This window comes from Acinetobacter sp. ANC 3903 (assembly GCF_002135315.1).
Classification (GTDB): Bacteria; Pseudomonadota; Gammaproteobacteria; order Pseudomonadales; family Moraxellaceae; genus Acinetobacter.
Genome location: NZ_NEGA01000001.1, coordinates 230,686 through 281,563, shown reverse-complemented (window position 1 = coordinate 281,563; position 50,878 = coordinate 230,686). Strand labels below are relative to the sequence as shown.

The 50,878-nt window shown below is 43.5% G+C and carries 45 protein-coding genes, 1 rRNA gene and 1 pseudogene (1 of these 47 cut by a window edge); 26 read left to right on the top strand and 21 right to left on the bottom strand.

The window, feature by feature from the left end; genetic code table 11:
- The 3 genes from rrf to B9T29_RS01300 form a co-directional block, all read left to right on the top strand.
- Nucleotides 1-96 (top strand): 5S ribosomal RNA (gene rrf / locus B9T29_RS01310); the annotation flags it as partial.
- Nucleotides 97-473: 377 nt separating this feature from the next.
- Nucleotides 474-2,882 (top strand): YgiQ family radical SAM protein, encoded by a 2,409-nt coding sequence (locus tag B9T29_RS01305; protein WP_086174179.1) that lies wholly within the window; start codon nt 474-476, stop codon nt 2,880-2,882.
- A 350-nt stretch (nt 2,883-3,232) separates the two neighbouring features.
- Nucleotides 3,233-3,778 (top strand): DUF2726 domain-containing protein, encoded by a 546-nt coding sequence (locus tag B9T29_RS01300; RefSeq protein WP_086174178.1) that lies wholly within the window; start codon nt 3,233-3,235, stop codon nt 3,776-3,778.
- Between the two features lie 47 nt (nt 3,779-3,825).
- Here the strand turns inward: B9T29_RS01300 and B9T29_RS01295 are convergent, their stop codons facing one another.
- The 6 genes and pseudogenes from B9T29_RS01295 to B9T29_RS01270 form a co-directional block, all read right to left on the bottom strand.
- Complete coding sequence (locus B9T29_RS01295; protein ID WP_086174177.1) at nt 3,826-4,185, bottom strand: RidA family protein; 360 nt, start codon at nt 4,183-4,185, stop codon at nt 3,826-3,828.
- 516 nt (nt 4,186-4,701) lie between these two features.
- Complete coding sequence (dinB, locus tag B9T29_RS01290) at nt 4,702-5,757, bottom strand: DNA polymerase IV (RefSeq protein WP_086174176.1); 1,056 nt, start codon at nt 5,755-5,757, stop codon at nt 4,702-4,704.
- A 45-nt stretch (nt 5,758-5,802) separates the two neighbouring features.
- Nucleotides 5,803-6,813 (bottom strand): annotated as a pseudogene (locus B9T29_RS01285) (MBL fold metallo-hydrolase).
- A gap of 62 nt (nt 6,814-6,875) precedes the next feature.
- On the bottom strand, nt 6,876-7,661 hold the full coding sequence (locus B9T29_RS01280) for a GH25 family lysozyme (RefSeq protein ID WP_086174175.1): 786 nt from the start codon (nt 7,659-7,661) through the stop codon (nt 6,876-6,878).
- Nucleotides 7,662-7,741: 80 nt separating this feature from the next.
- Entirely contained in the window at nt 7,742-9,133 is a 1,392-nt protein-coding gene (gene mdtD, locus B9T29_RS01275; protein ID WP_086174174.1) for a multidrug transporter subunit MdtD, read from the bottom strand.
- Between the two features lie 129 nt (nt 9,134-9,262).
- Nucleotides 9,263-9,883 carry a TIGR00730 family Rossman fold protein gene (locus tag B9T29_RS01270; protein WP_086174194.1) on the bottom strand — a complete coding sequence of 207 codons (621 nt, stop codon included), beginning with the start codon at nt 9,881-9,883 and terminating at the stop codon, nt 9,263-9,265.
- Nucleotides 9,884-10,225: 342 nt separating this feature from the next.
- On the opposite strand from B9T29_RS01270, the gene B9T29_RS01265 reads away from it, so the two are divergent.
- From B9T29_RS01265 to B9T29_RS01240, 6 genes are all read left to right on the top strand, one after another.
- Nucleotides 10,226-11,803 (top strand): TerC family protein, encoded by a 1,578-nt coding sequence (locus B9T29_RS01265; RefSeq protein WP_086174173.1) that lies wholly within the window; start codon nt 10,226-10,228, stop codon nt 11,801-11,803.
- 97 nt (nt 11,804-11,900) lie between these two features.
- Nucleotides 11,901-12,368, top strand: coding sequence for a YchJ family protein (locus tag B9T29_RS01260; RefSeq protein ID WP_086174172.1), 468 nt, complete (start codon nt 11,901-11,903; stop codon nt 12,366-12,368).
- A gap of 60 nt (nt 12,369-12,428) precedes the next feature.
- Nucleotides 12,429-13,073, top strand: a complete 645-nt coding sequence (locus tag B9T29_RS01255) for a trimeric intracellular cation channel family protein (protein WP_086174171.1) — start codon at nt 12,429-12,431, stop codon at nt 13,071-13,073.
- Between the two features lie 133 nt (nt 13,074-13,206).
- A complete protein-coding gene (locus B9T29_RS01250; protein WP_086174170.1) occupies nt 13,207-14,526 on the top strand; it encodes an MFS transporter in 1,320 nt (439 codons plus the stop codon).
- A 164-nt stretch (nt 14,527-14,690) separates the two neighbouring features.
- Complete coding sequence (gene parC, locus B9T29_RS01245; RefSeq protein WP_086174169.1) at nt 14,691-16,910, top strand: DNA topoisomerase IV subunit A; 2,220 nt, start codon at nt 14,691-14,693, stop codon at nt 16,908-16,910.
- Nucleotides 16,911-17,058: 148 nt separating this feature from the next.
- Nucleotides 17,059-18,735 (top strand): AMP-binding protein, encoded by a 1,677-nt coding sequence (locus tag B9T29_RS01240; protein WP_086174168.1) that lies wholly within the window; start codon nt 17,059-17,061, stop codon nt 18,733-18,735.
- Nucleotides 18,736-18,786: 51 nt separating this feature from the next.
- Here the strand turns inward: B9T29_RS01240 and B9T29_RS01235 are convergent, their stop codons facing one another.
- Complete coding sequence (locus B9T29_RS01235) at nt 18,787-19,167, bottom strand: hypothetical protein (protein ID WP_086174167.1); 381 nt, start codon at nt 19,165-19,167, stop codon at nt 18,787-18,789.
- A 105-nt stretch (nt 19,168-19,272) separates the two neighbouring features.
- Between B9T29_RS01235 and B9T29_RS01230 the strand changes: the two genes are divergently transcribed.
- Complete coding sequence (locus B9T29_RS01230; RefSeq protein ID WP_086174166.1) at nt 19,273-19,674, top strand: MAPEG family protein; 402 nt, start codon at nt 19,273-19,275, stop codon at nt 19,672-19,674.
- A gap of 124 nt (nt 19,675-19,798) precedes the next feature.
- A complete protein-coding gene (ppa, locus tag B9T29_RS01225) occupies nt 19,799-20,329 on the top strand; it encodes an inorganic diphosphatase (protein ID WP_086174165.1) in 531 nt (176 codons plus the stop codon).
- A gap of 95 nt (nt 20,330-20,424) precedes the next feature.
- Here ppa and B9T29_RS01220 read toward each other — a convergent pair whose 3' ends face one another.
- A complete protein-coding gene (locus B9T29_RS01220; protein WP_086174164.1) occupies nt 20,425-21,759 on the bottom strand; it encodes an OprD family outer membrane porin in 1,335 nt (444 codons plus the stop codon).
- Nucleotides 21,760-23,102: 1,343 nt separating this feature from the next.
- Between B9T29_RS01220 and B9T29_RS01215 the strand changes: the two genes are divergently transcribed.
- On the top strand, nt 23,103-23,864 hold the full coding sequence (locus B9T29_RS01215) for a TorF family putative porin (RefSeq protein WP_086174163.1): 762 nt from the start codon (nt 23,103-23,105) through the stop codon (nt 23,862-23,864).
- A 123-nt stretch (nt 23,865-23,987) separates the two neighbouring features.
- Here the strand turns inward: B9T29_RS01215 and B9T29_RS01210 are convergent, their stop codons facing one another.
- The 3 genes from B9T29_RS01210 to B9T29_RS01200 form a co-directional block, all read right to left on the bottom strand.
- Nucleotides 23,988-24,494 carry a GNAT family N-acetyltransferase gene (locus B9T29_RS01210; protein WP_086174162.1) on the bottom strand — a complete coding sequence of 169 codons (507 nt, stop codon included), beginning with the start codon at nt 24,492-24,494 and terminating at the stop codon, nt 23,988-23,990.
- 6 nt (nt 24,495-24,500) lie between these two features.
- Nucleotides 24,501-25,988, bottom strand: a complete 1,488-nt coding sequence (locus B9T29_RS01205) for a YifB family Mg chelatase-like AAA ATPase (RefSeq protein ID WP_086174161.1) — start codon at nt 25,986-25,988, stop codon at nt 24,501-24,503.
- Nucleotides 25,989-26,056: 68 nt separating this feature from the next.
- Nucleotides 26,057-26,284: an accessory factor UbiK family protein gene (locus tag B9T29_RS01200; RefSeq protein WP_086174193.1), complete on the bottom strand. Its 228-nt coding sequence runs from the start codon at nt 26,282-26,284 to the stop codon at nt 26,057-26,059.
- A 279-nt stretch (nt 26,285-26,563) separates the two neighbouring features.
- Between B9T29_RS01200 and glnK the strand changes: the two genes are divergently transcribed.
- From glnK to B9T29_RS01165, 7 genes are all read left to right on the top strand, one after another.
- The gene (gene glnK, locus B9T29_RS01195; protein WP_086174160.1) at nt 26,564-26,902 is read left to right on the top strand and encodes a P-II family nitrogen regulator; all 339 of its coding nucleotides are present in this window, start codon (nt 26,564-26,566) and stop codon (nt 26,900-26,902) included.
- A 58-nt stretch (nt 26,903-26,960) separates the two neighbouring features.
- Nucleotides 26,961-28,370: an ammonium transporter gene (locus tag B9T29_RS01190; RefSeq protein ID WP_086174159.1), complete on the top strand. Its 1,410-nt coding sequence runs from the start codon at nt 26,961-26,963 to the stop codon at nt 28,368-28,370.
- Between the two features lie 138 nt (nt 28,371-28,508).
- Nucleotides 28,509-28,967, top strand: a complete 459-nt coding sequence (nrdR, locus tag B9T29_RS01185) for a transcriptional regulator NrdR (protein ID WP_086174158.1) — start codon at nt 28,509-28,511, stop codon at nt 28,965-28,967.
- A gap of 24 nt (nt 28,968-28,991) precedes the next feature.
- Nucleotides 28,992-30,092, top strand: a complete 1,101-nt coding sequence (ribD, locus tag B9T29_RS01180; RefSeq protein WP_086174157.1) for a bifunctional diaminohydroxyphosphoribosylaminopyrimidine deaminase/5-amino-6-(5-phosphoribosylamino)uracil reductase RibD — start codon at nt 28,992-28,994, stop codon at nt 30,090-30,092.
- Complete coding sequence (locus B9T29_RS01175) at nt 30,089-31,381, top strand: DNA adenine methylase (protein ID WP_086174156.1); 1,293 nt, start codon at nt 30,089-30,091, stop codon at nt 31,379-31,381. Before ribD ends, B9T29_RS01175 begins: the two co-directional genes overlap by 4 nt.
- A gap of 28 nt (nt 31,382-31,409) precedes the next feature.
- Entirely contained in the window at nt 31,410-32,069 is a 660-nt protein-coding gene (locus B9T29_RS01170; protein WP_086174155.1) for a riboflavin synthase, read from the top strand.
- Nucleotides 32,070-32,181: 112 nt separating this feature from the next.
- A complete protein-coding gene (locus B9T29_RS01165) occupies nt 32,182-32,727 on the top strand; it encodes a VTT domain-containing protein (protein ID WP_086174154.1) in 546 nt (181 codons plus the stop codon).
- 93 nt (nt 32,728-32,820) lie between these two features.
- Here the strand turns inward: B9T29_RS01165 and B9T29_RS01160 are convergent, their stop codons facing one another.
- The 3 genes from B9T29_RS01160 to B9T29_RS01150 are packed head-to-tail and all read right to left on the bottom strand — an operon-like array spanning nt 32,821 to nt 35,330.
- Entirely contained in the window at nt 32,821-33,453 is a 633-nt protein-coding gene (locus B9T29_RS01160) for a hypothetical protein (protein WP_086174153.1), read from the bottom strand.
- Between the two features lie 28 nt (nt 33,454-33,481).
- Nucleotides 33,482-33,889, bottom strand: a complete 408-nt coding sequence (locus tag B9T29_RS01155; protein ID WP_086174152.1) for a DNA polymerase III subunit chi — start codon at nt 33,887-33,889, stop codon at nt 33,482-33,484.
- On the bottom strand, nt 33,882-35,330 hold the full coding sequence (locus B9T29_RS01150; RefSeq protein ID WP_086174151.1) for a leucyl aminopeptidase: 1,449 nt from the start codon (nt 35,328-35,330) through the stop codon (nt 33,882-33,884). The genes B9T29_RS01155 and B9T29_RS01150 overlap by 8 nt, the downstream gene beginning before the upstream one ends.
- Before the next feature lie 157 nt (nt 35,331-35,487).
- Here B9T29_RS01150 and lptF point away from each other — a divergent pair, with 157 nt between their 5' ends.
- The 4 genes from lptF (at nt 35,488) to B9T29_RS01130 (ending at nt 40,545) form a co-directional block, all read left to right on the top strand.
- Nucleotides 35,488-36,588, top strand: coding sequence for an LPS export ABC transporter permease LptF (lptF, locus tag B9T29_RS01145; RefSeq protein ID WP_086174150.1), 1,101 nt, complete (start codon nt 35,488-35,490; stop codon nt 36,586-36,588).
- 2 nt (nt 36,589-36,590) lie between these two features.
- Entirely contained in the window at nt 36,591-37,661 is a 1,071-nt protein-coding gene (lptG, locus tag B9T29_RS01140; RefSeq protein ID WP_086174149.1) for an LPS export ABC transporter permease LptG, read from the top strand.
- Between the two features lie 125 nt (nt 37,662-37,786).
- On the top strand, nt 37,787-39,334 hold the full coding sequence (gene gpmI / locus B9T29_RS01135; protein WP_086174148.1) for a 2,3-bisphosphoglycerate-independent phosphoglycerate mutase: 1,548 nt from the start codon (nt 37,787-37,789) through the stop codon (nt 39,332-39,334).
- 26 nt (nt 39,335-39,360) lie between these two features.
- Nucleotides 39,361-40,545, top strand: a complete 1,185-nt coding sequence (locus B9T29_RS01130) for a S41 family peptidase (protein WP_086174147.1) — start codon at nt 39,361-39,363, stop codon at nt 40,543-40,545.
- A 25-nt stretch (nt 40,546-40,570) separates the two neighbouring features.
- Here B9T29_RS01130 and B9T29_RS01125 read toward each other — a convergent pair whose 3' ends face one another.
- Genes B9T29_RS01125 through B9T29_RS01115 form a run of 3 tightly spaced genes read right to left on the bottom strand, consistent with a single transcriptional unit; the run spans nt 40,571 to nt 44,230 of the window.
- Nucleotides 40,571-41,983, bottom strand: a complete 1,413-nt coding sequence (locus B9T29_RS01125; RefSeq protein WP_171263945.1) for a sigma-54-dependent transcriptional regulator — start codon at nt 41,981-41,983, stop codon at nt 40,571-40,573.
- Between the two features lie 19 nt (nt 41,984-42,002).
- Nucleotides 42,003-43,568, bottom strand: coding sequence for a sensor histidine kinase (locus B9T29_RS01120; RefSeq protein ID WP_086174146.1), 1,566 nt, complete (start codon nt 43,566-43,568; stop codon nt 42,003-42,005).
- A 26-nt stretch (nt 43,569-43,594) separates the two neighbouring features.
- Complete coding sequence (locus B9T29_RS01115; RefSeq protein WP_086174145.1) at nt 43,595-44,230, bottom strand: response regulator; 636 nt, start codon at nt 44,228-44,230, stop codon at nt 43,595-43,597.
- Nucleotides 44,231-44,451: 221 nt separating this feature from the next.
- On the opposite strand from B9T29_RS01115, the gene B9T29_RS01110 reads away from it, so the two are divergent.
- Nucleotides 44,452-45,498 carry a serine hydrolase gene (locus B9T29_RS01110; RefSeq protein ID WP_143223854.1) on the top strand — a complete coding sequence of 349 codons (1,047 nt, stop codon included), beginning with the start codon at nt 44,452-44,454 and terminating at the stop codon, nt 45,496-45,498.
- A 106-nt stretch (nt 45,499-45,604) separates the two neighbouring features.
- On the opposite strand, the gene thrC is transcribed toward B9T29_RS01110, so the two are convergent.
- From thrC to xerD, 4 genes are all read right to left on the bottom strand, one after another.
- The gene (thrC, locus tag B9T29_RS01105) at nt 45,605-46,744 is read right to left on the bottom strand and encodes a threonine synthase (RefSeq protein ID WP_086174144.1); all 1,140 of its coding nucleotides are present in this window, start codon (nt 46,742-46,744) and stop codon (nt 45,605-45,607) included.
- A 56-nt stretch (nt 46,745-46,800) separates the two neighbouring features.
- The gene (locus B9T29_RS01100) at nt 46,801-48,105 is read right to left on the bottom strand and encodes a homoserine dehydrogenase (RefSeq protein WP_086174143.1); all 1,305 of its coding nucleotides are present in this window, start codon (nt 48,103-48,105) and stop codon (nt 46,801-46,803) included.
- Between the two features lie 124 nt (nt 48,106-48,229).
- Nucleotides 48,230-49,045, bottom strand: coding sequence for a DsbC family protein (locus B9T29_RS01095; RefSeq protein WP_086174142.1), 816 nt, complete (start codon nt 49,043-49,045; stop codon nt 48,230-48,232).
- A 96-nt stretch (nt 49,046-49,141) separates the two neighbouring features.
- Nucleotides 49,142-50,059: a site-specific tyrosine recombinase XerD gene (gene xerD, locus B9T29_RS01090; protein WP_086174141.1), complete on the bottom strand. Its 918-nt coding sequence runs from the start codon at nt 50,057-50,059 to the stop codon at nt 49,142-49,144.
- Between the two features lie 172 nt (nt 50,060-50,231).
- Here xerD and B9T29_RS01085 point away from each other — a divergent pair, with 172 nt between their 5' ends.
- Nucleotides 50,232-50,492, top strand: a complete 261-nt coding sequence (locus B9T29_RS01085) for a FeoA family protein (RefSeq protein WP_086174140.1) — start codon at nt 50,232-50,234, stop codon at nt 50,490-50,492.
- On the top strand, nt 50,489-50,878 hold the start of the coding sequence (feoB, locus tag B9T29_RS01080) for a ferrous iron transport protein B (RefSeq protein ID WP_086174139.1). 1,470 nt of this gene lie beyond the right edge of the window; only the first 390 of its 1,860 coding nucleotides appear in the window; it begins with the start codon at nt 50,489-50,491; its stop codon lies off the right edge, out of view. Before B9T29_RS01085 ends, feoB begins: the two co-directional genes overlap by 4 nt.

The window sequence follows — 50,878 nt, the reverse complement described above, 5'->3', positions numbered from 1 at the left end:
GTGAACCACCTGATCCCTTCCCGAACTCAGAAGTGAAACCTCTTAGCGCTGATGGTAGTGTGGGATTACCCATGTGAGAGTAAGTCATCGCCAGCTCATTATTCTAAACACCCCCTGATCAAATCAGGGGGTGTTTTTTTGTCCGGGGGATATTTAGCTCCTAAGATTCTAGTCCAAACATTCTAAGCATCAGCAGCATCAGAGTCTGCAGTTTGCTTACTTTAAAATATTTCAAACCTTATCCCATCCAATTTTCATATTTCAAATGAATTAGTGTGTTTAACTATATAAGTGATCACTTACTGGAGAAGCTTTTTCAACTGAAGTGATTATTTTGGGAGAATAAATTAAACCACTGGTTTTGTATAAATTATAATCAAGCAAGCTGAGTCGAATTCATGCTAAAATGCTCGGCTTTCATCTTTGATCTAATTTTAGATCTCCTATCATCTGCCAGCCGAGAATTGCTAGCCATGTCTACTGCTTATACCATGCAGACTGCGCCAAAAGCGTTGTTTGATTACGACAAATATTGGGCGTCCTGTTTTGAACCTGCGCCATTTTTGCCGATGTCACGCGAGGAGATGGATCAACTCGGTTGGGATAGCTGCGATTTTATTTTAGTTTGTGGTGATGCTTATATTGATCACCCATCATTCTGTTCAGGCATTATTGGCCGTGTGCTTGAGGCGCAGGGTTTCCGTGTCGGCATTATTGCCCAGCCGGACTGGACCAGCGTGGATGCGTTCCGTGTCTTGGGTAAACCGAATATCGCTTGGGGTGTAACGGCAGGGAATATGGATTCCATGATCAACCGTTATACTGCTGACCGTAAAATCCGTTCAGATGATGCTTATTCTCCAGATAACGTAGCGAATAAACGTCCTGACCGTGCCGCAACCGTATATTGCCAACGTGTGCGTGAAGCTTATCCCGATGTGCCTGTGCTTTTAGGCGGTATTGAAGCTTCATTGCGTCGTATTGCACATTATGACTATTGGTCAGACAAAGTCCGTCGTTCAGTGTTGATGGATTCTAAAGCAGATCTTCTCATGTATGGTAATGGTGAGCGTTCGATTACTGAAGTAATGCATCGTTTGGCCAAAGGCGAAAAAATTCACGAAATTACTGATGTTCGTGGCACTGCATTTATCGTGAATAAGTTAAACCGTCCATCTAAAGCCAAGTTTGTAGAAATTGCATCGAATGATGTCGATACTATTGGTCGTGTTGATCCGATCATCAATCCTTATGTGATGACTGAAGATTTAGATGGCTGTGAAATTGAAAAAGATAAGGGTAATTCTTTAACCCAATACCAAAATTTCCAAAAAGAAATTGTTACGAATCAAATTGTTCGTGAAGGTGACAATCTGGATGCAGACACGCAAATTGTACAGTTACAGCCCGCATCCAAAGCAATTAAACACAAATTGCCATCACGTGAACTGGCGGTGATTCGTTTGCCTGCATTTGAAGAAGTGGTTAATGATCCTGTGCTTTATGCCCATGCCAACCGTATTTTGCACTTGGAAACCAATCCAGGGAATGCTCGTGCCCTGGTACAAAAGCATGGTGAGCGTGATGTCTGGTTAAATGCTCCACCAATTCCATTGACCACAGAAGAAATGGACTATGTGTTTGACTTGCCTTATGCACGTCTGCCACATCCAGCTTATGGTAATGCGCGTTTCCCGGCATTCGACATGATCAAGTTCTCAGTGAACATCATGCGTGGCTGTTTTGGTGGCTGTACTTTCTGTTCAATTACAGAACATGAAGGCCGCATTATCCAAAACCGTTCAGAAGAATCGATCCTACGCGAAGTGGAAAAGATTCGTGATACCGCACCTGGTTTCACCGGTATTATTTCTGACTTGGGTGGTCCAACCGCAAACATGTACCGTTTGGCATGTAAAGATCCTGAGATCGAGAAAAATTGCCGTAAGCCTTCTTGTGTATTCCCGGGCGTGTGTCAAAACTTGCATACCGATCATGCACCATTGACCCAGCTGTACCGAAAAGCACGTGCGTTAAAAGGCATTAAGAAGATTTTGATCGGTTCAGGGTTGCGTTATGACCTTGCGGTATTGAATCCTGAATATGTCAAAGAATTGGTGACCCATCACGTCGGTGGTTATTTGAAAATCGCGCCGGAGCATACCGAAAAAGGTCCATTATCGAAGATGATGAAACCGGGCATCGGTACCTATGACCGTTTCAAACAAATGTTTGATCGTTTCAGTAAAGAAGCCGGTAAAGAACAGTATCTGATTCCTTACTTCATCGCAGCGCATCCTGGCACGACTGATTACGACATGATGAACCTGGCGATTTGGTTGAAAAAGAATGGTTTCCGTGCCGATCAGGTACAAACCTTCTATCCATCGCCAATGGCAACGGCAACCACCATGTATTATACTGGTAAAAACCCGCTGGCAAAAGTGGCGCGTTATACTGAAAATGTGGATATTGTGAAAGGTGAGAAACGTCGCCGCTTGCACAAGGCTTTCTTGCGTTACCATGATCCAAATAACTGGCCAATGTTACGTGAAGCTTTGAAAGAAATGGGCCGCTCAGACTTGATTGGTAATTCGAAACAACATCTGATTCCGAGCTATCAACCGCAAGGCACAGAAGGGCAATATCAGTCGGCACGCAAGAAAAACTCGACTGTAGCCGGGGATTCTGCAAAACGTACCGGTGAAAATACTGCACGTAATCAATCACGTAATGTTGCCAATACAAATGGCAATAATCGTCCTAAAAAAGGCCAGATCCTGACCCAACATACTGGCTTACCACCACGTGAAACTGGGGAAAAACGTCCATTTTCTGGTTCTAAATCCAAAATTAAATCTAAGCCTAAGTCAAAAGCTTGATTTAAAAATAAAAAAAGGACGCTTAGGCGTTCTTTTTTTATCATTCAATTAAATAGCCCTCTAATGAAAACAGCTCATCGGAATTGTAGGACAATATTCAAAAGTAGTCTTGCATCCCTACTGTACCTTGAGCTACAGTAATTCGGTGTCAGATAATGGATGAATCCTAGGCATAGATGTAAAAAATAAAATCAGTGCAAATTTTTGTCAGCATTTATAATGATTTTGTCATGATTGAATGCAGTTCGTTTGCTTGAAATATTTAATAAAAATAAGCGTTGTATACTGAGGTTGATAACAAGCATCGGTGTGACACCGGAAAGACTATAAAAAATTAAAGGATTAAGAGGATGATAATTTATATTTTGGTCGGAAGTTTACTTCTGTTTGGTATTCTGCTGAAGGCTTGGAAAAGTCTGGAAGGTAGTGCTAAACAGCAAGATAGTGCTTTAAAACAAAGGGCTATTTTTAATATTAGTGAACAGATAACCTTTACACGCCTTAAAGAAATATTGCCGCGCAGTACCGTGTTGGTTCATGTTTCATTTGATGCCTTGCTGACGACCAAATACAGCCGTACCCGCCATAAATATCGCAATATGGTGGCAGATTTTGTGATTCTGGATGAACATCATCAGGTGCTTGCCATTATTGCATTGGATGATCCTATGGCCTTACGGCATCCGCAAAATGCCCAATATCAGGATGCGCTGTTGGCGATGGCCGGGTATCGGGTGATTCGCTATGAAGATGTACCGGAATATTTTCAGTTAAGACAAGATTTTTTAATTGAAAATCCTACTGATTTTCAGCTAGATGAGTTAACAGAAGCTTCAATAAAAAAGTATGATTTTTATCCAGATTTGGGCCGAAAGAAAATCCGAATGTTAGGTTAAATCAGCATAAGCATGAATGATATTCATGCTTATTTTTTTTTGCATTTTTAATTCGATGTACGAACAGCAGTAACCGTCATTTCCACCAAAACATCAGGGGCATACAGCTTGGCTTCGACACAGGTACGGGGCAGGGCTTCAATATCAGCCACCCAGGCATCCCAGATTTCATTCATTGCTGCGTAGTCCTTTTCAATATCTTTTAAATAAATGGTCACAGACATAATCTGGCTCTTGTCTGTACCAGCATCTGCCAGCAAGCGATCAATAATTTCCAGAGTTTGCCGGGTCTGACCTTTAATATCCAGCGTGGTATCTGCAGCCAATTGACCAGCCAGATGTACCAGGTTGCCTGAAATGGCAATTTCAGAAAAGCGCTTTTCAACATGCAGGCGTTGTACTGTCATAATATAAGTCCTGTATTTTCGGCATAATTGCTGCGAGCCATATTTTGGTCATACAAGCCTGCAGCCAGTTAGATGGCAACATCATAATGCCATGAGCTCTTAGCGTAAATCATTTATCGAGCAGCCATGGTTAAGCTAAAGCTGTTGCAGAAGAGATTTTTAAAATTAACAGGAAAATTAGAACATGCAGCAGCAAATTACACTAATCGACAGCCGTATTTATAAAATGATCAGTGCAGCCTGAAATAGACTGTTTTTTAAGAATGTATAGAGAGGTGTAAAAAGATATGTAAGAGGCAGAAGAGAGAAGCCATGCTGTTCAACAGAGTTGCCCTGTAACATTCGGATTTGATCGTCACGCCAATCACAGGACAGCATGCTAAAAGTAAAGGTGATTTTTAGCATCTCGGCGTTTACATGGATAAATGTATCGCGCCCATAGAGTACCGCAAAAATACCTGTTGTGTGTAATCAATTGGTCTAATTACATTCTTTTGGTTGAAAAACATGCAAATCTTACCAAAGAGAAAGCTGTGACTGATCTTGCTGATCGGAAAGCTGATACAGCCCAACGCCAATGAGGCGAAATTGAAAATGTTCTGGAATATGCATTTCTATGAGTAGCTGTTGCAACACCTGTTCCAGTTGTTGCCGATTTTGCAAAGGCTGTTTGAAACTCTTGCTGTGCTGTAAGACCTGAAAATTTTTTAACTTGAGTTTAGCTGAAACCCCGCGTGCGCAAAGTTGTTTGCGTTCTAAACTGTTCCAGACTTGGTCAATCAGTCGAGGCCAAGAGTTTTGGCATTGGGTTAAGGTCAGGTCATCATCAAAGGTGGTTTCTTTGGAAATTTGTTGGCGTTCGCGCTCCGCCTGAACCGGACGTTCATCAATCCCTTGAGCATAGAGAAAAAGCTGCTTGCCATATTTGCCAAAATGCTGAACCAGCATATTTTGCTCAATTTTTTGTAAATCTCCCAGTGTTTGCAATTGCAGCAGCTTGAGCTTTTCTTGCATTACTTTTCCCACACCGGGAATTTTCTTCAGTGGTAAATCCTGAATAAAATGCTGCACCTGTGAGGGCTTAATCACACAAATACCATTCGGTTTGTTCCAGTCTGAAGCAATTTTAGCTAAAAATTTATTTGGCGCGACTCCGGCAGAGGCGGTTAAACCAGTCGCTTGGAAAATATCTTCCCTTATCTGCATGGCCACTTCGGTGGCACTTGGAATATTTTTCAGATTTTCAGTCACATCCAAATAAGCTTCATCTAAAGATAAAGGCTCAATGAGTGGTGTGTAATGTTGAAACACCTGATGAATTTGCGCAGAAATGTCACGATATTTTTCAAAATTGGGCTCAATCACGATTACATGTGGACAAAGCTTTCGGGCCTGTGACATCGACATGGCAGAGCGCAAGCCAAACTCGCGCGCAGGGTAGGAGGCTGCACAAATCACTGCCCGTGGATGATGTGAAGACACCACCACAGGCAAATGCTTTAACTCTGGCCGATCTTTCAGTTCCACGGATGCAAAAAAGGCATCCATATCGATGTGAATGATTTTTCTCATGCAGTCCCAAATTCTGCTTGTACATGCTGGGCTAGTATCTCATCTTCATCGATCAGATTGTAGAGCAGGATCAAGTGGATACGACACAGGTTGACTGAGTAGAACCAGCCGGGTGTGTTGTTGTTCAGCCGCTTGAATCAGGATATTTAGACTTTGCTCGGTGTGATCTGCCAGGTACGGTAAAAATTCCAAAGGCTGGTCAATCGGCTTGAAAAAATTATCCCAATGAATAGGCATAACCACTTTAGGTTTTAAGGTTTGATCGAGATAGTTTTGCTGAAACCCTTCCGATTGGCGTGACAACTGGGCAATGCCTAAAAATAAAATATCCACCTTTAAATTTTTCAGTTGATCCGGTATAGCATCGGTACTGGCTTTGACTAAAATGCGCTGACCTGAATGTTCAATCAGATAGTCAAAACTATGGCCTTCTTTAAATGCCGAGAAGCGGGCGGGAAGTTGCAGTGGCTGGGTAATTTCCTCTCCCAAGTCATTGTTCACGGCAGTAGGCGGCGTATGTTGTGACGGAATGGCGGTGATCTTAAACTGGCCAAACAGCATAGGTTTAAAAGGCTGGACGGGTAGCAGTTGCTGTTCTGCAACATGCCCGCCGCGGGCAATATTTAAGCTGCTGTTTGAACCAATAATTTTGCTGTTCGGGAGCTGTTTTCCGAGTTCGGCAATATCGAGAGCATGATCATAATGTGAATGGGTCACCAGGATGGCTTGAGTACGCTGTAACTGACATTGAGCTATGACTTGTTTAAGAATTTTGGGTTGGCTTTGGATTTTGGTGAACAGCACCTGTCCAATGGAAGGACGGCTAAAGAAACCGTCAATCAAGATCTGGGATTGGCCATCATCAAAAAGCAGGGTGGAAACGCCAAAGAATTTGACCTTGAGCTTGGAAGATGTGGCTGCTTGTGCAGATGCCGGATATTACCATTTTTGAAAATCAGACACTTGACCTGAAGGTTGCAGTAGCAAAACTACGACAGCCACCAGAATAAGTATGCTGATGCCGAATGCCAGCCAAAATCCCTTTTGAATTGCCATAGTTTTACCGTTTTTTTGTGCAGTTTTGTTTTTATTTTGGATTAAGATTAAAGCTTATCTTGTTATTTTTTAGGTAAATTTTCAACCTTTTTCATTGGATAGACACCATTGTCTTCTAAAAAGTGCATCCAGTCTTCTTCATCGCCATTAAATACATTCAAGTCCACTTCTTTAGGGATGCCTTTAATTTGTCCCTGATTGGTATGCTGCCAGAACAGCCATTTCGGATTGCCTTTTAAATCCGGTTTGCCTTTGTATTCACGTACCCAAAGTGGTGTTTTTGTAAATTCCCCAGCCAAAATAATGTTATAGAAGGCTTTGGAGGTATAAAAAATCGGTTGTTTGCCATAATGCTGAGATAGTCGATCATGCATCACCTGAATTTCTTTAAGTAGCTGTTCTCTGGTATAGGTGTTGATGCAGTGACTGTCATATTCCAGATCAATCACCGGTGGCAGGGCATCGGCTTTATTGGGCACGGTTTCAATAAAATTTTGTGCCTGAATTGCGCCATCACGGCATAAACGGTAAAAATGATAGGCACCCACAGTCAAACCCTGTTCACGGGCTTGTAACCAATAGTCCTGAAATTTTTGATCTTTAAAATCGCCGCCTTCGGTAGCTTTCAGATAGACAAATCGATAGGTCTTGGGGGAAATTTGTTGCCACTGAATATCGCCCTGATGATGTGAAATATCAAAACCTTTGACCGGATATTCCTGTGCCGAAGCAGGATTATGATGCAAGACAAAAACATACAATACGATTGCAACACAGCTCAGCATGAGGCCAATGCAAGAGGCATACAGCTTGTGATGATTGGATTTGGCGAATCGTTTTTTAGGCATAAAATAATTTGTGATGTTTTATCAAGCACATGATAACGCGATCTGAACATTCAGACCACGTTGTTTCTGATGCCATCTGATTATACCGGGGTGTGGCGTGGAATTTGCCAGAAAATGGCTGCGGTAATCAGGTTAATGCAGCCGAGGAGGATCAGGGTGCTATGAAAAGCCATCACCAGCTGTTCAGGACCGAAATAGGCCGTAAACAGGTTCACCAAGGTGCCGGCTAAAGCCACCCCTATACTCATCGACACCATCATGATCATCGACAGGAAACTGTTGCCACTGCTGGCATCCTGTTGCGGTAAATCCTTTAGGGTCAGGGTATTCATGGAAACGAACTGCAAAGAATTCAGCATGCCAAAAACAAAGAAATGCAAGGTTCTTAACCAGATCGGAGTCTCCGCCGTGCTCAGGGCAAAACTGGCAATACATGTTCCGACCAATAAGGTATTGACCAACAATACTTTACGATAACCAAAGCGTTGAATAATCTGCCGGATAATCGGCTTGGAGGCCAGGGAACCCAGTACGGTCGGAATCATCAACAGACCGGTAATAAAGGGTTCAAAGCCAAAGGCGACCTGCAACATCAGCGGGATCAGAAAGGGCATGGCATTGCCGCCGAGACGCGCAAAGAAATTACCCACAATACCAATGGCATAAATGCGATTGCTAAATAATGTGCTACGAAACAGCGCATTATGATGGGTATGTGCATGAATGGCATAAAGGATAGCTGCAAATATCCCGGCAATCACCAGAGTAATACTCCACCATAGTGACTGAGGAGGGCTGGCAAAATTTTCAATGCCCAGTGAAAGTCCGACCATGGCAATGACCAGTAAAATAAAACCTGAAAAATCAAATTTTTTGACGTTAGGCTCGGTCACATTCGGCATGGCTTTAACGGTGATGAGAACCCCTAGAAACCCCATCGGAATATTGATGAGAAAAATCCAGTGCCATGTCGCCACTTCGACCATCCAGCCGCCCAGTGTCGGGCCAATCAGCGGGCCGACCAGACCGGCCAAACTCATTAAGCTCATGGCCGATAAAAACTGGCTGCGCGGAATGACCTTGAGCATCGCCAGCCGGCCTACCGGAAGTAACAATGCACCACCAATCCCTTGAATAACCCGATAAAAGAGCAGCTGGTTTAAACTGCTGGAAAGTCCGCAGCCCAGTGAGGCCAAGGTAAACACAATAATGGCTGTAAAGTAGGTATTGCGTACGCCAAAACGGTCGGCCAGCCAGCCGCTTAAGGGAATACAGGCAGCGACCGAAAGCACATAGGCCACCACCACGCCATGCATCTGTAGCGGGTCTTCATTCAGATTCGCTGCCATCGCCGGAATTGCGGTATTGACAATGGTGGTGTCCAGACCTTGCATAAAAAAGCCGATCGATACCAACAGAACCAGCAGTCGGAATTCAGGTTGTAGGGCTTGATGCGAAGGTGTGGCGTTCATAAAAATATTAAAGTGATTTTTTACAGAGTTTAAAGCAATCCAATCAAGATGGTGTAAGAAAAAGTTGTGCTATCCATTATAGGACAGCACTGTCTGTAGTTTGCTTTTTTGTGTTTGTTGGAAAGGGACTTAAATGGCGAAGTGTTTCGGGGCACCCAGATTTTTAATGGCATTGAGAATCTGGTCGGCATGATTGCAGATAATCAGTTTGGCCCGATGCTGCGGCGGTAAAAAGCCTTCAGTAACGGCATGATCCAGCTGGCTAATCAGGGCATCATAAAAGCCATTCACGTTATACAACATCATGGGTTTCTGGTGCTGATTCAACTGTCCCCAGGTGGCAATTTCCAGAATTTCTTCAAAGGTGCCCAAGCCACCTGGCAAAGCCACAAAGGCACTGGCACGCTCGGCCATCATGGCTTTGCGTTCATGCATGCTCTGTACAATGTGTAACTCGGTCAGCTGGTGATGCGCGATTTCATAATCCAGCATAAACTCAGGAATCACCCCGACCGTTTCACCGCCACGCTGTCTGACTGCATCTGCCACTTGTCCCATAAGGCCAATACTTGCGCCGCCATAGACCATGCCGAAGCCCAAGTCTGCCAGCGCCTGAGCCAAAGCGATGGCTTTTTCCTGATAAATCGGTTTATTGCCTGAACGTGAACCACAGTAAAGGGCAATTAAAGCTTGAGTTGTTTTGGGAGTAGGATTGTTATGTTTGGGAGTCATTTTTAATACACTGTTCATCATTATATTTTTACCATAGCATTTTATTTTTTCAGTCTCTAGCTTAAGCGCCAAATATGACACGGCGTGATCAACCTTATATAGATTTTGCAAAAAATTGTTGAAATTGGGTGAGTGAAATAACAGCGCAGTACGGAAAAAAGGATGAATTTCTACTTCATCTTGCTATACTAAAAATCTGTTTTCCAACAAATGAATCAACATGGGTAGTGGTTGTCCTCGCTCTGAACACTTCAATGCTTCCGCAAAAAATATACAGAATGCTGTTCATCGCATATTCAGCGATTTTAATATGAACTTTCTAAAATCAGTCCATCATCATCCTGCACAGGAGAACATCCAATGATCTTTGAGTGGATGTCAGATCCATCAGCATGGATTGGCTTGGCAACTTTAGTGGTTTTAGAAATTGTGCTGGGTATCGACAACCTGGTTTTTATTGCGATTTTGGCGGAAAAACTGCCGCCAGAACAGCGCAATGCAGGCCGTATTGTCGGCTTAATCATGGCTTTATGTATGCGGTTGATTTTACTTGCATCCATTGCCTGGGTAGTCACCTTAACCCAACCATTGTTCCATGTTTTAGATCATCCTTTTTCCGGTCGTGACCTGATTCTGCTGTTTGGGGGGGTGTTCCTTTTATTTAAAGGCACCATGGAATTGCATGAGCGCATAGAAGGCGTTCAGCCGCAAAAAGAAGACAATCCTGTGCATGCCGCCTTCTGGATGGTGATTGTTCAGATTGTCGTGCTTGATGCAGTATTCTCTCTGGATAGCGTGATTACTGCAGTCGGCATGGTCAAAGACCTGTCGGTGATGATGATTGCAGTGGTGATTGCTGTCGGTATCATGCTGTGGGCATCGAAACCGCTGATGAATTTCGTCAACAAGCATCCGACCGTGGTGATTCTATGCCTCGGCTTTTTGATGATGATTGGTTTCTCCTTGATTGTAGAAGGGTTCGGTTTCCATATTCCTAAAGGCTATCTATACGCCGCAATTGGTTTCTCTGTGGTGGTGGAATTTATTAACCAAACCATGCGCCGTAATCAGGAAAAGATGGTCACCACTACCGACTTGCGTTACCGTACTGCTTCTGCCGTGATGCGCATGCTGGGTGGTAAGTCAGAATCGCAAAATAATGAAGCTGAAGATGTGCTGGCAACCCGTGCCTTTGCCGATGAAGTCTTTAATGAAGATAATGGTGTTTATCACAGCGTGATGGTGCAAGGGGTACTTGGACTGTCGGAGCGGCCAGTGAAATCGGTGATGACCCCGCGTCCTGAACTGGAATGGATTGATCTGGATGAAGATGATGCTTCCATTAAAGAACAGTTATTAAGCACCACCCATTCGCGCTTGATTGTGGCACATGGCGAACTGGACAATATTGCCGGTGTGGTGCTGACCCATAAAGTCATGAACGATTATATCGAAACCGGAAAGCTGAATTTTGAAGGTCATTTACGTGAACCGGTGATTGTGCATGAAAATGCCCAGGTGTTGATGGTGATGGAGCAGTTACGCCAGGCACCGTTACAAATAGCAATTGTATTGAATGAATATGGTTCAATTGAAGGGATTGCCACCCCGATTGATGTACTTGAAGCCATTGCCGGTGAATTCCCGGATGAAGACGAGTTTGAAACGGCTGCCGAAAGTCTGGAAGATGGGACTTTAATCCTGGAAGGTTCGACCGATATTCGTCATGTGTCCTTGCTTTTAGGTTGTGATTTGGTGGATGAATCTGAACAGTATTCGACCTTGTCCGGTTATATCCTGTTCCATCTGGGGCGTTTGCCGGAAAGTGGCGCCAAGCTTGAAGCAGACAACTATATCTTCGAGGTTGTCACCATGGAAGGCCATAAAATTGATAAAGTTCATATCATCCCGCTCAATCAAGATGCGGCTGAAGATTAATTTCATTCTGCACAGATGAGCTTTAAACAGCAAGATTGAATTAAAATAGCCCGCATCGTCGGGCTATTTTATTGCTCATTTAAATGGAAAAAAATTGATGTCAGAAACACAGTGTCCATGTGGTCGAGGCGATTACGCCAGCTGTTGCCAGCCACTCCATTTGGGGCAGGCCCAAGCGCAAAGCGCAGAACAGTTGATGCGTTCGCGTTATAGCGCTTTTGCCAAGCATGAAATTGACTACATTGTTAAAACCACCGCATTAGGCCAGCAACAGGCGCTGGATGTGGCTGCGATTGCCGACTGGAGTAAAGCCAACCAGTGGCTCAAGCTTGAAGTGGTCCAGGCTCAGGAAAAACTGGATAAACAGCATGCCCAGGTTGAATTTAAGGCCCATTATCATGATGGCAAACAGGTTCAGGTTCATCATGAAATTTCACATTTTGTGAAGCATGAAGGTGCATGGTATTTCCTTGATCCGACCACAAATATGCACATCACCATGAAACAGCCCTGTATTTGTGGTTCAGGGAAAAAATTTAAGCAATGTTGTACGCAATTTTTATAACTTTCATCTAGATTTGTCTTAGAATAGCGCGCATCGATAACCCTCACTGGAAGCAGGGCAATGTTGCTATTGGTCATTTATATTATTGCGATTACGGCTGAAGCTATGACAGGCGCACTGTCGGCAGGCCGGCGTAGTATGGATTGGTTTGGTGTAACGCTGATCGCCTGTGTGACTGCACTGGGTGGAGGCTCGGTTCGCGATGTGCTGCTGGGACATTATCCGCTGACTTGGGTCAAGCATCCCGAATATCTGGTGCTAACCTGTGTGGCTGCCTTTGTCACCATCCTGATTGCCAAATGGATGCGCCATTTACGTTCTATCTTCTTGATTCTTGATGCCTTGGGGCTAATTGGTTTTACCATCATTGGCTGTCAGATTGCCTTGCAAATGGGGCATGGTTTTGTGGTTTCCGCGGTCGCCGGGGTGTTAACCGGAGTATCCGGCGGTATTCTGCGCGATATTCTCTGTAACGACGTGCCTTTAGTCTTCCGCCGTGAACTGTATGCCAGTATTTCCTTTGTTTCCGTGATTTGTTATTGGATTTGTCAAGATATTGGCTTCTCGCTGGAAGTCACGGTTATTTCGACCTTAATCTTCGGTTTCTCTTTGCGCTGCATCGCGATCTATTTTGGTCTGGAAATGCCGAAATTTATCTATAAAGATGACGATGACCAGTCCGCATCTTCCAAAGATGCTTCATAAAATGACCGCAACAGGATGAATGACTGACGAAATAAGCGGTCATCATCTGTAAATTGGCGTATAAAAATCAATACAACTATAAATCCTGTTGGGAAAGCAGCATCTATTCTTTCACCAAATCAGAGCTCTTGTTATGGATTTAGTCTCACGCATACAACGCTTACCGATTGGTAAGTTTCACTATACCTTGCTATGGGTGATCGGTCTGGGCTGGATGTTTGATGCCATGGATACCGGATTGATTTCCTTTATTCTGGCCAAAATGGCCGAAGACTGGGCCATGACCCCGGATGATAAAAGCTGGGTGGTTTCCATCGGTTTTATCGGCATGGCAATTGGTGCGGTGTGTTCAGGCGGCCTTGCGGATCGTTGGGGACGTAAAACGGTCTTTGCCTCAACCCTGGTGATTTATAGTCTGGCCACTGCTGCTTGTGCTTTTGCGCCGAACCTGACCTGGTTATTGGTGTTCCGTTTCATTGTCGGACTTGGACTGGGTGGTCAGTTGCCTGTGGCTGTAACGCTGGTGAGTGAATATATTCCTGCCCATGTCCGCGGGCGCTTTATTGTGTTGCTGGAAAGCTTTTGGGGTTTGGGCTGGCTGGTTGCAGCACTGGTTTCGCGTTTTATTATTCCTGATTTTGGTTGGCATGCCGCTTTCCTGATTGGCGGGATTCCTGCGCTGTATGCAATCGTGATCTGGAAAATGGTCCCGGAATCGGTTCCGTACCTGATTAACCGTGGTCGACATAAAGAAGCACATGCTTTGGTCAAAAAGATTGAAGCACAATGTGGCGTGGAAGTGATTGAAATTTTTGAAGTTAAACCGGTGGCTGAAAAGCATGACATTAGCTTCTCTCAGCTCTGGTCCGGCATTTTTGCCCGTCGTACCCTGATGCTATGGCTGATCTGGTTTGGGATCGTATTTTCCTACTACGGTATTTTTACCTGGCTGCCAAGTTTGCTGGTCAAAGAAGGCTATACCATTGTGCAGTCTTTTGAATATGTGCTGGTGATGATTTTAGCGCAGCTTCCGGGTTATTTAGTAGCAGCTTGGCTCGTTGAAAAGTTAGGTCGTAAGGCTACGCTTGCAGGCTTTATTGGGATGTGTGCACTGTCTGCCTACTTCTTTGGTCAATCGGACAATGTGACCCAGATTGTGGTGTGGGGCTGTTTGATGTCCTTCTTTAATCTGGGTGCTTGGGGCGTGCTATATACCTATACCCCAGAACAGTATCCAGCCAATATTCGTGCCTTCGGTTCAGGTTGGGCCGGAGCGATTGGCCGTATTGGCGGTATTTTTGCACCCTTTGCAGTGACTCATATGATGGTGCTAGATCATGGTTTTAGCTATGTGTTTATGATGTTTACCGCAGTTTTAATTGCCGTGGCACTGATCATTCTGGTGCTGGGTGAAGAAACCAAAGGCAAAACCCTGGAGTCGATCGGTTTATAAAATTGCCGATTTTTTAGTTGATTGACCCTTATAAAATGGATATTTTTAGTCCATAAGACACAATTTGTCGCAGAGTGTGGGTTACTGCCCTTGTGTAGTCTGCACCTGCGACATAGCATAACAACGTAGATACAAAAACGAATTATTTAGGATTTCACGCTTTTATGACCAGCCTTGTGCATCATGCGACAGAAAATCGTTCCGTAGCCGAATTTACTGAACAAGCTTACCTTAACTATGCCATGTACGTGATTATGGATCGTGCATTGCCGCATATCAGTGACGGTTTAAAACCGGTACAGCGTCGTATTGTCTTCGCGATGAGTGAACTGGGCTTAAAGCATAGCGGCAAGCCAAAAAAATCTGCCCGTACCGTGGGTGATGTACTGGGTAAGTACCATCCGCATGGTGACTCTGCCTGTTATGAAGCCATGGTGCTGATGGCACAGCCATTCAGTTATCGTTATCCTTTTATTGAAGGTCAAGGTAACTGGGGTTCACCGGATGATCCGAAATCCTTCGCGGCGATGCGTTATACCGAAGCCAAGCTGTCGCAATACAGTGAAGTGCTGTTGTCTGAACTGGGGCAGGGTACCTGTGACTGGCAGGACAACTTTGATGGTTCCATGAAAGAGCCGGTGAATTTACCTGCACGCGTACCGAATATTTTATTGAACGGCACCACCGGGATTGCAGTCGGCATGGCCACCGATATTCCCCCGCATAACTTGCGCGAAGTGGTCAAAGGCACCATCGCCCTGATTCGTAATCCGAATCTGTCCGATGAAAAAGTGGCTGAGTATATTCCAGCGCCTGACTTGCCCACCAAAGCGGAAATTATTACTTCACCTGAAGAATTGCTCAAAATACAAACCACAGGTCGTGGCAGTTACCGTACCCGTGCGGTCTATAAAATAGAAAGAAATGAAATCGTGATTACCGACTTGCCGTATCAGGTGTCGGGTTCCAAAGTCATTACCCAGATTGCCGATCAGATGCAGGCAAAAAAATTGCCATTGGTCAGTGACCTGCGTGACGAATCGGATCATAAGAATCCAACCCGTCTGGTGATTGTGCTGCGTTCCAACCGCATTGATGCCGAAGCGGTGATGAGTCATCTATTTGCCACTACCGATCTGGAATCCAGCTATCGTGTCAACATGAACATGATTGGTGCTGATGGCCGTCCGCAAGTGAAATCGATTCGTCGTATCCTGCTGGAATGGATCGAGATTCGTAAAAATACCGTAACCCGCCGTCTGCAATATCATTTAAATAAAATTGAAAAACGCCTGCATATTCTTGTAGGTCTGATCATTGCCTATTTAAACATTGATGAAGTGATTCGTATTATTCGTGAAGAAGATCAGCCTAAACCGGTATTGATGTCTCACTTTAATATTGATGAAATTCAGGCCGAAGCCATTTTAGAACTCAAGTTACGTCATTTGGCTAAACTTGAAGAAATGGAAATGCGCCGTGAACAGGAAGAACTGGAAGCAAAAGCAGCCATTATTCGTGAACAACTGGCCAATCCTGAATCTTTAAAAGCATTGATCATCAATGAATTAAAAGAAGATGCGAAAAAGTTTGGCGACGACCGTCGTTCACCAATTGTAAAACGTGCTGAAGCACTTGCCATCAATGAACAGGACATGTTGCCGGCCGATCCGGTGACTGTGGTGTTGTCTGAAGCCGGCTGGATTCGCTCTGCCAAAGGCCATGAGGTCGATGCTGAAAATCTCAACTTCCGTGCCGGCGACCAATATTTAAGTCATGCCCAGGGTAAGTCTAATCAACGGGTCTATGTACTGGACGATACCGGTCGAAGTTATGCGCTGGCCATTAACAGTCTGCCCTCGGCGCGTGGTTTGGGTGAACCTTTAAGTTCCAAACTATCACCTGCCAGCGGCGTCGGGTTTATTCAAATCTTTATTGCTGAGGATGAAACGGAAGTTTTGGCCTTAAGTTCCAAAGGTTATGGTTTTAAAACCCAGGCGAAACAGCTGGATACCAATGCCAAAGCCGGTAAATCCTTCCTGACTGTGCCGGAAGATGCTAAAGCAATGCCACTGCAGGCAATAGAACAGGCGACCCATGTAGCCTTGCTTAGTTCAGCGGGACGTATGCTGGTGGTCGATTTGTCAGAATTACCAAGTCTGAATAAAGGTAAAGGTAATAAATTGATACAACTCGAAACAAAAGATCAAATTGTATCCATGACAATGCTTAATTTAGATGAAATAATTCAAGTAGTTGCTGGACAGCAACAATTAAAACTAAAAGGCGATGATCTTCAAAAATATATTGGTAAGCGAGGCAGTAAAGGTCAACTCTTACCACGAGGATATCAAAAAGCAAATAGACTGTTCATTCAAAGATAAAACTAGCATCCCGGATACGAAATAGGCTATATATGGTTTAATTCGTGCAAATGGATGCTTTGTTGAACACCATAAAAGGAAAAAACTAGGTTCAGCAAAGAAAAAAACAGTTTAAAAACTAAGGATTAAGATTGGAGTAATACGCATTATGGAAAAGATTTGGTTCGCTGAATACCAAAAGACAGGGATTCCGGAAACTGTAGAATTACCTGCTGAAAATACCTCATTAGTTGATGTATTTGAACGCAATTTTCAAAAATTTGGCTCACGTGATGCCTTTATTTTCATGGATAAAGTGCTCACTTTTAATGAGTTGGAAGAAGCAAGTCGTAAATTTGCAACATATTTACAAAGTTTAGGTTTGGAAAAAGGTACACGTGTGGCGGTGATGATGCCAAACGTCCTTCAATATCCTGTCGTGGCATTGGGTATCTTCCGTGCCGGTCTGATACTGGTTAACGTAAATCCGTTATATACCTCGCGTGAGCTTGAGCATCAGTTAAATGACTCAGGTTCGGAAGTACTTGTTATTGTTGAAAACTTTGCAACAGTTTATCAGGCTATTATTGGTAAAACTCCTGTGAAGCACGTTGTCGTGGCTTCTGTGGGGGATATGCTAGGTGCCTTAAAAGGTACACTGGTGAATTTTGTGTTACGTTCAGTACGTAAGCAAATCCCAGCTTGGAATATTCCAGGACATATCCGCTTTAACGCAGCAATGGCTAAAGTGAGCGCAAGTAACTATAAACGTCCTAATCTCACGCTAAGTGATACAGCGGTACTTCAATATACCGGTGGTACCACAGGTGTTTCTAAAGGTGCTGAACTGACCCATCGTAACCTGGTTGCGAACATGTTGCAGTGTGACGGTATTTTCCAAAGTAAATTTGGTGCTCAAGATGGGCAACCGGATGACCGCATTTTCTGTGCTTTACCGCTTTATCACATCTTTGCATTCATGGTCTGCGCGTTGTACGGCATGTATAAAGGTCAAGCCAACGTACTTATTCCAAACCCGCGTGACCTACCTGGGGTAATGAAAGAACTGCGTAAATACCAGCCATCATTCTTCCCGGCAGTGAATACCTTGTTTAATGCATTGGTAAACAATGAAGAATTTAAACAGCTTGATCATAGCAAACTGAAAATGGCTATGGGTGGTGGTATGGCAGTATTGCCTTCTACTGCTGAAGCATGGAAGAGAGTTACCGGTACCAATATCATTGAAGGTTACGGTCTATCTGAAACTTCACCTGTTGCAACAGCGAATCCACCGCAATCAACTGAATTCAGCGGTACCATTGGTATCCCATTGCCACTGACTGAAGTTGCTATTCTGGATGATGATGGCAATGAAGTTGCTCTGGGTGAGCAAGGCGAAATCTCGATTCGTGGTCCACAAGTCATGAAAGGCTACTGGAACCGTCCAGATGAAACTGAAAAAGTGATGACCCATGGTTTCTTCCGTACCGGTGATATCGGTGTAATGGATTCTCGTGGTTATATCAAGATTGTCGATCGTAAGAAAGACATGATCTTGGTGTCTGGCTTTAACGTTTATCCTTCAGAAATTGAAGAAGTGATTTCTAAGCATCCGAAAGTATTGGAAGTTGCTGCAATTGGTGTACCTGATGAAAAATCAGGTGAAGTGCCTAAACTGTTTGTTGTGAAAAAAGATCCATCACTGACAACTGAAGAAGTACTTGCTTTCGCTAAAGAAAACTTAACCGGTTATAAACGTCCTCGTTATGTTGAATTTATGGAAGAATTACCGAAGTCCAACGTAGGTAAAATCTTGCGTAAAGACTTGCGTAAAACTGCATAAATGCTGCAATAAAAAAAAGCGCCGTGATCGGCGCTTTTTTTTATTTGGGCCTTAATCTTTTAACAGCCATCGATCAATATAGGGACGTGCTATGCCAAAAATACCGACAAAGGTAAACATAGTGCCAAATTGACGGCTAAAGCCGGGTAAATACAAGCTACCATAGCTGAAATAGTTGTCGATGAGGCAATAGACCAAAATACCGAATAACCAAGACCATAAATGTTGTCGTTTAATGGCGACCATCCATAAAGCTACAATTAAAATAATCAGGGTACCCAGCATAGACCCGACATTCATATTGGCACAAATTGTAGCAACCAAGAATGCAACAATAGGCAATACGACTTTGAGTACACGATCCACTTTACGTTGATGTTGGCGCTGCTTTTCGAGTACATCAAACATTTTGTCTTGATCAGGATTGACCATCATGGATCCTTATTGCTGATTTATAAAAACACTATAATTTACAAAAAATATTGTGAAAACGCCATGCTATGATAGGCAGCATAAAATTTTAATGAGAAAAATGAGATGCAAAGCATTAGCGGAATAATCTATCTCATCTTAATTGCATGTTTATTGCCCTATGTTTTTACCACTATTGCAAAAAAAACAGCAGGTTTTAAAGCACGAGACAACCAGAATCCGCGCGAATTTTTGGCCAAAACCACAGGTTTGGCCGCACGTGCCCATGCGGTACAACAAAACAGTTTTGAAAGTTTACCTTTATTTATTGCCTCTATTTTAATGGCAGAATATATGGTGGTTTCTCAAAACATCATTATGACTTTTGGTGTGGCATATATTTTACTCCGTATTTTCTACGGAATCTGTTATTTAGCCAATTGGGCCACTTTGCGTTCCATTATCTGGATCTTGTCCTTGCTTTGCCCGATTTGCTTGTTGCTTCTGGTCATTAAATTAACCACCTGAGCTGCAAAATGTGGAAATACATATTTTCACTCAGCAGATGTATAATCGAAAAGTTATTTAATACGCAAAAACCGTTATAATCATTGCGGTTTTAAAAAGATTTAACTTGTTAAAGAGTGATGCTATGAGCTACAGCAATATCCCAGCGGGTAAAGATGCACCAAACGACATCTATGTAATTATTGAAATTCCTGCAAATGCAGCACCAATCAAATATGAAATCGACAAAGATTCTGATGCATTATTTGTAGACCGTTTCATGGGTACTGCAATGTTCTACCCAGCAAACTATGGTTATGTACCAAATACATTATCTCTTGATGGTGACCCATTAGACGTATTGGTTGTAACTCCACATCCGGTTGAACCAGGTTCAGTCATTCGTTGCCGTCCTGTGGGCAAATTGAACATGGAAGATGATGGTGGTATTGACGCGAAACTGGTTGCAGTTCCACACGAAAAATTGACACCGATCTACAAAGATGTTCAAGAGTACACTGATCTTCCTCCGTTGTTGATCAGCCAAATTGAACACTTCTTCCAGCACTACAAAGACTTAGAGCCAGGAAAATGGGTTAAGTTAAGTGGTTGGGAAGGTGCTGATGTTGCGAAACAAGAAGTACTTAGCTCAATCGAAGCTTACAAAAATGCATAATTGATTTTTTGTTTTTAGCTTTTATTTTTAAAATCTAAAAACAAAAAAAACCTGCACAATGTGCAGGTTTTTTTATCTCTTGAACTTACTGTGAATTAAAATAATTTCACAGGAATATCCAGGAAAATACGCCATTCATTGGTATCACCGATGTAATTACTTTGATAATCATTGCTTGCACGGTAGTAAGAATTACGTACGCGTAAGCTCGCATCTTTGGCAAAACCGCTTTGAACAGTATATTTCACCTGGTTAAAGAACTCGCGTTCTTGAGCATCGTCACTGATCATTGTTCCCTTATTATCAGTTGCTTTGATATCCCAACCGTAAACGAACGCTGATGTCCAGGTTAAACCAGGGATATTCATTGCACCAAAGTCGTAGGTATATTGAATTTGCGCTGATTTTTCGTCATTACCAATAAAGTCTGACAGATAAGAGTTTGGCATGTAAATGGTTTGATGACCGTCACCCACACCTCGACCTAAACCATAGTCATAACCAGTATTGTCTGAGTTTTGCTGGTAAGCCAACATGACATTATGCGGACCTTTGTTATAAGTACCAGACACTGCCCAAATTGAGTTTTGGTAATCACCATCAGCTGAACCAATAAATGAATATAAGTTGCTATTGGCGCTACGATCCCATTCAGTATGATAGCCGCTGAAGTCATAAGTGAATGAACTGTCATTTGCCAAGGCTTGTTTATAGTTCACATTTGCATAGTGACGTTCTAATTTATCTTTAATGTCTACACCATAGTATGCAGTATTTAAAGCATCATTCACTTTATATTTAGCACCCCAAACCACTGCACGGTCTAGTTTATTACCATCTGAATTGATCTGGTCTGAATACTGGTTTTTAGTGAATTTACCTGCGGTTAGTTCCAGGCCTTTAATTTCACGGCTTGTTACAAGGAAGCCGTCGAAATATTCAGGAACTAAGCGAGCTGTATTGCTGGCTAATACAGGCAAGTCCAAAACTTGAGTACCATAACGTACATCAGTATTGGATACACGTGCTTTTACATTGGCACCACCACGGGTCCAGTGATCATAAGTATCACCTGCACCTTTGGTGAGTTCACCGTTAATGTTTAAGCCTGTTTCACGTGGAATCATGCCATTACCGGCATTTTTATTTTCGCCTAATTTAAATGAAGCATCACCCACGACACCCACACCAAAACCTATCAAGCCTTTAGTGTAGCCGGAATCCAGCTTCACAATTGCTGTTTGAGCAAAAGAGCTGGTGTCATCTACACCATTTTTTTTGTCACGGCTTAAATAGCCTGTGTGGAACAATACAGAACCTTCTGCATCTTCAACAAAGCCTTTCGATTCGCTTTGCTCGCTAGCATATACAGTTGAAATTAAGGCAGCTTGAATTAAAACTGCTAAAGTAAGTTTTTTAGCTTTTTGCATTGGGAGAGAGCCTTATACAAAATGGGAGAAGAAATTGGCAGAATTGTATACGTAATGTATCGCAAAAAAAGCTTTTTTTAATACATTTTATTTAATTAAAGTTATAATATGTTTAAATGTAAATTATACCTTTTGGTTAATAAAATATTAAAAAATTATTATTCGTTTAAATTTTTTTACAAAACAATATGATATTTTAACTCTAAATAAATTCTGGGCTAATGCCGATGCCTCATTAAAAATTGATAGGGAGTTATGGTTTTGAAAAATGCTATTTTAGCGCCCTAAATTTTGATATCAGCCCTAAAACATGGCTTTTATCAACCAATGATATCAGCAGAAACACCTCTTTATAATGATTTTATTTTTAAAAAAGTAGCAAGATCAGCTGATTTTTCCCTGAAATAATAAGATTTTTGGGTTAAAAAACTGGGTTTATATGTCGATTTTTTTTGTTCCATAAACATGCTTTAAAAATTGACCAAAAATTATAGACAAAGTTTTAATTCTTATTGTTCGGTTTATCATTGAGTAAAATATTGATAATTCTATAGCCAGAATAAATTCTGCTAAGTCCACATAAGATTGTATTATTTTTTGCGCGCAATAAGTTCCTGATTTATATGAGTCGAAAATACGGTCTGATCATCAGCAAAAAAGTCCACATCAGTCTTCAGTGTATAAAATTCAGGCAGTGAGATAAAAATAATGATTTGTTTTTAGCTATCAGTTGGGCATAGGTACATAAAAGCTGATGTATTCTTGGGTTCGCAGCTATTGGCCAGTCTAGGTTAGGAGCTTTGAATAATCGTGTGCAGATCAAGATTAAGGTTTTAAATAGAACTTTGCAGGAGGTCATGCTCCCGACATCTACTGCGATGCGTGCTCAAAGCATGGCCAATATTGCTTGATTAAAGCGTGAGAAGGTAGCAGCTGATTTTGATAAAGATTTTTGAGCTGGTGGATTTGGGTTTTAAATAGCCGATTTTAGTCAGAGAAGGAGTGCGATGCATAAATAAGCGTACAGTGAATATTTTTTGTGCACTTTTTCTAGGCATTTTTAGCTCCACCCGAAAAACAGTCTCAAAATAAGGCAGGTTGTAAATAAATATTTAAGCTATATCAGCATGCAGACCATCTAAAAGAGAGAAAGCTGTCAATCTGGTGAAGCTCGAAAAATGACTAGGTCTTGCTTTTATTTTTAAATAATAAATTAATAAATATCAATATATTAATATATTGTTGGCGATTTACGGGCTAAAAATTACTGTGTTATTTTTTAAACTGGCATAGCAATTGCTGATATCTCTTGAATCCATAAAAATCTGTCGGGGATCTATAAAATGCTTAAAAAATTATTTGCTGTGACCACTTTAGCTACTATGTCAGGTGCTGTATTTGCTGCAGATGCACCTGCCTTACCTTTTGGCCTGTCTTTTAGTGGTAGTGCAGCCGTCACTACAGACTATCGTTTCCGTGGTCTGACTCAAACAGAAAATGATCCAGCCGTACAAGCAGGATTCACGCTAGCTCATGCTTCAGGGTTATATTTTGGCTTGTGGGGTTCCAATGTGAATTTTGGCAGCGGCACACCTAGCCTGGAACTGGATCCATCGCTTGGCTATGCCACTACCCTTGAAGCTTTCAGTAGCAAACCGACATTAGATGTTGGGGTGGTGTACTATAATTATCCAAGTGCCACTGATCTGAGCTGGGTTGAATTATACGGTAAATTAGGCTTCAAGAGTGTGATTGCGGAAGGTGACAGCATTTTAACCAATCTCAATTATACCAATGACTATGCGGGTGTAGATGCAGACAGCTGGAATGTGAATGTGGGTTATTCAGTTCCATTTGGTTCATCAGGTTTTGGTGGGGTTGCTGCTGTAGGCTATACCGTTGTAGATGAAGACAAATATACCTTTAATGGTGATGATAATTATGTAGATTGGAAAGTGGGGCTAAGCTATGGCTTTAAATCCATTCCAGGTGCCAGTGCTGAACTGGCAGCTGTAGGAACCAATATTGATACTGATGGTTTATCGGATGTTGCAGAACGTGCGGTGGATACCGGTGCGGTATTTACCCTAACCAAAACATTCTAATTGTAATTTCAAGGCATAAAAAAACCTCTAAAGCATGACTTTGGAGGTTTTTTTATGGAGCTAATTGGGGGCTTCTGACATTTTGTCCCTTGCGCTAAAAATAAAGCAATGCTTTATTTTTGCTCATGTAGCAGAAAATGCAGCATGATAGCTGACATAAGCTTGAGGTATATCTCCCTGAAAAGACAAAGCCTGAAAGTATTGAGCCGGAACATGCTCCAAGATGAGTTCAGGAACTGCCTTAAAACCAAATTGGGCATAGAAATCCGGATCACCTAAAACCACACAGCCTTTGGCTGCATGAGTTTTCAATTGGCTTAATCCGGATTGGATGAGTGCTGAACCTATCCCTTGCAATTGCCATTCTGGTAAAACAGCTACAGGCCCTAAACCATACCAGCCTTGCACACCTGAAGAAATTTGTACCGGTGAAATAGCGATATGTCCCACAATGTGCTGATTTAAAACAGCGACCAAAGAAATGCTCAGGGCATTGGCTTTGCGCAGGGCAGTGACAATGAATTGTTCGTTATGACTGGAGTATTGCTGCTTTTGAAATGCCTGTTCAATCACATGGCTAATTGCTGCATCATCAGCAGGATTTTCGCTACGAATCAGTAAATTATGCATCTTGGATTAGCCCTGTTGTGACCGATAAGACAAAGCTTCGGTTAAATGCTGGCTTTGAATCTCAGCATGCTGCGATAAATCGGCAATGCTTCGCGCGACACGTAATACCCGATGATAAGCCCGAGCAGACAAATTCAAGCGTTGCTGTGCCATTTCCATAATTTTCTGAGCCTGCGCATCGAGGCAGGCAAACTGTTCAAGCTGTTGAGGCGTTAAAGCATGGTTCAGGCATTGTTGTCGCTGGATCTGCTGTTCATAGGCTTGAATTACCCGTTCGCGAACCGTATGTGAATTTTCAACCGCTGATGTATCTTGTAATTCGTGTGCCTGTAAAGGCGGCACATCAATATGCAGGTCAATCCGGTCCAGTAGCGGACCTGAAATGCGATTTTGATAACGTTTAATCGCATCTGCGGAACATTGGCAGCGAATATCCTGATTAAAGGCATAACCACAAGGACAGGGATTCATCGCAGCAATCAGTTGAAAGTTGGCCGGAAAGGTAATCTGTCTTGATGCACGCGAAATCACAATTTCTTTAGATTCCAGTGGTTGCCTTAATACTTCCAGAACTTTACGATCAAATTCGGGCAGTTCATCTAAAAATAATACGCCCAAATGAGCCAGGGTAATTTCACCCGGTTTAGGATGTGAGCCACCTCCCACCAGGGCAATTGCGGAAGCGGTATGATGCGGTGCACGAAAAGGACGCTGCCCAAAGGGTTGTGAGTTATTGGCAACCGAATAAATGCTGGCAACTTCTAAATTTTCTTGCATATCCAAGGGTGGCAAAATACTGGCCAAGCGGGATGCCAGTAGGGTTTTCCCGGTGCCGGGCGGGCCTTTAAACAGCAGTGAATGTCCACCTGCTGCGGCAATCTCGAGCGCACGTCGCGGGCGCAATTGACCTTTGACATCGGCTAAATCAAATTTGTACTGATTGATTTGATTGCTGCTATGCGCTTGATATTGCTGAATCGGGTGCTGGCTAGATAAATGCTCACAGACATCTTTTAGATGATGGGCCGCAAATACTTCAAAATTGGGCAATTGCGAGGCATCTTGAGCATTTTGCTGCGGCAAGAAAAGATGATGTCCGGATTGTTGGCAGGCAATGGCGATACTTAAAATACCGGTGATGGGTCGAAGCTGACCATCCAGGGCGAGTTCACCAATAAATTCCAGATGATCTGTCACATTTTCAGGCAGTTGTCCCGAAGCGATTAAAATGCCCAAAGCAATGGGCAAATCCAGACGCGAACCATCTTTGGGCAAATCTGCAGGCGCTAAATTGATGGTGAGACGTTTGGTAGGAAACTGAAAACCACTATTGATAATGGCAGAACGGACCCGGTCTTTACTTTCACGAACTGCCGCTTCGGCAAGTCCGACAATGGTTAAAGAAGGCAAGCCCTGGCTGACATGCACTTCGACCTCTATCAGCGGGGCATGAAGTCCAAGCAGACCTCGAGTATAAATCTTGGCAAAAGACATTTATTATTGTTCCATTGTAGTGCGTTATTTTTAATCGTTTTTGGTCTTTTTATGCACTTAAAAGGTGCTTATTTATTGTTCTTTATTTTAATTTCTAAGGCTTCAACTTGTTTAAGCAGTTCATTTAATCGTAAATTGGCGGTATTGAGGGCAGTACGTTGTCGCTCGATTTCATCTCTAGACACCAAGTCCATCTTGCCGACTGCTTCATTCAGTAAGGCACGTAAATTATGTTCAACATCCTTTTTCGGTTGATCGAGTTGTTCCATGACGGCTTGTAATAGGGTTTCAATCATTGCAGTGTCCATATAGTGATGGAGAAGTGGTGCTAGTGTAGCATTGCTCAAACCTAGACCATAGCCCCACGCGACCGGATAGAACTTTATCCGATATGTAAAATCGTTAATTTTATAGTAAAAATGTCTACTTTTTGGAATTCAGACTACATCTAAAAGTATAAAATAGGTTATAAAGAAAACTCGTGTCAAAGTTTCTATTTCCCCCAACCTTAGAATTTTTGGCACGAAATTTGAACATAAAACCTTACTGGTGAAAGAAGCCGAAGGAAAACAAACATGAAGCTCGTAACTGCAATTGTAAAACCCTTTAAATTAGATGACGTGCGTGAAGCACTCTCTGACATTGGTGTTCAAGGGATCACCGTAACTGAAGTCAAAGGCTTTGGTCGTCAAAAAGGTCATACTGAACTTTACCGTGGTGCAGAATATGTTGTTGATTTCTTGCCTAAAGTAAAAATTGAAATCGCGATTAGCGATGAAATGGTTGATTCAGTAATCGAATCGATTACGCGTGTAGCAAGCACAGGTAAAATTGGTGACGGTAAAATTTTCGTTACTAATTTAGAACAAGTCATCCGTATCCGTACCGGTGAAACAGGTGCAGATGCTGTTTAATTTGGCATGAAGTTTGCTGAGTAGCTAATAACTCAAAAAACTAGGTTGGGGGATACGAATGAAAAAAATGCTCATTGCGCTGAGTTTATCTGGCGCACTTTTAGGTGGTTCTGTTGCATGGGCTGAAGAAGCCGTCACAGCAGCATCCACTCCTGCTGAAAATGTAGCAGTCGCTAATACTGCTGATACATCATTAACAACAAATTCTGAATTAGTTGCGGCACCTGCTCCAGCTGAACAAACAGCAGCACCTGCGAAAGAAGAACCAAAATTAGATACAGGTGATACATCATGGATTTTAGTGTCTACAGCACTGGTTTTATTGATGACCATTCCAGGACTCGCATTATTTTACGGCGGTATGGTTCGTAAGAAAAACGTACTTGGCACTATGGCACATAGCTTTGTTGCGGCAGCCATTGTCAGTATTACCTGGGTGGTGATTGGTTATACCCTGGCCTTCGGTAGTGGCAATGCTTTCATTGGTAATTTAGATAAAATCATGTTATCTGGAATTACGACCACTGCCTTAACCGGAACAATTCCAGAAATTCTGTTTGTTATTTTCCAAATGACATTTGCCATCATTACTGTAGCCATTATTACCGGTTCGATTGCAGAACGTATGAAATTTGGTGCCTTTGTTGCATTCATTACGATTTGGAGCGTGGTTGTTTATGCACCAATTACTCACTGGGTGTGGGGCGGCGGCTGGTTAGCGAATGATGGTGCGCTTGATTTTGCAGGCGGTACGGTGGTGCATATTAACTCGGGTGTGGCAGGTTTAGTCGCTGCATACATGCTGGGTAAACGTATGGGGTTGGGCCGTGAATCTATGGCTCCGCATAACCTGACTTTAACCGTGGTGGGTGCAAGCCTGGTATGGGTAGGCTGGTTCGGTTTCAATGGTGGTTCTGCATTGGGGGCAAATGGTTCAGCCGGTTATGCACTTATTGCTACACAAGTTGCTGCTGCCGCTGCTGCAATTGCCTGGTTGATTACTGAAAAATTGATTCGTGGTAAGGCCTCTGTATTGGGTGGTGCATCTGGCGCAGTTGCAGGTTTGGTGGTGATTACACCGGCAGCAGGTTTCGTGACTGTAGGTGGTGCATTGGCTATGGGTCTGATCGGCGGTGTGGTGTGCTTCTGGGGTATTACAGCGCTTAAACGTGCTCTGAAAGCGGATGATTCTTTGGATGCCTTTGGTCTGCATGGTGTAGGTGGTATTGTCGGTGCAATCCTGACTGCAGTATTTGCCAGTGAATTCATCATGGGCGATAAAGTGCCGACAGACATGATGCATCAATTATGGGTGCAACTTGAAGGTGTACTGGCAACTATCGCTTACTCTGCAGTATTGACCTTTATCATTCTGAAAGTGATTGATCTGGTGATTGGTATCCGTGTTGCGAGTGATGACGAACGTATGGGGCTTGACCTGAGTCAACATGGCGAACGTGTAGAATAATATAAAAACCTATAATCAATATATTGTGTAAAACAGCCCGTAAGGGCTGTTTTTTTTCCATATCTTGCGTAAGCCTCTACAAAGGGCAGAATTTTTGCTACACTCTAAATCCGATTTGATTTGTTCAATTAAACCGCTATGCATTGTCCATTTTGCAACGCTGCAGATAGTAAAGTGATCGATTCGCGTTTGGCTGCTGAAGGCTGTCAAATTCGTCGCCGTCGTGAATGTATCAGTTGTGGTGAACGTTTTACCACCTTTGAAACCTATGAAGTGGTAATGCCAAGAGTCATTAAATCCGATGGCAAAAGCGAACCTTTTGATGAGGCGAAAATGCGTCGTTCACTGATGCATGCTTTACAAAAACGCCCGGTGACCCAGGAACAGATTGAAACGGTACTCAGTGATATCCAGTTGCAGATTCGCCGTTTAGGTGAGCGCGATGTCAAATCTCGTACCATTGGTGAAATTGTTATGCAGGCTTTATTTGCCTTAGACCATGTCGCTTACGTCCGTTTTGCCTCGGTGTATCAAGACTTTCAGGATGTAGAAGCCTTCCGTCGTCAAATTGAACAAATGCAACAGCGCGAACACTAAGATTTATTTTCCAAGAGCAATTTAATGTCTGAGTTAAATCAAAACTCCCCACAAGATCAAGCATGGATGCAGCGTGCGATTGAATTAGCGCGACTCGGACAATATTCTACTAAACCCAATCCCAATGTCGGCTGTGTCATCGTTAAAGATGGGCAGCTGGTGGGTGAGGGTTTTCATCCTCAAGCCGGACAGCCGCATGCCGAAGTTTTTGCCATGCGCCAGGCAGCTGAACTAGCTCAAGGCGCAACGGCTTATGTCACTTTGGAACCCTGTGCGCATTATGGCCGTACACCGCCGTGTGCCAAAGGTCTGGTCGAAGCTGGAATTGCAAAAGTGATTGTGGCTTGCCCTGATCCCAATCCCTTGGTCGCAGGTAAGGGCGTACAAATTCTAAAAGATGCTGGCATTGAAGTTGCTGTCGGGATCTGTCAGGCAGAAGCCCATCAGCTCAACCACGGCTTCTTAAAAGCCATGGCTACGGGCATGCCTTATGTACGTTTAAAAGTGGCGTCCAGTCTGGATGGTCGTACTGCCATGGCATCCGGTGAATCGAAATGGATTACCGGAAGCGAGGCTCGTCAGGATGTACAGCACTGGCGCGCGATTTCAGGTGTCGTCATTACTGGAATTGAAACGGTACTTGCCGATGATTGTCAGCTGAATGTGCGTCAGCTGAATGGCGTAGAAGATATTAATAATATAGTTCAACCGAAACGTTTGGTGCTTGATCGCCACGGGCGTTTGCCACTGAATGCAAAAATACTGCAGCAAGCCCAAACGGTCATGGTCATGGGACCGTTTCGTCAGGAACTGGCCGATTTGGGCGTGCTACAATTTGCCGTACAGCCTTTAAAAGAATTGCTACAGACCTTATCTACCCAACATCAAATTTATGATGTGCTGGTGGAAGCCGGGGCAACATTATCCACGGCCTTTTTTCAGCAACAGCTGGTGGATGAAATGATCAGCTATGTTGCACCGACCTTTTTAGGTCAAACAGCACGTGCAATGTTTAATGCGGAATTTAGCCGTATGGCAGAGCAACTTCGATTTAAGCTCATGGACGTTACCCAATTGGGGAATGATGTGCGCTTAAGGTTAATCCCTTCTCAAGAGACAGTATGAATTCAGAGTCTTCGGTTTATCATAAACGTCGTCATTCAGCACGTACCACAGACGAATATCTTTTCAATCAGCTTGTTCCGTATTTAGGCAACAAACGGCGTTTACTGCATCTGATTTTGGAAGCACTTGAGAGTACCGGAACCTTAAATAGCCACAATGGTCGAGCCCCGATTTTTGCTGACTTTTTTGCCGGTTCAGGCGTGGTTTCACGTCTGGCACGGCAAAATGGTTATCGTGTGATAGCCAATGACTGGGAACCTTACAGCCATGCTTTAAACAGCGCCATTTTATCGTGTACAGAAGCCCCGGCTTTTAAAGAGTTGGGCGGCTATCAAAAAGCCATTGATTATCTGAACCGTTTGCCTGAAGTCAAAGGCTGGGTCACGCATAACCTGTGTCCGCGCAATGATGAAATTTATGATCCAACTCGCGATCGCCTGTTCTTCAAACGCCGTAACGGCATGCGTATTGATGCCATCCGTCAGCAAATTGCCACCTGGCAGGCACAAGGTGCCATTAATGATGTGGAAATGTCGGCATTACTGGCTCCCTTGCTGTATTCGGCCAGTTTTGTCAGCAATACCTCAGGGGTATTCAAAAGTTTCCACCATGGCTGGGGTGGTAAAACCCAAACCGCTTTGGAACGGATTGAATCATTGCTCTGGCTGACGCCAAGCCGTTTCTGTGAAATCGGTGACCCGAAAAAACCGGCTGCGGAAATGTGGTGTGTCGATGCCCAGCATCTGGCCAACCAGATGAGTCATTTCGAGGTCGATATTGCTTATCTGGATCCACCTTATAATCAGCATGCTTATAGCAGTAACTATCATGTGCTGAATGCCTTAACCTTGTGGGATCAGGTAGATTTACCAAGTCCGGATACCAAAGGCTTCAAGAGCGGGATTGACCGTGCTTGGCGTAAAGAACGCCCGAGTCAGTACAATTCTTCCAAGCATGCCAAAGAAGCCTATGAAAAATTATTGGCAACGATTAATGCACGTTATATTCTGACCAGTTATTCGACCGATGGTAATATTGAAGCGGGTGACTTGCTGCAGGCAAATCTGAAACGCGGCCGTGTAACCTTGTTGACGCAAGATGTGCCACGTTACCGGGTCAGCAAGCAGCGCCAGTCAGAACGGGCACGTGTACTCGAGTTTATTGTGATTACCGATACCCATGCCAAATCTGGCCCGCCGCTACGCCAACTCTTGGGTCAGCTGTATCATTTTGCTGAACTGGGCGGTGTCGATACCACCGGTGTAAGTACCCAATTGGCATTGTGGTAAAACAAATACAGCAAATAGAGAACAAGTTATGTTTACAGGCATTATTGAAAGTCTAGGTAAAGTGGAAAGTCTGCAAAGCGTGGGCGGTGATGTGCGTTTGCGTATTGGTACCAACCTCGACATGTCTGATGTTCATTTGGGCGATTCGATTGCCACCAATGGTATTTGCCTCACCGTGATTGAATGGGGAGAAAACTGGTACGCTGCCGATGTCTCACGGGAAAGTTTAAACCGTACTACACTGGGTAACTGGAAAGTCGGTCAGCGCGTGAATGTGGAAAAAGCCATGTTGCCAACCACCCGTTTTGGCGGTCATATTGTCAGCGGCCATGTCGATGCAGTTGGTGAAATTACGCTGGTACGTGAAGATGCCCGTTCCATTTATTATGAAGTGACTGCACCGGCTGAAATTGCCAAATATCTGGCAGAAAAGGGTTCGGTAACGGTGGATGGTATTAGCCTGACCATTAACCACCTGCGTGGCAATATCATCAGCCTGAATTTGATTCCGCATACCGCTGAACGGACCAATATTGGCACCTGGAAAACTGGTGCCAAAGTGAATCTGGAAGTGGATGTATTGGCGCGTTATATCGAGCGTTTAATGCTGGGTGACAAAGCTGCCGACACCAACGAACAGTCAAAAATAAGCATGGCTTTTCTGGCAGAAAATGGCTTCTTGAAGTAAAACATCCTAGAATAGAAAACAGTCTGATTGAGAAAACCAGGCTGTTTTTTTATTTTTAATTTTTATTTTTAATAAGTTATGAAAATAATGTGGTTAAAGTGAGTAGCTGAAGATGCTTGATTTTCTAATGCATATTGAACAATGGTTACCTACTTTACTGGATCAGTATGGCTTGTGGATTTATGCCATTTTATTTCTGATTATTTTTGCCGAGACGGGTTCGGTGTTTATGTTTTTCTTGCCGGGAGACAGTTTACTGATCGCCATTGGCGCCCTGTGTTCAACTGCAGCTGATGTCCATTTATCTTCTATGGGGGTGTTATTGTTTATTGCCTCAGTATTGGGTTATATCGTCAATTACTATACCGGGAAGATTTTGGGGTTTAAGTTTTTTCATGAGCACTCACGTTTTTTAAAACCTGAATATATCGTCAAGACCAATCGCTATTTTAGCAAACATGGCGGTAAAACCATTTTGATGGCACGTTTTGTTCCTTTTGTTCGTTCATTTGCGCCCTTCGCTGCCGGGGCAGGGCATATGAATGTGTTCAGCTTTATGTTTTATAATATCACCGGCGGACTGGTATGGATTGGCCTGTTATTGGGAATTGGCTATGGCGCAGGCAATATGCTCGGAATTGCAGTAGACTTATTTTAATATCCGGATAATAAAAAATAAGTCCACCGAAGTGGACGCTTTTATTTTAACTTAGCATACTTAAAAATGACCTAGATGAGCCGGGATCAGCAATCAGGTTTTTGGCTTTTCCGTAGATAAATTAGAATTCTTTAAAATGTACTCAATTTCTTCCTGGCTAGCCTGATGTAACTTGGCACGGAATACGGTCACCGCTTGTTCAATCAGGGTTTCAGCTTCCAGTTCCAGACGTAAACGCACACTTTCTAGTTCCGATAATATTTCATGGTCCGTAATCGAGATCATGCCCTTGGAAAAATTCAAGGCCGGGCCCGCAGGGTTCTTGTGATAACGCGCGGTATAGGTTTGCGTTTCGTGCTCTAAGTTTTGACGAATAAAAGTCAAGGTGTGAACTTGCTCTGCAAATTGTCTTTCTTCATCTAACTGTAATGCCCGTGCATAAGCCAGCTGTTCAGCACGCTTTTTTTCCAAAGACTGTTCTAAAGCACGTTGCTTGCGTAAACGAGCCTCTTCAATCAGTTGAGCCTTGCGATCTATATAGGCCTGTTCAATTTTTTCATAAGACTGCTTTTGTGCTTCTTTATCTTTTTCTAGCCACTTTTGAATATTGGTTTCAGGTTTCAGCACATTGCAGACACGGTGTAGGTCATCAATAAATGCCTGACGAACAGCCTCAGGTACATTTAACCAGCGCTGTTTAAAATCTTGACCGACATTTAATGCCACCCTATCTCTCCTTATTTCTATTGATCAGCTAAAGCTTGAAAGTTCGTGGCTCAATACCTAAGCGTCGATATTGTTTAAATTTCTCACGACCCAGTTGTTTTGCCGATTCGTTATTTTCTATGATTTCTATAATGTGACTAAATTTATCAATCTGTTCAAGGGCTTGATTGTTAAAATTAAACACAATCCAGTCCGACTGTTCCGGTAGCCGGGAGGAAATACAAATTGGGGCCTGTTCCTGATCAATGCCATGCGGAATGAAACTGCTCGGATCAAAACTCCACAATTGTTCATCGAGCTGCTGTTGCAAGTCCGGGTCGGCACAATACAACCAGATATGTGCCGGCTGTTTCAGAATCTTGCGGCACAAACGGCAAGTGCTTTGCACTTGCCGCTCGTTACTTTTTTCAAACAGGTAAAAGCTGACTTTAGCCATTCGACTGCGCACGGTTTGCTAGGAATTGAACCAGTAACGGTACAGGACGGCCTGTTGCACCTTTTGCCGTGCCAGAATTCCATGCAGTACCTGCAACGTCTAAATGTGCCCAGCGATATTCGCGGGTAAAGCGTTGCAAGAAACATGCTGCAGTCACAGAGCCGGCTTTAGGTCCACCGATATTGGCAATATCGGCAAAAGGAGAGTCTAGCTGTTCCTGATAGTCTTCAAGTACTGGCATGCGCCATACCCGGTCAAAAGAGGTCTGGCCTGCAGCAGTAATTTCGGCAGCCAGTTCGTCATCTGGGGTAAATAAACCGGACAGGACTGAACCCAAGGCCACTACACAAGCACCGGTTAAAGTTGCAATATCAATCACCAGCGCCGGATTAAAACGTTTGATGTAGGTCAGCGTGTCGCATAACACCAAACGGCCTTCGGCATCAGTATTTAAAATTTCAACAGTTTGTCCGCTCATGCTGGTCACGATATCGCCCGGGCGGGTGGCATGACCTGAAGGCATGTTTTCAGCAGCAGCAATGGCACCGACCACATGAATCGGCAGTTTTGCTTCACATAATGCGCGCATGGTGCCTAGTACAGATGCAGCGCCGCACATGTCGAATTTCATTTCGTCCATGCCCAGACCTGGTTTGAGTGAAATACCGCCTGTATCAAAAGTCACCCCTTTACCGACCAGTACTACAGGTGCTTGCTCAGTATGCGCTTTATATTCAAGGGTAATCACACGGCCCGGACGGTCTGAACCTTTGCTTACGGCAAGGAAGGCATTCATGCCCAAGTCCGCCATTTGCTGCTCATTAATCACGGTCACTTTCAGCAAGTCCGGATACTGTGCTGCCAAGGCTTGAGCCTGTTCTGCCAGATATTCAGGAAAACAGATATTGCCTGGACGGTTGCCCAGGTCACGTGCCAAACTTTGACCTGACTGAACGGCATGAATCAGGCCCAACTGTTGCGGGTTTAAAGTGCTGTTTGCAGCAATCAGATTGATCTGTTGCAGTACAAATTCATTTTTCTTGGATTTGTATTCATCAAAAGCATAATTGGCCTGAGTTAAAGCCAAGGCAAATAAATAATGCTGTTCAGGTGGCAATGCAGAAATATCAATACTGATCTGTTGGAATTTTTTTTGTGACGCTTTGATAATAGTTTGTGCGATTTTTGCTAATTTAGCTGGCTGAAGTTCTGCTGCCTTATCCAAGCCAATCAGGGCAGTATTTGCACACGCTGCGACTTTGCCAATAAGAGGCAAAGATTCGGTCAGGCTGGCTTTAAATTGAGCAGCTTCTACTAATGTATTTAAACCATTGATTTCATAAGCAGTCTCTGCCTTTTGAAGCTGCTCAGAATCGACTAATATCAACAAATATGGGCTAGATGCATTCTCTTGGAATGACGTATTAATTGTCAGTTTCATGTTCTGTATTCATGCCTTTGAAAGATTGCAAACCATTAAACCATTGAAACATTTCTATGAATAGAGTTTCAATGCGCAACAACAGTATAGGTTTTATATTTTCACCATTCGGGTAAACTAGCGCTAGTTTTTATTTGCTTTTTTTGGAAGAATTAATTTGATTATTCGGCGTTATCTGGTCAAGCAAGTGGTGTCTACATCCTTGGTGGTGATTGCCTTGCTGACCTTAATCATGATGGGTGGTCGGCTGATCAAGTTCTTTGGTGTGGCGGCACAAGGTCGTTTAGATACCAGTATTTTGTTTAGTATTATTGGTTATCGACTGCCAGAATTTTTAACCTTAATTCTTCCGCTCGGCTTTTTTATTGGTTTGATGCTGGTGTTTGGCCGTCTCTATGTCGATCATGAGATGGCAGTCATGAATGGCAGCGGCATCAGCCGTAACCAGCTGGGGCGTTTGCTGATTCCATTGACGGTGGTTTTTCTTGCTGTGCAAACCGTGTTAATGGTGTGGATGTCTCCATGGGGACTACGTAAGTTTGAAGAACTGACGACTAATCAGGCGGTCAGAACCGGTTTTGATTTGGTCCGTCCCAAAGAATTTATTTCTTCCGGTCCTTATACTATTTATGCCGGAGACCTGTCGGAAGACCGTCGTAATTTAAAAGATGTGTTTTTCTATCAACGCGCAGAAAAGCCGGGCAAGCCTGATGTCATGATTCTGGCGAAAGAAGCCACTCGTGTAGAAGTGGCCAATGAAACGGCCAGTATTGTCGATTTATCTGAAGGGCGCCGTTACGAAATTTTCCCGGGCACACCCAAATATACCCAGGCCGAATTTCAGTCTTACCGTTTACGTCTAGAAAGCGATAAGGAAGCCAAATTTGAAAGTGCGGAAGTCGAAGCCTTACCGATTGGCAAGCTCTGGAACAACCGTACTGATCCGGTGGTGGCAAGTGAATTGGGCTGGCGTATCTTTGTGCCATTTTCCATTGTTACCGCTTTAATGCTGGCGATTGCACTGTGTGAAGTGAGCCCGCGTCAGGGACGCTATTTAAAATTATTCCCGGCCTTACTGATTTTTGCCAGTTTGATTGTGGCACTCATGGCGGTAAAAACCCGGGTCAGTAAAGATGAAATGGGCATCTGGGCATATCCTTTGGTCTTGGTCGTTTATGGCATTGCTGGAGCATTGTTCTCCCGAAAACAAAAGCTCGCCCCTAAAATCAAGAAACGAATTCAGCAGGCGAGGTCTTAAAAATGTTAGCACGTCGAATAATTGCCAAACATGTGACCAAAACCACGGCATTGGCCATGCTAGGGGCTACAGCAGTGCTCTCTGTTTTACAAGTACTGTTTACCTATTTGGGTGAATTGGGTTCACTCAACGAGAACTATGGTGCCTGGCAGGCATTGCTTTATGTATTATGGGGTGCACCACGTTATCTGTATGAAATTTTACCTATTTCTGCCTTAATTGGTGCTGTGCTGGGTTTAGGTACTTTGGCTTCCAATAGTGAGCTGGTAGTGATGCGTTCGGTTGGGGTCAGCCTGTGGCGTATAGTCGGCTGGGTGATTCGCTCAGCCCTGATTCTGGTGGTTTTATCCTTTGTCTTAAGTGAATGGGTGATTCCTTATACCAATGAACAGGCCAAAAGTGTTAAAGATCACCGTAGCGTCAGTTCACTGGGTGAAGTCAATGGTTACTGGACGCGCGAAGGTCAGCGCTTTATTTATATTGATTATGCCAATGCACAAGGACAGCTAAAACATGTTCAAGTGGTTGACTTTGATGATCGTTATCACTTGAAAGGTGTTTTAAATGCCGAGCAAGGTCAGTTTGTTAAAGATGGTGCTTGGAATCTGAAAACTGCTGCGCAAATGGATATTCTGCCGCAAGGTAATTCAACCTTGGTGAAAACCGATCAGCTGCCTCTGACTTTAGCCTTGCAACCGAAATATGTGCATATGGTCACGATTGACCCTGAAGATTTATCACCGAGTCAATTGGTGAGCTTTATGAGTTATATGCATGAATATAGCCAGATTCCAAAAACCTACCAGCTGGCCTTCTGGCAAAAAGTCGGTTCACCTTTTGCTTTGATTGGTCTGGTGCTGATTGCCTGTTCCTTTATTTTTGGCCCTTTACGTCAGCAGTCGATGGGTTTCCGTCTGGTGATTGCCTTATTTACCGGCTTGGGCTTCTTCTATCTTCAGGACTTCTTGGGCTATGCCAGCCTGGTCTATTCACCCTCACCGGCCTGGTTTGTGTTTGTGCCGATTGCGCTGATGATGTTGGTGGGTGGTTATTTACTACGCCGTGCCCGCTAAATGCTTAAATACAAAGTGGTAAAAACAATGTGCATGATCAGCTTTAGTCATGATCTGCACATAGAGTCTTGACCGAAAATTCGGTAAGATATAACGATGAAATTGTAAACAAAAGAGTGTTCATTATGACGGATGCAACTGCTGGCAAAATCCCTCACGTTTTGGTAATCATGGATGGTGTGGGTCATCGCGAAGCGGTCGAGGACAATGCTTTCCTGGCAGCAAAACGACCTAACTTAACTGCTATGCAACAAAAGCATCCCCATGGTTTGATTTCAGGTTCAGGTGAAGATGTCGGCCTGCCTGATGGTCAAATGGGCAACTCTGAAGTGGGACATATGAACCTTGGTGCAGGCCGTGTGTTGTATCAGGATTTCACCCGTATTACCAAAGACATTCGTACCGGTGCTTTTTTTGAGCATGAAGTGTTGATTGATGCGGTAGAAAAAGCTAAAGCTGCGAATGCTGCAGTACATATTATGGGCTTGTTGTCACAAGGTGGCGTACATGCACATGAAGACCAAATTATTGCCATGGTGGAACTGGCACTAAAACGCGGTGCAAAAGTTTATCTGCATGCTTTCCTTGATGGTCGTGATACTCCACCAAAAAGCGCTCAGCCTTCTTTAGAAAAATTAGATGCGGTTTTTGCTCAATATCCGGGTCAAGGCCGTATTGCCACCATGATCGGCCGTTATTTTGCCATGGATCGTGACAACCGTTGGGATCGTGTTGAACAGGCCTATCGCCTGTTGACCGAAGGTGAAGCTGCACGTACCGCAGCAACTGCGGTTGAAGGTCTGGAACAGGCGTATGCGGAAAATGAGTCGGATGAATTTGTCAAAGCCACCCGTATTGGCGAACTGGCTAAAATTCAGGATGGCGACAGTGTGGTGTTCATGAATTTCCGTGCCGACCGTGCGCGTGAAATTACCAAAGCCTTTGTAGAAAAAGACTTTGCCGGTTTTGAGCGTAAGGTGGTGCCAAACCTGTCTAAGTTTGTCATGCTCACCCGTTATCAAGCCACTATTGATGCGCCTGTGGCCTATATGCCAGAAGCGTTGAAAAACTCGATTGGCGAATACTTGTCTGATTTGGGTAAAACCCAGCTGCGTATTGCTGAAACTGAAAAATATGCCCATGTGACTTTCTTCTTCAGCGGTGGCCGTGAAGATGAATACCCGGGTGAAAAACGTATTTTGATTCCATCTCCAAGCGTGGCAACTTATGACTTGAAACCGGAAATGAGTGCTTATGAAGTTACCGATGAACTGGTTGCTGCAATTCACTCAGGTGAATATGACCTGTTGGTGGTGAACTATGCCAATGGTGATATGGTGGGGCATACCGGTGTATTTGATGCAGCAGTGAAAGCCGTTGAAGCGGTGGATACTTGCCTGGGCCGTGTATATGAAGCAGTAATGGCTAAAAAAGGCCATATGCTGATTACTGCCGATCATGGTAATGTAGAGCAAATGCAGGACTACCAAAGCGGTCAGGTACATACGCAACATACCACTGAACTGGTTCCGTTTATTTATGTCGGCCCAACTTCTGCAACCATTGCTGAAGGTGGCGTCCTTGCAGATGTTGCTCCAACATTGTTGAACCTCATGCAAATTCCTGTACCTGCAGAAATGAAAGGTCGTAATTTGATTACTTTAAAATCATAAAAATTTTTGTATAAACAGGTGGATGGATGGCTTTACAGCGCTGGAAAAAGGTTGTCATTTTAACAACGTTATTCATGTGTATGAGCCATTCCGCCCTTGCTGCGGTAAAAGGCAAGGCTCAGCCTGTTTTAGATTTTGATGATGAGGTCGAACAAAATTATGCTGAAGTTCCGGTGGAATCAATTCAGCAATTTGTCCAGATTTATAGCATAGTCAAAGAAAATTATGTCGATGACAAAAATGACGAAACCTTATTTCAGCAGGCTATTAAAGGTCTGGTGAGTGGTCTGGATCGTTATTCACGTTATTTAAGTCCAGAAGATTATAAGCAGCTGTTGCAATATACCGAAGGCGATATTGCCTCTGTCGATTTTGAACTGGGTTATGACCAGCAGTTGCATCAATGGGCTATTCAAGGTTTAAAGGAAAATGCTGACTCAGCCAAGCAAGGTTTGCGCAATGGCGTGAGCGTTTTCAAGGTTGATGATCAGGAACTGAAAAAACTCAACCATGATCAGGTCAATAGCCTGCTGAATGGTTCGATTGGCTCTACCTTAAGCTTGCAACTGGCACAAAATAGCAAGCCGCTGATTTTGGTGCGTAATAAAAAAATAGAAACCGATATTCAGGCAACGCTGCTGCATAATCAGGTGCTGGTCATCAAAGTTAAAGTTTTTCAGCAAGATACAGCTAATGAAATCAAGCGCTTGATTGAAGAACATTCTTCTTCTTCACGTCTGAAAGCGGTATTGCTCGATTTAAGAAATAATCCTGGCGGCTTGTTGTCGGCTGCAGTTGAATCGGCCGACTTATTCCTGAATCAAGGCATCATCGTATCAACTAAAAGCCGTTCCGAAGGCGATCAGCAGTTTCAGGCCTTGCCCAGTTTTGAATTTCAGAATTTAAAGCTTGGTATTTTAATCAATAACCGTTCGGCTTCTGCCGCTGAAGTTTTTACTGCTGCCATGAAAGATCACGACCGTGCCTGGGTGGTGGGTGAGAAAAGCTATGGCAAAGGGGTAGTACAAAAACTGTTCCCGCTGTCCAATGGTGCTGCTTTACAGATGACAGTATCGCATTACTACACCCCGAAAGGGCAGATGATTGAAGGTGTGGGCATTCAGCCCAATCAACAGTATCTGCTGCAACATGAGATGAAAGAAGAAAACTATCTGGAACATGTTGCAGAGATCATTTTAAGTCATAAATAAACGGCTTGGTCCTCAATAAAACGACCTAATCCTCGTCGGTATCCAGGCCAAATTTTTTCAGACGATAACGCAAAGAACGGAAAGACATGCCCAGTTTTTTAGCGGCCAGTGTTCTGTTCCAATGGGTTAAATTCAGGGCATTGAGTAAAATATCTTTTTCAATATTTTCCAGATAAAGCTCTAAACCTTCATCAGGTAATTTCTTGGAAGAAATCAGGATATCACTACGCAATGTATGGTGATCTTCCGTTACGGCTGGCGCTGCTGCGGTAGGATAACGTAAAGGTGCACTTTGCAAGTGTTGCAAGTCGATTTTTTCGTCATCGCTTAAGGTAATGGCACGTTCAATAATATTACGCAGTTCACGCACATTTCCGGGATAATACTGACTCAATAAAAAGCTTTTCGCACGATCAGTCAGCTGTTTTGGTGGAATATCCCATTCCTGACTAATTCTCTGAATAAAGTGATGCGCCAATAAAATAATATCGTCACCGCGTTCACGCAGCGGAGGCAGCACCAAATCCATGACATGGATGCGGAAGAATAAATCCTGTCTAAAGCGGCCTTGCTGAACCAAGGCTTCAAGATCCTGATGACTGGCACTAATCACGCGAAAGTCGACATCAATTTCATTGTCTGAACCGACTGGACGAATGCGTTTTTCCTGTACCGCACGCAGCAGTTTAACCTGCATGCTTAAAGGCAGTTCGGCAATTTCATCCAAAAACAAACTGCCGCCATGGGCAGATTGAATCAGGCCCTGTTTGTCTTGTGTGGCACCAGTAAAGCTGCCTTTTTTATGCCCAAACAGTTCACTTTCCATCAATTCAGTCGGAATGGCTCCGCAGTTAATGGCAATAAACGGACCTTCATTACGGTTACTGAGGCGATGTACCAGATTGGCAATCACTTCTTTTCCTGTCCCGGATTCACCGGTAATAAATACCGGTGCCTGAGAGCGGGCAATTTTATTTAAGGTCACTCGTAACTGTTGAATCGGCAGGGATTGTCCAACTAATAATTTTTGTTCCAAACTGTCTTCTTTGGTCTGAAAATGTTCAAACGGTTTGTTAAAAGCTTTTTGCAGGAGTTGTTCCAGATGCTTCTGATTCACCGGTTTGTTGACAAAATCGAAGGCGCCAGCTTTAAGTGCTGCAATGGCAATTTCCATATTGCCATAGGCAGTCAGTACCGCGACCGGTATGGAGGGAAAATGCTGGTTAATCCATTCCACCAGTTGCAGTCCATTACCGTCTGGCAAATTTAAATCGGTTAAACAGGCATCATAGCGATATTCAGACAGGAACTTTTTAGCCTGTTCAACACGATGTGCAATATGGGTTTTGATCCCAATACGAGATAAAGACATTTGCATGAGGGTACACAAATCTTCCTCATCATCCACCAATAAAACAAGTGGTTGTTGTTCCACAATACACCCCAGCAATTTAAATTTATAAAGCAACTCGCAGGCATTCTATTCGAAAGCATGCCCCTTGTTCTTGTTCTACATAGTTCAGTTTTGCCTCATTTGCTTCGCAAAAACTATGTGATAGGTATAATCCTAAACCAGTTCCTGTGATTTCGGTACTAAAAAAAGGTTGAAATAAATAAGCCAGATCCTTGGAAGCAACGCCGGCCCCAAAATCACGGACGTCAATGCGTACATTGGTTTCCTGTAAATAAACATTCAATTCGATATGTGAATGCTCAGGTGAATTATGTCGAATGGCATTGCGAATCAGGTTAATCAGAACTTGACGAAGTTGTGCCTCGTCGAAACGAATAAAAATTTTACCCTGAACGGTAGATTTAATTTGAGTGGCAATATCCGCCAAATCTTCCTGAATCAGTAAGGGAATAAACTGTTTCAGCTCAATGTTTGAAGGATGGGTTTCTTTATTGCGCACCATATTTAGCGTGTCTTGTACAATCCGGTCTATACGCTGCGCCTGCTTGGAAATCATTCGGCTCAAAGCTGCTTGTTGATGCTGATCGCTATCACTGAAAAGTTCATTGGCTTGTACAATGGCCGCTAAAGGATTGCGAATTTCATGGGCAATGCTGGCAGACAATTGACCTAATGCCGCGAGTTTTAATTGTTGTACACGTTGATTGATCTTGGTGGCATCCTGCAACACCAGCAGGGTCAGGGTTTGATGCGGAACCATGAGTTTTTGCACTTCAATATGCATATGATAATGGCTGAGCTGTGACTCAAACTGGAATTTTTCTCCGTCCTGCAGTTGATCAAATTTAAGTAATTCAAATAAATCGGGCTGTGCCTTGTATAAGGGGTATTTGTCATAGGCATAGAGTGGGGGAATGCCTAAAAGCATGCAGGCAGCAGGGTTGCTCAGTACAATATGACAGTTTTCATCTAAAACCAGATAACCCAGTTCAATTTGTTCCAGAATATAGCGATTCAGGTTTTGCAGTCGGTTTAATTCCAGCGATTGAGAAAAATTTAAATTTTCAAGTAACTGGAAGCGTTTTACCGCAATTTGACCACTGCCATAAACCACGAAAAACAGAAAGGCCAGTACCGCACTATTGCCAATATTATTCAGTGAAGAAAAATCAAAGATACTGCCTAAAAAAAGCTGATAAATCACACTAATTACCGCAATTAAGGTAATGATCAGCGCCTTTTTGGCATTCAGTAATAACGATGCGGCAAAGATGGTAATCACAAACAGCAAACTTAATTGCAGGTTAGGACCATCTACTGCCAAGGTGAGCAAGCTTAAAGCAATCACATCGACAACAAATAACAGCGGCAGCTGCTGGGCAATTTTTAAACGTATGCTTTTTAGCGTGATTAACTGGATACAGTTTGTAAATACGTAGCCAATCAGCACGTAAAGATAAAGCTGCGGATAATGATAATCGGTATTTAAGCGCTGATAAGTTAACAAGAAAATCAGCAGAAGACTGGTCGCAATAATGAATCGGTAGGTGCTATACCAAATGCCTAAATGATATTGGTTAAACTCAAAGGTCTGGGTAGGTTGCGTCATGCATGTCTTCTACAAGCCAAAGGGTATTAAGGTTTAATCAGACCATAGCGAATGGCCAGGTGAGTCAGTTTGACATCACTATCCAGATTCAGCTTTTCAAAAATGCGGTAACGGTAAGTATTTACTGTTTTGACACTGACAAAAAGTTTATCGGCAATTTCCTGGGCACTAATACAATTCACCACCATCATCGCCACCTGCATTTCACGTTCCGATAAGGCATCGAAAGGAGACTGTTGGGTGTCAGAAAGATATGAACTGGCCAGTTGTTCTGCAATGTCGGCACTGAAATACTTTCCACCTTGCATGACCTTGTTGATGGCACGAACCATTTCGGTCACAGGTGCACCTTTGGTGATATAGCCTTTAGCACCTGCTTTAAGCAATAAGGAAGGATAGGGCTCTTCAGCCAAGCCACTGACCGCCAGTACTTTGGTTTCAGGCGCAGTTTGCAATAGACGTCGGGTGGTTTCTACCCCGCCAATTCCGGGCATGTTTACATCCAGCAAAACGACATTAGGATGATGATGGCGGACTAAGTTAATCGCTTCTTCACCAGATTCAGCCTGACCAATCACTTGAACATCCGCATGGTCTTCGAGCATACGGCAAATTCCGGTACGTACTAATTCATGGTCATCTACCACTAAAACTGTGATCACCTAGTTCTCCCTCATATCAAAAAAATGCATTTTTTTTGTTACATAAAGCAAAATAAGCTTGCAATGAAATGACAAAATTAGCAATCCTATTCTATATCTTTCAATTAAATGTTATACACAATGTTGTGAGCAACAAAAAGTGTTCATCTTTGTGTCTAAATGTAAGCATTTTTGAGGGAATATACAAATGTATCTTGCCTCCTTGAGTTGAGTAAATCACCGTGAAAAATTCGAAAAAATCTTTAATGCATATGCTGGGCATTTCAATTCTGCTTAGCATGAGTTCAGCCAGTTTTGCAGAACTGGTGATGGATGCGTCTAAAGGGACGGGACAGGCTGCGTTGAACTGGTCCTCTGAGGATGTCAATCAATTATTAAACGGTGATGCTTCAGCTGAAGAAGTCTCTCCACAAGGTTCAACCAAAATAGCCACTTCCGTACGTAGTTCGAATGGTGTGGTGACACATTCTGCACCTAAAACAGTACAAATTTTAAATAATTCCAATTATAGCAACCAGCCTTCGGTTAATGCCCGCGCTGCATTGGTGATGGACGGTCAAACTGGCGAAGTGCTTTATAGTAAAAATAGCAATACGGCTTTTCCAATTGCATCGATTACCAAGCTGATGACAGCTGTCGTAATTGCGGATTCCCGTTTAAATATGTCAGAAAAAATAACTTTACAGCAATCTGACTTTTCATGTTCGGGCTGTAAAAGTTCAAGTTCGACTTTACGCGCGGGTGATAGCATGAATCGCGCTGAAGCTTTACTGTTTGCTTTAATGAAGTCTGAAAACCCTGCAGCAGCAGCATTGGCACGTACTTATCCGGGTGGTCGAGCAGCATTTGTGGCTGCAATGAATGCCAAGGCAAAATCTTTAGGCATGAATTCAACCCATTATATGGAGTCTTCCGGTTTAGACCCGCGTAATGTGTCTTCAGCACGAGACTTGGGTATTTTGGTGAATACGGCGTCTCAATATAGTTTGATCCGTCAGTTCTCAACCACAGCAAGCTATGATTTTAACTTGGGCTATCGTGTATTAAAATCGAACAATACCAATGCCTTGGTACGTAACGGTGGCTGGAATATCAATATTTCAAAAACAGGTTATATCAATGAAGCAGGGCGTTGTGTGGTGATGCATACCACTTTAAATAACCGTCCTGCAATTGTGGTACTTCTTGGAGCAGATTCCTCTGCTGCACGTACCAACGATGCAACACGTTTAATGAGCTGGGCAAGCCAGTTACCCAAACGTATTTAATGTTAAATTTTGGGAAGTATTCAAATTTACTCAACCTTTGAATACTTCTGAATTAAAAAGCCCTGCAATTGCAGGGCTTTTTGTTTCAATCTAAAGATGAAATAAATTACATATTAGAAAGAATAGAGTCTTTGACTTGATTCATTGTCGCATCGATAGACAACATCACTGCATCAGAACATTGTTTGATTGCTGTGTCAGGGTCTTTTAAGCCGTTACCCGTTACTGTACATACAATTACAGAACCTTCAGCAATTTTACCTGCTTTAATGTCACGAATTGCACCACCAATAGACGCTGCAGAAGCAGGTTCTACGAATACACCTTCGTACATAGAAAGTAAGCGTTGAGCTTCAAGGATTTCAGCATCAGTTAGTTCGTCGAACCAACCTTGAGAATCACGAACAACCGCTTTGGCGTGGTTCCAGCTTTGTGGGTTACCGATACGGATTGCAGTTGCGATAGTTTCAGGGTTTTCCACTGGTGCACCACGTAAGAATGGAGCAGCGCCAGAAGCCTGGTAACCGACCATTGTTGGCAGACCTTCAGGTTTTGGACCAGTGAATTGATCTGTTGCAGCATCATAAACCACTTGTTCAAACTGGTCTTTAGGCTGGTTGGCAACAGCTTCGGTATAACCCATCCAGTGTGCAGTGATGTTACCTGCGTTACCCACGGGTAGACAGTGATAATCAGGTGCACGACCTAATTCATCCACGATTTCGTAAGCAATGGTTTTTTGACCTTGCAAACGGTATGGGTTGATTGAGTTTACGATGGTCACAGGCGCTTGGTCAGCCACTTCTTTTACCAGACGCATACCGTCATCGAAGTTGCCGCGAATTTGCATGGTTACCGCACCGTACATCATGGCTTGTGCCATTTTACCCATGGCAATTTTGCCTTCCGGGATGAGTACGAACGCTTTGATGCCGGCACGGGCAGCATAAGCAGCCGCTGCAGCAGAAGTGTTACCTGTAGATGCACAGATAATGGCTTTAGAACCTTCTTCAACCGCTTTAGTTACCGCCATGGTCATGCCACGGTCTTTAAATGAACCAGTCGGGTTTAAGCCCTCGTACTTCACATAAATTTCAACATTTTTGCCAATAATGCGAGGAATGTTCTCAAGCTTGATCAGTGGCGTGTTACCTTCGCCTAAAGAGATTGCGCGAGTTGTTGCAGACACTGGTAAACGGTCGCGATAGCGGTCAACTAAACCAGTATAACGATTGGCATTAGACATGATGATGTTCCAATTGTATGTAGAGCTTGGCAAGGGGAATACTCCCCTCAACCCGATTAATTATCAAGCGATTCTAAACGAATTCGTACAATTTCGCCATGAATGACGGGCAATGCTTGAATTTGCTGAAGGGCTTCATCCATTTTTGATTCTTTCACTGGATCAGTCAGAATCACGATAGGAATAAGGTCTTTTAAGCGCGGCTGTTGCATGATCGCGTCGATGCTAATACCGGCACGGCTTAAAATGGTGGTGACATCGGCCAGAACGCCAGTTTGATCTTCGGCATTAATACGGATGTAATATCCGGTGGTCATTTCTTCACGTGGCAGAATTGGTAAGTCTGTCAGTGCTTCAAACGCAAGCTGCGGAATAGTTCCAGCACCATCTTCTGTGTAAATAATGTCACGGACAATATCCACCACGTCCGCGACTACCGCAGAAGCCGTTGGACCAGCACCAGCGCCAGCACCGTAATACAGTGTTGGACCAACAGCATTGGCTTGGACTAGAACGGCATTTTTTACACCGTTGACGTTAGCAATCAGCTGGTCATCTGGAATCAAGGTCGGGTGGACGCGTAATTCAATTCCGGCATCGGTACGGCGTGCAATACCCAAGTGTTTGATACGGAAGCCCAAGTCTTCGGCATATTTTACGTCTTGAGCAGTCACTTTGCTGATGCCTTCGGTAAATACCTTGTCGAACTGTAGCGGAATACCAAAGGCACATGAAGCCAGAATCGTCAGTTTATGTGCAGCATCAATGCCTTCAACGTCAAAGGTTGGATCTGCTTCAGCATAACCCAGTTCTTGTGCTTCTTTGAGCACGTCTGCAAAGGCACGACCTTTTTCACGCATTTCACTTAAAATGAAGTTGCCTGTACCGTTAATGATGCCCGCCAGCCAGTCAATTTTATTGGCAGCCAAACCTTCACGAATCACTTTAATAATCGGAATACCACCGGCAACGGCTGCTTCATAGGCAATTTGTACGGCATGGTCTTCGGCCGCTTTAAACAGTTCATTGCCATGTTCAGCCAGTAAGGCCTTGTTGGCCGTCACAATGTGCTTGCCGTGTTTCATCGCTTCCATGATGACTTCATAAGCAGGGTGAATGCCGCCCATAACTTCAACCACCACATCGACATCAGGTTGACGAACGATATCGAGCAGATCAGCACTTTGCTTCGCTGAAGCAGGTAAATCCAGATCAGGACGTGGACGACGGGTACCTACATGAGTGATTCGAATTTCTCGACCGGTGCGACGTTTAATCTCAGCAGCATTTTCTTTTAGTAGTTTAAGGGCACCACCACCCACAGTACCAAGACCGAGGATTGCCAGACGAACTGGTTTCACGTCACACTCCAAATATGTATTCAACTTTAAGCGAAACTAGATCATAGCTAAAAAAACCGCCAGACTCTAGGGTAGATATCACTTTATCTTTACCTATTAAATTTAGTAAATGAATTGATAAAAATTAGTTATTTAAACGTTGCACCAATTCTTCAGGCGATAGATATCCACCCAAGTAAACACCCTCGGTATTATAAATTGCCGGAGTACCGTTGACGCCCATATTCAAGCCCAATTGATATTGATCTCTGACTGGATTTTTACAGGTCGCTGGAGCAAGCGGTGCACCGGCAATGGCCTGATCGAATGCAGCTTGACGGTCGGCACTACACCATACGCTTTCCATGGCTGGCATGAACTGTTCGCCACGTGGCCATGCGATATAGCGCACTTCAATACCCTGGGCATTAATTTCAGCCATATGTTCATGTAATTTATGACAATACGGACAGCTGGCATCGGTAAAAACATAGACCACATGTTTGGTCTTGCCTTTGGCTTTATACACCAGAAGATCTTCAGTTTTTAAGTTGGCAAGCAGTTTTTTATTGGTTTCGGATTGCAGGTTTTCACTGACATTGTGAATTTTACTGTCGCCTAAACGCAGTACATCGCCCTGAACAATGTATTTGCCATCGGCAGTGGCATATACAGATGACATGCCTTCGAGAGTGACCCAATACAGATTAGGGACTTCAGTCGCTTTAATATTTAAAATTTTGGCATTGATATTGGCTTTCTTGAAATGCTGCTGCAAGGTGTTGACCAGACGTTGCTGTGCATTGCGTTCTGAAAGGTTGGATGCTTCCCCGGTTGCAGGTGCGCTAGCGGTTAAAGTATTTTGCTTTTTTTCATCATTATTCGAATTGGAGCAGGCCGTTAATCCCAAGCCAACAACAAGTGTAGATGCGAGAAAAATTTTTGAACGGGTAAATAACATAAACAACCCTTTCTTGTAGGTATAAAAAAACAGGTGAATAAGCATAACAAAAAAAAATGTCTGAAATAAAACTTCTTAGTCTGATATTTACTGCCGTTAAGCGCGCGGGTGATAAGTGGCATGTAACTGTTGCATGCGAACCTGAGCCACGTGGGTATAAATTTGCGTGGTGGATAAATCACTATGTCCGAGCAGCATCTGTACCACACGCAAGTCGGCACCATGATTGAGCAGATGGGTGGCGAAGGCATGCCGCAGGGTATGCGGTGAAAGTTCGGTCTGAATGCCGGCTTGCAAAGCATAGCGCTTAATGGCATACCAGAAATTTTGCCGACTCATGATGCCACCATGCTGGGTTAAAAACACATAGTCAGTGGCAGATTTATACAGGCTGGCACGTGCTTGCTGTAGATACTTTTCAATCCATTCACAAGCGACCTGCCCCAAAGGAACCAGACGTTCCTTATTGCCTTTGCCGACAATACGCAAATAGCCTTGTTTTAGATTAATCAGTTCCAGCCTTAAATTGAGCAATTCAGATACCCGTAGTCCGCAGGCGTAGAGGACTTCAAACATTGCCCGGTCACGTAAGCCCAGAGCGGTATTGATATCTGGTGCATTAATTAAGGCTTCAACATCGGCTTCGGATAAATCCTTCGGTAAGGCCCGCCCAATTTTAGGGGTTTTATGGGTTGCAACCGGATTGTCGCTACGTAATTTTTGCTCACGCAGAAATTTATAAAAGGAACGCAGGGCAGAAAGTGAGCGCGCAATCGAGCGCGGACTTTTTCCCTGTTGGGTCAGGTTGAGTAAAACATCGGAAATGTCATCACTGCTCCAGTCTTGCATGGCAACAGTACTGCACTCACTACATTGAATTAAATCAGACAGATAGGCATTACGGGTATGCGGGCTGACGGTTTGGGCAATTAAATAATCTCGAAAGCCCTGCAAAAAACTTAAATGTTCAGGAATGTTTACAGCTGCGGGAATACGAGGCTTTTTATTGAGCATGTCACTTCTACGTTAAATGAAAACCCCAAGTTTTTCTTGGTCTTGATCAATGTAGACCAATTTTTTTGCAATGTCGAACGCCGCACACAAGATGAGAATTGGAATCAAACCTTACTTGGTAATTATTCTCATTTGTTTGTATACTGTACGAAATATTTTAGGATTAGATGCGGTGCGATTATCTGATTTGAAAGTGAAACAAACGGCCATCATTAGCAAAGTGAATCGTACTTTGGATGGTGATACAGCTCAGACTGATCTGGTGGCGAGTCGTTTAGAAACTTTAGGTTTTGTACCGGGGACAAAAGTTCAGGTCATTACCAAAGGTATTTTTGGTGGCGATCCCATCCTGATTCAGGTGGGGTTTACCCGTTTCGCACTGCGTAAAGTTGAAGCTGAAAAAATTGAAATTGAAGAGGGGATCACTGCATGAGTGATGCGCTACGTATTGCCCTTGTAGGTAACCCGAACTGTGGTAAAACATCATTATTCAACCATTTGACCGGAACACGGCAAAAAGTGGGTAATTATGCGGGGGTCACGGTTGAACGAAAGGTTGGGCAGTTCAGCTTGCCTTCAGCACGTGCGGTTCGTGTGCTGGATTTGCCCGGGACTTATAGTCTGAATGCGACCAGCCCGGATGAAGCCATTACCCGTGATGTGGTGCACGGCAAAATTGCTGAAGAAGGTGATCAGGATGCTTTCCTGTGTGTGGTGGATGCCACCAACTTAAAACTGCATCTCGGTCTGGTTCTGGAAATGATCGAGCTGGGGCGTCCTATTTTGCTTGTGCTGAATATGATGGATGAAGCACGCCGT

Bases quoted from the DNA above. Each gene is read 5' to 3' on its own strand.
- B9T29_RS01305 (WP_086174179.1), top strand. From the start codon at position 474: ATGTCTACTGCTTATACCATGCAGACTGCGCCAAAAGCGTTGTTTGAT.
- B9T29_RS01300 (WP_086174178.1), top strand. From the start codon at position 3,233: ATGATAATTTATATTTTGGTCGGAAGTTTACTTCTGTTTGGTATTCTG.
- B9T29_RS01295 (WP_086174177.1), bottom strand. From the start codon at position 4,185: ATGACAGTACAACGCCTGCATGTTGAAAAGCGCTTTTCTGAAATTGCC.
- dinB (WP_086174176.1), bottom strand. From the start codon at position 5,757: ATGAGAAAAATCATTCACATCGATATGGATGCCTTTTTTGCATCCGTG.
- B9T29_RS01280 (WP_086174175.1), bottom strand. From the start codon at position 7,661: ATGCCTAAAAAACGATTCGCCAAATCCAATCATCACAAGCTGTATGCC.
- mdtD (WP_086174174.1), bottom strand. From the start codon at position 9,133: ATGAACGCCACACCTTCGCATCAAGCCCTACAACCTGAATTCCGACTG.
- B9T29_RS01270 (WP_086174194.1), bottom strand. From the start codon at position 9,883: ATGAACAGTGTATTAAAAATGACTCCCAAACATAACAATCCTACTCCC.
- B9T29_RS01265 (WP_086174173.1), top strand. From the start codon at position 10,226: ATGATCTTTGAGTGGATGTCAGATCCATCAGCATGGATTGGCTTGGCA.
- B9T29_RS01260 (WP_086174172.1), top strand. From the start codon at position 11,901: ATGTCAGAAACACAGTGTCCATGTGGTCGAGGCGATTACGCCAGCTGT.
- B9T29_RS01255 (WP_086174171.1), top strand. From the start codon at position 12,429: ATGTTGCTATTGGTCATTTATATTATTGCGATTACGGCTGAAGCTATG.
- B9T29_RS01250 (WP_086174170.1), top strand. From the start codon at position 13,207: ATGGATTTAGTCTCACGCATACAACGCTTACCGATTGGTAAGTTTCAC.
- parC (WP_086174169.1), top strand. From the start codon at position 14,691: ATGACCAGCCTTGTGCATCATGCGACAGAAAATCGTTCCGTAGCCGAA.
- B9T29_RS01240 (WP_086174168.1), top strand. From the start codon at position 17,059: ATGGAAAAGATTTGGTTCGCTGAATACCAAAAGACAGGGATTCCGGAA.
- B9T29_RS01235 (WP_086174167.1), bottom strand. From the start codon at position 19,167: ATGGTCAATCCTGATCAAGACAAAATGTTTGATGTACTCGAAAAGCAG.
- B9T29_RS01230 (WP_086174166.1), top strand. From the start codon at position 19,273: ATGCAAAGCATTAGCGGAATAATCTATCTCATCTTAATTGCATGTTTA.
- ppa (WP_086174165.1), top strand. From the start codon at position 19,799: ATGAGCTACAGCAATATCCCAGCGGGTAAAGATGCACCAAACGACATC.
- B9T29_RS01220 (WP_086174164.1), bottom strand. From the start codon at position 21,759: ATGCAAAAAGCTAAAAAACTTACTTTAGCAGTTTTAATTCAAGCTGCC.
- B9T29_RS01215 (WP_086174163.1), top strand. From the start codon at position 23,103: ATGCTTAAAAAATTATTTGCTGTGACCACTTTAGCTACTATGTCAGGT.
- B9T29_RS01210 (WP_086174162.1), bottom strand. From the start codon at position 24,494: ATGCATAATTTACTGATTCGTAGCGAAAATCCTGCTGATGATGCAGCA.
- B9T29_RS01205 (WP_086174161.1), bottom strand. From the start codon at position 25,988: ATGTCTTTTGCCAAGATTTATACTCGAGGTCTGCTTGGACTTCATGCC.
- B9T29_RS01200 (WP_086174193.1), bottom strand. From the start codon at position 26,284: ATGATTGAAACCCTATTACAAGCCGTCATGGAACAACTCGATCAACCG.
- glnK (WP_086174160.1), top strand. From the start codon at position 26,564: ATGAAGCTCGTAACTGCAATTGTAAAACCCTTTAAATTAGATGACGTG.
- B9T29_RS01190 (WP_086174159.1), top strand. From the start codon at position 26,961: ATGAAAAAAATGCTCATTGCGCTGAGTTTATCTGGCGCACTTTTAGGT.
- nrdR (WP_086174158.1), top strand. From the start codon at position 28,509: ATGCATTGTCCATTTTGCAACGCTGCAGATAGTAAAGTGATCGATTCG.
- ribD (WP_086174157.1), top strand. From the start codon at position 28,992: ATGTCTGAGTTAAATCAAAACTCCCCACAAGATCAAGCATGGATGCAG.
- B9T29_RS01175 (WP_086174156.1), top strand. From the start codon at position 30,089: ATGAATTCAGAGTCTTCGGTTTATCATAAACGTCGTCATTCAGCACGT.
- B9T29_RS01170 (WP_086174155.1), top strand. From the start codon at position 31,410: ATGTTTACAGGCATTATTGAAAGTCTAGGTAAAGTGGAAAGTCTGCAA.
- B9T29_RS01165 (WP_086174154.1), top strand. From the start codon at position 32,182: ATGCTTGATTTTCTAATGCATATTGAACAATGGTTACCTACTTTACTG.
- B9T29_RS01155 (WP_086174152.1), bottom strand. From the start codon at position 33,889: ATGGCTAAAGTCAGCTTTTACCTGTTTGAAAAAAGTAACGAGCGGCAA.
- B9T29_RS01150 (WP_086174151.1), bottom strand. From the start codon at position 35,330: ATGAAACTGACAATTAATACGTCATTCCAAGAGAATGCATCTAGCCCA.
- lptG (WP_086174149.1), top strand. From the start codon at position 36,591: ATGTTAGCACGTCGAATAATTGCCAAACATGTGACCAAAACCACGGCA.
- gpmI (WP_086174148.1), top strand. From the start codon at position 37,787: ATGACGGATGCAACTGCTGGCAAAATCCCTCACGTTTTGGTAATCATG.
- B9T29_RS01130 (WP_086174147.1), top strand. From the start codon at position 39,361: ATGGCTTTACAGCGCTGGAAAAAGGTTGTCATTTTAACAACGTTATTC.
- B9T29_RS01120 (WP_086174146.1), bottom strand. From the start codon at position 43,568: ATGACGCAACCTACCCAGACCTTTGAGTTTAACCAATATCATTTAGGC.
- thrC (WP_086174144.1), bottom strand. From the start codon at position 46,744: ATGTCTAATGCCAATCGTTATACTGGTTTAGTTGACCGCTATCGCGAC.
- B9T29_RS01095 (WP_086174142.1), bottom strand. From the start codon at position 49,045: ATGTTATTTACCCGTTCAAAAATTTTTCTCGCATCTACACTTGTTGTT.
- xerD (WP_086174141.1), bottom strand. From the start codon at position 50,059: ATGCTCAATAAAAAGCCTCGTATTCCCGCAGCTGTAAACATTCCTGAA.